The sequence below is a fragment of the Botryobacter ruber genome, from assembly GCF_003347595.2.
GTDB lineage: Bacteria > Bacteroidota > Bacteroidia > Cytophagales > Hymenobacteraceae > Pontibacter > Pontibacter ruber_A.
The window spans coordinates 1-57,671 of record NZ_QCZK02000037.1; the positions used below are offsets into that span (position 1 = coordinate 1).

Here is a 57,671-nt window from a genome sequence, read left to right on the forward strand (position 1 = left end):
ATCGCTTCTTAAAAGTTTGGTCGCTTCTAAGATACGCTACAACTCTACTTTTTAATCAAGCTATATCCCCTTCTTATATCCGTTGCAACAAAGTCACGAATAACTAATAACCAAAAAATCGTAGTTTTGCTTACAGAAGTAAAAAGATAAAGTACCATGGACAGAGCACAACTATTCGAGCAGATACTAAAAAAGAAATCCTATTTATGCGTGGGGCTGGACACAGACCCGCAGAAGCTTCCCGAGCACCTGCTCGACTCGGAAGATCCTGTTTTTGAATTCAACAAACAGATAATTGAGGCCACTTCTGACCTTTGTGTATCATATAAACCAAACATCGCATTTTATGAGGCGCAGGGCCCGCAGGGGTGGGTGAGCCTCGAAAAAACGCTGCAGCACATTCCAGGGGATATTTTTACCATAGCCGATGCCAAACGGGGCGATATTGGCAATACCTCGGAACTGTACGCACGCGCTTTCTTTGAAACGTTGCATTTCGATTCGGTAACAGTGGCTCCGTACATGGGCTCCGATTCGGTTAAGCCATTTCTGACGAAGGAAGGACGATGGGTGATTTTGCTGGCCTTAACCTCCAACGCTGGTAGCCAGGATTTCCAGATGCTGAAAACGGAAGGTGAGGAACCAGCTTACCTGTTTGAGAAAGTGTTAAAAACAAGCGCCACCTGGGCAACTGCCGACCAACTGATGTACGTAGTAGGCGCCACCCGTGCCGATTTCGTAGAGCGCGTACGTGCCATTGTACCGGATCATTTTCTCCTGGTGCCTGGTGTAGGTGCTCAGGGCGGTAGCCTGGAAGAAATTTCGCGATTGGGTATGAACAGGCAGTGCGGTCTGCTGGTAAATTCGTCGCGCGGTATTATCTACGCTTCCTCCGGTAAGGACTTTGCCGAAAAAGCCCGCGAAGCTGCTTTGGAAGTGCAGCAGGAAATGTCGCAGTACCTGGAGCGGTATTTATAAAGTAACAATATGCACTAAAACAGCAAAGCCCGTCCTGACCGGACGGGCTTTGCTGTTTTAGTGGGTAAAAGAATCGACGTTATACTTTCTGCTTCACCAGTTTCTTTTTCTGCTGCGCTTCCTCTTCCCGCTTTAGCAGGCGGGCATCAAACACAAAGGGACCAAAGGGAAGGAGCGAGGCAACTACACCAGCCGCCAGTTTCAGGAAAGACCAGCGGTACAGCAGCGTTGCCTGAAGCAGAGCTGCAATGTACAGCAGGAAAAGCACACCGTGTGCCCAGCCTACATATTTTACAGCTTCAGGCATATCAGCGAGGTATTTCAAAGGCATCGCGATGCCAAACAGTATAAGAGAAGAAATACCTTCCAGTATGCCGATAAAGCGAAGGCGACCGATGACGGTGTTCGAAAAAGTGGTTATCATGACCAAGGGTTAAAAGTGACTTTGTTGCCTAACAACAAAAAATAAAAAACTGTGCCCGAAGTCGCTGCTTTTTTGAAAAACCAAGGCTTCGGAAAATAAAAAAGCAGCTCCTGCTTTATAGCGGGGCTGCTTTTTTATTTCAGGCAGAGCTACAAAAAGCCATTATACCTGCCTGTAAAAAATTATGACTATTTAGACTGTGATTCAGATTCCACTTTACTTCCTGAAGCCATTACTTCGTTCTGGATGCCCATTGACTGCTGGTGAATGGCATCGAAAACAGCTTGTACAAAACCTTCCTGTAAGCCCATTTCATTAGCAGTTTTCAGTCGGTTCTCTACCATTTGGTTCCAACGGCCCGCCTGGAAAATATCTAAACCATTTGCTCTTTTATATTCACCAATTCGCTTGGAAACATCAGAACGCAGGAACAGGATGTTCAGTAATTCAGTGTCAAGCTTATCGATCAGGTTCCGAAGATCCTGCAGCTGCTCGTTGGAGGCCACATGCTCCGAATCAAGATCAAGGGCAGTAAGCATGTTGGCAAGTGCTTCCGGGGTAAGCTGCTGCGAAGCATCGCTCCAGGCTTTATCAGGATTGCAGTGTGTTTCGATCATAAGACCGTCAGCGCCTAAGTGCAGTGCCTGCTGGCTTACAGTTTCCAGCAAATCGCGACGACCGGCAATGTGGCTTGGGTCGCAGAACAACGGAACACCTGGTGCCAGGGCACGAATCTGCTGGATAGTTTCCCATTTCGGGTGGTTACGGTAAGGCTTGTTATTAGGCGTAGAGAATCCTCTGTGAATCAGACCTAAGTCGGTAATGCCAGCCTGGTTGAGACGCTCCAGCGCGCCTAGCCACAGTTGGATATCGGGGTTAACCGGGTTTTTAACCAATACAGGCACATCAACACCTCGCAGAGCATCAGCTACTTCCTGTACCGAGAAAGGGTTTACAGTTGTACGGGCGCCAACCCATAAAATATCAATACCAGCTTTTAACGCTTCTTCCACATGGCTTGCGTTGGCTACCTCCGTGGCAGTAAGCAGACCGGTTTCTTTTTTTACAGTATTCAACCACTCCAGGCCAACCGTGCCGATACCTTCGAACATGCCCGGGCGGGTACGAGGCTTCCAGATACCTGCTCTGAATACCGTTACGCGTGAATCTTTTTGCAGCTCGCGGGCTGTCTGAAGCATTTGTTCTTCGCTTTCCGCACTGCAAGGACCTGCGATAACGGTTGGAAGCGGTCCACCATTCAATAGTTTTGTTTTGGCGGCTAACTTAAGTGTTGAAGTATTGGAGCTCATAATTAACTGTAAATTATATTATGTTGTTTAATTCGTTTAATTGATTCTACTATTTGTTCTGACGGTACACAAAGCGATACCCGTAAATAGCGCTCGCCCTGGCTACCGAAAATCTTGCCTGGCGTTAAAAACACGCCTGCTTCGTAAAGCACCTTGTCCAGGTAAGCTTCCACATCGGCAATGTGATCCGGAACCCGGGCCCAGACAAACATTCCGACAGTATTTGTCTGGTATTTGCACTGCAGCATGTCGAGTAGCTGGTGCACATATTTCTGCCTTTCGGCATAAATAGCATTGCGCTCCTGGTGCCATTCCTCGCTGTTGTGCAGCGCCTCGATAGCGGCATGCTGTACTGCCTGAAACATGCCTGAGTCTATGTTGCTCTTAACCGTAAGGATCGTGTCCAGATAGTCCTTACGGCCCAGGATCATGCCTACGCGCCAGCCCGCCATGTTGTGCGACTTGCTCAGGGAATTTAATTCCAGGCAGCAATCTTTGGCTCCGGGCACGGTAAGCAGGCTTTTAGGCTTGCTCTTAGGTAAAACCAAGCTGTAGGGGTTATCGTTCACTAACAGGAAATTATGTTTGCGCGCCAGGCTTACCAGCTGCTCAAAAACTTCCTGTGTGGCCTGTGCCCCGGTTGGCATGTGGGGGTAATTGATCCACATCAGTTTCACGCCTCCCTGGCTGGCCAGTTCCTCCAGCTGCGCCATATCGGGCAGCCAGCCGTTCTCTTCGCTCAGGTTATAGAAAACCGGTTCGGCACCTGCCATGCGGGCGGTGGTAGCATAAGCCGGATAACCCGGGTTTGGCACCAGCACTTTGTCGGCGGGGTTTAGGAAGGCCATGACAATGTGAAATACCCCTTCTTTAGAACCCATCAGCGGAAGTACCTCTGTTTCAGGATCGAGCGTTACTTCGAATGTGTCGGCATACCAGTCGGCCATGGCTTTGCGCAGCGACGGCAGCGAGCGGTAGGGCTGGTACCCATGTCCGGATGGTTGTGAAGCTGACTTAGTAAGCGCCTCGACAGTTTCCTGTGACGGCGGTAAATCAGGACTGCCTATGCCCAGGTTGATCACCTGTTTGCCCTTTGCATTCAGGGCAGCTACCTCTGCCAGCTTTTTGGCGAAGTAATACTCCTGCACATGGGCCAGACGGTCGGCTTTAGGAATAATCATGTTGACTTATGTTTCAGGCGTGTGATAATACTTTTTCTCCGAATTCCAGGTACTGTGGCATGCCCGCTTTCGAGTATAGCCCCAGCAGCTTCAGGTTATCTACCATAGGCTCCAGCTCTTCGATGGCGTTCAGCAACCTGAAGTAATCATTGCTTTCCAGGTCCAGTGCGATGTTCTGACTCGTATTTCCTGCCGGAGCCGGGATGTACTGGATGAGCGAAACAGTTATTTTAAGGGTATACAGTTTGTGAATAATGGCACCCAGCATCCTGGAAGAATAAGGCAGCTGCAGGATGAGCGTTGCTTTATCGGCGGAGGCATGCAGCATTTTTTGAACATGATCGCGCGACAGTACCAGGAAACGGGTGAAATTATCCTGGCGGTCGGCGATGTTTTCCTGCAGAATTTCCAGCCCATACAGTTCAGCAGCCTGTTTTCCGGCAATGGCTGCTACGCCTTTCAGGTCCTGCTCTTTAATCTCGCGTGCACTTTCGGCGGTGTCTGAACGTTCCTGCTCCTGCATGTACGCGTGGTGCTTCAGGAAATCGCCGCACTGCAGCAAGGCCACCGGGTGCGACAGCACCGTATGAATATCTTTCATCTTCTGGCCAGGCAGCGCCATCAGGTTCTGGTCGATAGGCAGCCACAGTTCGCCCATAATGCTGAAATCGTGCTGCAGTAACAGGGAATAGTTGGTAAGAATACTGCCGGAAAGCGCATTCTCGATGGCCATTACGGCATAGGTTGCTTCGCCATTCTCCAGTGTTTCGAACAACTCCGGAAACGAACTGCACGGTACAGCAGCAACTTTTTGCTGCGCAAAATACACCCGCGAAGCCTTGTCGTGAAAAGAGGCAGCGCCACCCTGAATCGCAATTTTTAATTCCTGAGCCATATTATTAAAAAAGCCCCGCTTTGGGCGGGGCTTCGTTAGTTTTGCTTTATGTTGAACAACGCAATAGCATTACCTGTGGAGCCCCGGACGGGTACCAAAAAAGTAAAAGCTAAAGTAAAAAGCGTTGTGTAAAACCATATCTTTTTTAATTGCGCTGTAATATTACAGAATGTTTTTTAGACTTTCAAATTTATTTTCAATTTTATTTACGATACCACAAAAGGTTGTTACCATCTGTTAGTAAATCCTTAAAAAGGAGCTGGCTATGTATCGAAAATAGCTGCTAAATAGCTATAGTTTTTATAAAATCGGTAAAGCAGGAGCAGAGGCTATGGTGGCAGCTGCAGCAGACTTTCAGGCCGGTTTACCTTAAAATTTACTGCATATCCCGGCTCTGCGCCAGGAGTAGTGGGTATGGTGGCAGGGGCTTATTGTTTTTTTAGAAATTTATCTTCCAAAACCCGACTGCCCCTTCCACCATACCCACAGCTCTCAGGTCATCATCCTAATACCCAACATGACCTCCCCAATAACTGATAGCGAATAACCAATATCTATCTAGGCTCCCATATCGCAGTACAGGTGCGTTTGAGCGTACTGCTTGCGCACTTCCTGGAATACCGTTTTCACAAACTCCTTGTTCATCCCGAAGCTGTTTGCCTGCAGCAGCAGGTTTTCCAGCACCTGATCCCAGGCTTCTTCGGCTTCTGAACTGTTGCCCTGCCGGTTGGTGCCTAACTTTTCGGATAAAGCGGTGCGGCGGGCCAGCAGGTCCATCAGTTCATCGTCCAGGTACTCGATCTCTTTGCGCCACTCTTCCTGCAGCACCACGCTTCTGGCTTCTTCCGGGTCATTACCCTGCATGTTGAGCGCCTGCAGGAGCATGTCGAGTTCCGGGGGCATTAGCTGCTGGTGCGGATCGCTGAGGGCTTTTACCGGGTTGTGGTGGGTTTCCACCATCAAACCATCGTAGCCCAGGTCAATCGCACGCTGGCTAACCGGACGCAGCAGGCTTCGGCGGCCGGCAATGTGGCTGGCGTCGCAGTACACAGGCAGGTCGGGCAGCTGGCTTTTCAGCTCCGCCACATGGTCCCATTTCGGGTGGTTGCGGTAGGGGGCATTGTCGATGGTGGAGAAGCCGCGGTGTATCACGCCCAGGTCAGAGATGCCACTGTTGTTGAAACGCTCCAGCGCGCCTATCCACAGCAGCAGGTCGGGGCTTACCGGGTTTTTTACCAGCACCGGTATATCCACTCCTTTTACAGCATCTGCTATTTCCTGCACCAGGAACGAGTTAACGGTAGTGTGCGCTCCTATCAATAAGATGTCTACTTCGTGTTTCAGGGCTTCGGCAACATGGTCGGCATTGGCAACTTCGCAGGCGGTGCGTAGCCCGGTTTCCTGTTTTACAGTTCGCAGCCATTCCAACCCAACAGTGCCTACGCCCTGAAAGCTACCCGGACGCGTACGGGGTTTCCAGATGCCGGCCCTGAAAATGGAGACACTTTGTAGCTTTTTCAGACCGAGGGCTGTTTGTAACATCTGCTCCTCACTTTCTGCGCTGCATGGACCTGCTATTACCACAGGGGCTGTTGTTTTGGCTAGTTTGTTTGTGCCGGCAGCTAATTTCATGCTAAGTGTTTTCGTGCTCATGGCATTTTGGATATTTAATAAAATTTATAGGCATTTAAAAAAGAAAACCCCGCTTTGGGCGGGGTTCCAGGTTTATCTTTTCATTTATAAATCAATGCAAAGCATAGCCATCACCCCCCGTTACAGGCGCAAATCGATTTCTGGTTAAATGCTTGTTTATTGACTGATAACATAATCTGTTCTTTTGAATGCTTAAAGGTACTGATAAATTTTAATACAAAGCAAGTTGTTGTTGAAAAATTATTTACAATATTATCTTATTGTTAAATAAATTTCAAAGTAACAGTTGTTATTTGTGAAAAATGAAAAAGCCAAAGAGGTTTTCCCGGACCTGAATTTAAGGTAAATCAGGTGGGGGAGGCAGCGCACTTTCTTTTTTCGGAAACAGCAAAGAAGCTACGATGGAAATAGTCAGAATACTGCCTACCACCACCAGCGCAATACGCATGTCCAGGTGATAAATATCGCTCAGCAGCAGCTTGAGACCGATAAATGCCAGGATAACGGACAACCCGTAGTGCAGGTAGTGGAAAAGCTGCATAATACCGGCAAGGGCAAAGTACAGTGCCCGTAGCCCCAGCAGTGCAAACACGTTGGAGGTATAAATAATAAACGGATCTTTGGAGATAGCCAAGATAGCAGGAATGGAGTCTGCTGCAAAAACCACGTCGGTACTTTCCACCATGATCAGCACCAGGAACAGGGGCGTGGCGTAGGTTTTACCATCGATCTTGGTAAAAAACTTTCCTTCCGGGGCCGTTTTGGTAAAACGCAGCTTTTGGCTTATCCACACCAGAAAAGCGTTTTGCTCTGGGTGCAGCTCATTTTCCTCCTTCGTAAACGCCATTTTTACACCCGTATACACCAGGAAAGCGCCCAGGATGTAAATGATGAAATGGAATTTGGCAATCAGCGCCACGCCTACCAGGATAAAGAGGGCCCGCAGCACCAGTGCGCCCAGGATACCCCAGAACAAGATCTTGTGCTGGAACATGAGCGGCACCTTAAAATAATTGAATATCAGGATGAAAACGAAAAGGTTATCGACGCTCAGCGACTTTTCAATCAGGTAGGCGGTCAGGAATTCAAGGGCGGGAGCAGGCCCTTTCCAGTAGTAAATAATGGCATTAAAGCCCAGCGACAGCACTACCCAGAACAAGCTCCAGAGCAGCGCTTCTTTTATTTTTACTTCGTGGGCCTTTTTATGAAAAACGAACAGGTCGAGGCCAAGCAGCAAAAGTACAAAGGCATTAAAAAGTATCCAGAAGACAATGGTATTACCCATAAACTAAAGACTTATTATCTTTATCAGATAAGATTAAATTAGAAGAAAAAGTAAAGTTACCGGATTAGCTGCAGATGTAAAGAAGGCTGAACTAAAAATTCGGGATGTTTATGGTTGAAGAGGCGAACCAAGCACGGGAAGCCTTACTTATTAATAGCGGTCGAAGTGCCGGAAATAGCTGGCAATTTTCATTTTTATCACCCCCAACACTGCTTCCTTAAAAATGCCTTTCGACATTTTAGACTCTCCTTTGGTACGGTCTGTAAAAATAATGGCCACTTCCTGAATTTTAAACCCATACTTAAAAGCCAGGAACTTCATTTCGATCTGGAATGCATACCCAACAAACCTGATCTTGTCCAGTTCAATGGTTTCGAGCACCCGGCGGCGGTAACACTTGAAGCCCGCTGTCGTGTCGGCAATCGGCATGCCGGTGACCATGCGCACATAATAACTGGCAAAGTAAGACATGAGTACGCGGCTCATGGGCCAGTTTACTACATTTACCCCCTGCACATAGCGGCTGCCAATGGCCACATCGTAGCCTTCCTGGGAGCAGGAGTCGTAAAGCCTGACCAGATCTTCCGGGTTGTGAGAGAAGTCGGCATCCATTTCAAAGATATATTCATACCCATTGCGAAGTGCATATTTAAAGCCGTGGATGTAGGCGGTGCCCAGGCCAAGCTTGCCCCGCCGGCTTTCGAGGTGCAGGCGGCCAGGGTACTCGTGCTGCAGTGCACGCACAATATCGGCCGTTCCATCCGGCGATCCATCATCAATAATGAGCAGGTGAAAAGGGTGGCTCAGCGACAGTACCTTTCTTACCATAGCTTCAATATTTTCCCTTTCGTTGTAGGTTGGGATAATCACCAACGAGTTTTCCATGCCCCAAATATACCTAACTTAGGCACTTTGAGCTAAGGGAGCTTTTAAATTTATTTTATTTGCCAGCTCCTTGGCATGCCGGATGCAGTCGGAAACAAGCACGCCGCCCTGCCAGTTGGCCGCAACAAAAATATTGGCTTCTTCAAACATCCGGGCCATTTCGTGGGCATCTTCAATGTACAGGTCATACTGCGGCATAGATTTTTTCCAGTAAGTGACATGCTGGAAAACCGGGGCAGCATTGATGGCATAATTTGTCTGGTTTTCTTCGTGCACCCGCTCCAGCAGTTCTTTTTCAGGCAGGTTTGCGTGTGCTGCATAAGGTGTTCCGCCTACATAAGAAGTCAGGAGAACTTCGTAGGGTTTGCACCTGCCATTAAACAGGGAACTCACCCATACAGCGCCATTGGAGAATGGTGCTTCCGTTTTTGGATGTAGTGCGCCGAAACCATCCAAAGGATGCTCTACATCGTGCCTGTTGTAAATACTGTGTACCACAGCCAGGGGTGGGTAATTTACATTTTGCAGGGCAGCCGATATGCCGGGGAATGTAAAATCCATCAGGTCTGCCGCCTTGTGCGCCGGAAGCGCCAGAACAACGGCATCATATTCTTTATCTTCCATGTCATGTGGAGTGGCAGAGCAAAGAATGTATTTTCCCATGCTGCGGGTTATCACTTCTATTTTACGCTCCGTATGCAGCGAAATCAGCTTATCGGCGATGGCCTGTGGCAGTGTGCTCATGCCTCCTCTGAACGTAAAGGACTTGTTGCCGGAGCCATTCTGGCGCTTTGCCAGGCCCCGCAGCACGGAGCCGTACTTTGATTCGAATGCCTTGAACTCCGGAAGTGCTTTCTCTATCAGCAGGTGGTCCGGGTCGCCGCCCAGCAGATTGGTGATGTAGGGATTAATGATTTTTTCAGTTGCATCGGCGCCGAACCGCCGCTCAAAAAAACGGGTAACGGTTTCGTAGGGGATAAAGGCCGCCGGAACTTTTCTTTCCGCTACAATTCTTCTTTTTGTTGCACCTGATAAGAAGCCATTGCGAAGAAGTGAAAACGGGCAGGAGGGTATCTTTTGATAAGAGCCATCGCACAGCACGTACCGGTTGTTGGTAACGGTTATCGTAGGATGTACTTCTGTTTCAAGCTTTAATTCACTGATCATCTCCTGCAGTTCATCCGTCATTTGCAGTGAATTCGGGCCGCATTCCAGCAGGTAGCCGTTTATGTTTACTGTCCGGATATTGCCGCCTACTTCTGCTGATCCCTCAAACAGATCGTAAGAGATCCCCAGCTTCTGCAGGTAGTATGCTAAAGCCAGTCCCGAAATGCCTCCTCCTATTATCGCTACTCTCATTTTTGTGTTTATAATACAATTATGCCTGTAAGGGTACCTGTTGCATCTTTCCTGGCGATACAACGATGAGCTTCATCTATAGTACGCAAGCTATCCCCCGGAAAATTTAAATATTACATGAAAGTCGAACGAATAAATAGTAATTTTAGCGTCTCAACCATACAAGTCTTATGCATAAACAAAAATGTGTTTTCCTGGACCGCGACGGTGTGCTGAACCGCGAACTTGGTGGCTATGCCTATAAGCTCGAAGAGTTTGAGGTGTTGCCGCGTGTGCCCGAGGCGCTGGCGCTGCTAAAGCAGCACGGTTATTTGCTGATAGTGATCACGAACCAGAGCGGCATCTCGAAAGGCATCTTTACAAAAGAAGATGTGCTGGCCTGCCACCAGAAACTGCAGGATAGCTGCGACTCGCTGATTGACGATATTTATTTTGCGCCCGGGCATCATACCATCTCTGCCTCGCTGTCGCGGAAGCCTGACAGCCTGATGATTGAGCGGGCTATGGCGAAATATCATATTGATAAAAACCAGTCGTGGATGATTGGCGATGTGAAGCGCGATATTGATGCAGGCAAAAAAGCCGGCGTGAGAACGATACTGGTGGGGGAGCACCACCGGGCCGGAACCCACCAGATTCAGGCAAAGGACCTGTGGGAGGCAACGCAGCTGATTCTGAAAGACATAAAAAAACCGGCCTGAGCGCCGGTTTTTTTTATATGATTGAAGCTAAAAGCTGATTCAAAGCTAGCTCTTGATGTCGGCTTCAGCCTCGGCTGAAGGAGCGCTGGAAGCTGTAACAGTTGCCTGTTCAGCTTTCTCATGGGGCTGTACTGAACTATACGCAGGACAATAGGTTTTGCATGATGCGAAGCTGATCACCAGGAAAAACGCCCCAACTTGTAGTAACTTTTTCATCGTAATAAATATTAAAAAATGAGTTCCCAAACATACGGTATTCTCTGCAAAAGAAAAATTAAAACGTTAAAAAGTTATAAAAAGTTATCTCTTTTTTTGTTTTAACTACACCTCGTAACCCAGGATTTTTAACATCGCCTCGCTTGTCTGTTCCGGTGCAAACTGCCACGACTTCAGCTCCCCGTTCTCATCACGGTCAATGATAACGTGTTGGGGAGCAGGTATGAGGCAATGTTTAATACCGCCATATCCGCTCAGCGACTCCTGATAGGCTCCCGTATGGAAAAAGCCGATGTAAAGCGGCTGGTCCTTTGGTATTTTTGGTAAAAACACCTGGAACGAGTGCATTTCAGAATTGTAATAATCCTGACTATCGCAGGTTATCCCGCCTATTTGTATTTTACGATATTCCTGGTCCCAATGATTTACAGAAAGTAGTGGCCAACGCTGGTTTAGTGCCCAGGCATCTGGTAAATTGGTGATGAAGGAACCATCGATCATATACCATAACTCCTTGTCATTCTGTAACTTCTGGTCTAAAATAGAGTAAATGGTGGCCCCGCTTTCGCCTACTGTAAAAATTCCGAATTCTGTAAAAATATTTGGTTCGGGCACGCCTTCTGCTTCACAAATGCGCTTTATGGTGCGCAGAATTTCCTCTATCATGTAGCGGTAGTTGTAATCTGCCTGGATGGAGGTTTTGATCGGGAAGCCGCCGCCAATGTCGATGGTGTCCAGCTCCGGACACACTTTTTTAAGCTCGCAGTATTTATGCACAAAGCGGCTCAGTTCCGACCAGTAATAGGATGTATCTTTTATGCCGGTATTGATGAAGTAGTGCAGCATGCGCAACTCAAACCTCGGATCGTCCTTTATTTTATTTTCGTAGAGCTCGATCACATCGTTGTAGCGGATGCCCAGGCGCGAGGTATAAAATTCAAACTTCGGCTCCTCGTCCGATGCCAGGCGCATGCCTACTTTGCATTTCTCAGTAACATGCTCTTTATAATATTCTATCTCCTCCAGGTTGTCCAGGATGGGCATGCAGTTTACAAACCCTTCGTTTACTAGCTCCGATAGCCAGTGCTTGTAGCGCTCGCGTTTAAAGCCATTGCACACCACATAGGTGTTTTTGGTAATCTTGCCTTTGTTGTAAAGCGCCCGGATAATCTGCATGTCGTACCCGGAGGAAGTTTCGATATGGATGTCGTTTTTCAGGGCCTCTTCCAGTACAAAAGAGAAGTGAGACGACTTCGTGCAGTAACAGTACGTATAAGTACCATTATAATTCAGCTTCTCGATAGACTCGGCAAACAGTTTTTTTGCTTTCTGTATCTGTGAGCTGATTTTGGGTAAATAAGTTAATTTAAGCGGAGTGCCATATTGCCTGATGATTTCCATCAGGGGAATGCCGTTGAAGAGTAGTTCGTTGTTTTCCACTTGAAATTCTTCTGTCGGAAAATCAAACGTCTGGTGGATGAGGTCGGTGTATTTATCCATTTAAGGCCATTATTGTCTTTAGATGATATGCAATATTGACTGTATTTTACAATCTTTGCAATAACTTTGTTCGATAAAAATGAAAAAAGTAAAGCTGATAGAGGTTAGGTCGGAATTAGGTGCCGGTACGAGAGGGGCCGGTATGGGAATTGACGCCTTAAAAGTAGCTTGCCTGGACAAAGGTTCCGATTATTTCAAGCGCTTCAACTCTATCAGTGTGCCCGACCTGAACTACACGCTTTTCGACAAAGATGTGTTCCCGATGGCGCACCACATCGACAGCATTCTGCCGGTGCTAAAAAGTGTGAGCAATGTGGTGGCGCAGACGCTGGAATTTGGTATGTTTCCGCTGGTATTGGCCGGCGACCATTCCAATGCAGCAGGTACCATTGCCGGTATTAAAACAGCTTTCCCGGATAAAACGCTGGGGGTGATCTGGATAGATGCGCATGCCGATATTCACTCGCCTTATACCACGCCTTCCGGCAACGTGCATGGCATGGCCCTGGCCATTGCCCTGAACGAAGACAACCTGGACCGCAAAGTAAATGAACCTGCTCCTGAAACCGTTTTTTTCTGGGAGTCGATGAAGAAGGTGGGGGTGGAAGGGCCGAAACTGGAGCACAGGCACCTGGTATACATTGTCGTGCGCGACACCGAAGAACCGGAGGATTATCTCATCGCCAAATACGGCATCCGGAACTTCAGTTACCAGGAATTTAAGCGCAAGGGCGCCACGCAGGTAGCGCAGGAGGCCCTGGAGCATCTGAAAGATTGCGACCTCGTTTATGTGTCGTTTGACGTAGACAGCATGGATCCGAAGTTTTCCAGGGGAACAGGAACACCGGTAGAGGTGGGGCTGACCGTAGAGGAGGCTAAAGCCTTATGTTACCAGCTGGTGCAGGACCCGCGTGTCTGCTGCTACGAAATGGAAGAAATAAACCCAACCCTGGACACCGAAAATACCATGGCCGAGAACGCCTTCAGCATTCTGGAGGCAACCACACAGGCCATCTTACACAGAGAATCTAATAGTACAGCCAACGACTAAATGCAACTTCAACACACCATCAGCCAGCGCGTGAGCGAGGCTCTGAATGCTTTATTCCAGGTATCTGTTGATGCCGCCCAGGTAAGCCTGCAGCCAACCCGAAAAGAATTTGCAGGCACTTATACGTTTGTTACCTTCCCCTATACCAAAACGGTGGGCAAAGGACCCGAACAGATCGGGCAGGCCTTGGGGGCCTACCTGAAAGAGAACGCGCCGGAAGTAAAGGATTTCAATGTAGTAAAAGGATTTCTGAACCTGGAAATACAGGATGCGGTGTGGCTGCAACTACTGCGCGAGCTGATTCAGAACCCGGATTTTGGTAAAGGCGAGGCAACCGGTCAGAACGTGATGGTGGAGTACTCGTCCCCAAATACGAACAAGCCGCTGCACCTGGGCCACCTGCGCAATAACTTCCTGGGCTATTCCGTGTCCCAAATTCTGAAGGCGAATGGCCATAACGTGCTTAAGGCAAACCTGGTAAACGACCGGGGCATTCATATCTGCAAATCGATGCTGGCTTACCAGCAATTTGGCAACGGCGAAACACCCGAAAGCAGCGGCATCAAAGGCGACCACCTGGTAGGCAAATACTACGTGTTGTTCGATAAGCATTACAAAGAGCAGATTGAAGGATTGGTAGCCGCCGGCATGGACAAAGAGGAAGCCAAAAAGAAAGCACCGCTGATGGTGGAAGCGCAGGCCATGCTGCAGCGCTGGGAGCAGGGCGAGACGGAAACGGTGGCGCTCTGGAAACAGATGAACAGCTGGGTGTACGCCGGCTTCGACCAGACCTACCGCACCATCGGTGTTGACTTTGATAAATATTACTACGAGTCCGAAACCTATACGCTGGGCAAAGAGCGGGTGGAAGAAGGGCTGCATAAAAATGTGTTCTACCGCAAAGACGATGGCTCGGTGTGGGTAGACCTGACCGACGAAGGGCTCGACCAGAAGCTGCTGCTGCGCTCCGACGGCACCTCCGTCTACATCACCCAGGACATGGGAACGGCCGAACTCAAGTACCAGGATTTCCCTTACGACCAGTCGCTGTACGTGGTAGCCGACGAGCAGAACTACCACTTCCAGGTGCTGAAGGCGGTGCTCAAAAAGCTGGGCAAGCCTTACGCCGAAGGTATTTACCACCTCTCGTACGGCATGGTGGACCTGCCATCGGGTAAAATGAAATCCAGGGAAGGAACGGTCGTGGACGCCGACGAGCTGGTAGCCGAAATGGTGGATACGGCCCGTCAGCAGACAGAGGAGTTAGGAAAGATAGAAGGCTTTACGCAGGAAGAAGCGCAGCAGCTTTACCACACCCTGGCCATGGGCGCGCTCAAGTACTTCCTCCTGAAAGTAGATCCGAAAAAGCGTATGCTCTTCAACCCGCAGGAGTCGATCGATTTCCGGGGCAATACCGGTCCGTTTATTCAGTACACCCACGCCCGTATTTCGGCTATTTTGCGTAAGGCAGCAGACATGGGTATCGTGGCAGGTGCAGTATCGTTTAACGACCTTTCGCAGCTGCACGAGGCGGAGCAGGAGGTTGTTACGCAGCTGGTGAACTTCCCGGTGGCGGTAAAAGAAGCAGGCGATAATTATGCTCCTTCCGTGATAGCCAATTATGCGTACGAGCTGGCCAAGGCCTACAATCGGTTCTACCAGGAAATTTCCATCTTCAACGAAACAAACGAGCAGGCCCGCAGCTTCCGGATAGCGCTTTCTGCCATGGTAGCCCGTTTCGTGCGCGAAAGTATGGCGCTGCTGGGAATTGAGGTGCCGGAGCGGATGTAGTTGCGAGTCTTTTGCCTTACTTTGAGGCTAATTTGTTAGGAAAAAATGTCTGCAGCTGCCACCATTGCCTCTGCAGGTGTGTTTTTCTGCATCAGGGTTTACAGAATTTTAGGATTTTCAGGATTTATGTAGCATCACTATAGCGAAGTAACAGCTATATTCTGTTGCCTCAAAAGACCTCGCAGTGTGCCCAGCTCCTGCGAGTGTCTGATAGCAGATAGGCTAATCCTGAAAATCCTAAAATTCTGTAAATCCTGATTCAGATAAAAAAGATCAAGCTGATTCGGATTGCAAATCCGAATCAGCAGTTGAAAACCTGAAGCAGTTTTTTTTGAACAGCAAAGGCAATGGTGGTAGCTGCAGAAGATTTTTTTTATAAAATTACCTTTGAAGCCGGATGTCCCGGGCTTGTTTCGGGAGGGCATAAAACGTAAATTACTATTTATTAGAAGTAAAAAAGAACAAATGATAAGATCAATCTCTCCATTTCTGAAACCAGTGGCACTGCTGGCCGTGTTGTTGAGTACCGCCTGCTCCGAACCGAATAACACAACTAAAAGTACTACAGCTATGGACACCACGGCAACTACCGCGCAAGCCCAGAACCAAAGCGGCTTCTACAGCTTTAAAATGCCCACCCTGGAAGGCAACGAGGTGGATTTCTCGCAGTTCAAAGGCAAAAAGGTGCTGGTCGTAAACACGGCCTCGAAGTGTGGTTACACGCCGCAGTACGCTGACCTGCAGAAGCTGCACGAAACTTACGGGGACCAGGTGGTGATTCTTGGCTTCCCGGCCAACAACTTTGGCGGACAGGAGCCAGGTTCCAGTGAAGAAATAGCGGCGTTCTGCGAGAAAAACTATGGCGTCAAATTCCAGATGTTCGACAAAATTTCTGTGAAAGGCGAAGACCGGCACCCGCTATACGTCTGGCTCGAGGAACACGCCCCCAACCACGAAACCCCTGCCTGGAACTTCAGCAAGTATCTTATTGACGAGAACGGCAACGTGATCGGATTTTATCCCTCGAAGGTAAAGCCGATGGACGAGGTGTTGATAAGTGCGATTACAAAGAAGTAGGGTTAGGTTCTGCTTGATAATATCAACTTCATCCATAGTGCAGACAGAGGCGTATATTTGAAGAGTTATTACTGCTATCTGCTAGTTGGCGGTAAGAATAATTAAAGAAAATGAGAGTAGTACTAAAGGCAAAACATTGGCAGATATTTATATTTCTTATCCTTTTGTCTTTTATAGGTAATATTAGCATTGATGATTCCTCTATATTGGAAACTATATTCGCTATTCCATTCCTAGTAGCAATAGTTAGTTTTCCTATGATTTTAGGAAATGAACTATACGAGTTCGTCCCAGAAAATATCAAACTAAACTACAATCTATTTTTAATTAATGGGGTTATAATATTGATAATTGTTGGTGTTGCCTTAGCTTTTGGAGATGGACAGCATTATGAATTCAACGGTTTTGCAGCGTTACCTATTTATTATGTAATTTTTGCTTACCTAAATGTTCATGCCTTTCCTATGAAAGAACTTAAGTCTATAGAATTAGGAAGGGAAGCAAAGCTAGGAGAGTATGCAGGAGATTTAGTTCTACTGTTAATATGGCCGATTGGGATCTGGTATATACAGCCACGAATCAATAAACTGATTAATGAAAGAGATAAGGTTGTGGAAAATAAAAATTCCAGCCGCCAACACGGCACATGAGCAAAGCTGCGGCTGCGCCTTGCTCACCTCATGTACCATCCCCGTTACTCACAGTTACTATTTTGAACAACACCACCCAAACATCCTCCTCCTCCGAACCAGGCATGGTAAAAGCCTGGATATCTGCCTTCCGGCCGCGTACGCTGCCGCTGGCACTTTCGTGCATTGGTATGGGCGGCTTTATGGCGGCTGCCAATGGCGTTTTTAGCGGCACCATTGTCGCCCTGTGCGTACTCACCACTTTGTTCCTGCAGATACTTTCGAACCTGGCCAACGACTACGGTGATTCCAAACACGGGGCCGACAGCGTGCACCGGGAGGGGCCGATGCGGGCAGTACAGGCAGGGTACATCACGGCTGCGCACATGAAAAAAGGGATGCTGCTGTTCAGCATGCTGTCGCTGTTGTCGGGGGTGCTGTTGCTGTGGGTGGCATTTGGCACCGACGGTATTCTACTTTTCCTGGTGTTTCTGTTCCTGGGGCTGGCGTCCATTTGGGCAGCCATTAACTACACCGCCGGCGACAAACCCTATGGTTACGCCGGCCTGGGCGACCTTTTCGTGTTTATCTTTTTTGGGCTGGTGGGCGTGCTGGGAACCTATTACCTGCAGGCACAGGAGCTAAGCGGGCTGGTGGTGCTGCCTGCCCTTATCTGCGGTTTCTTTTCGACGGCCGTGCTTAATGTTAACAACATCCGCGATATAAATTCCGACAAGCTGGCCGGAAAGCGCTCGCTGCCGGTGCGGCTGGGGCCGAAGCGTGCCCGTGTGTATCATGCGTTTCTGCTGCTGGGAGGCGTTCTGTCGGCTTTCCTGTACGTGCTGCTAACGTTCCAAAGCTGGTGGCAGCTGCTGTTTGTGCTGGCCCTGCCGCTGGTGTACATCAATGGCGTAAATGTGTGGCAACGTAAGACCTCCCAGGAACTGGACCCTTACCTGAAGCAGATGGCGATGACCACGCTGCTGTTCGTACTGCTGTTCGGCCTCGGGCAGGTGCTGTAGCGGCTGTGGTGGCAGGTGCAGTAAATTGTCTGAACCGTTGATGGTAGTGATGAAGGGATGGCTTTGATGTCCGAACCAGAAAGTTTGCTGCTCCAGTCACCACAACCACTGCTCCTCCATTTACATCTTATCAAAAAATCAGCATATAAAAAGCCTCAACCCTTTATTCAAGAGTTGAGGCTTTTTTGGTTTTTATATCGCTAGACCGCTGGCTGATGCACCTCTGCCAGTTCCAGCACTTCGCTGGTGTAAGCTCTGATTTCGGCCACAAGCTTTGGATTGCTGCCAAGCGACTCACCATAGGAAGGAATCATCTGCTTTAACTTAGCCTGCCATTCCGGTGAATTCACCTTATCAGGAAAGCAGCGGTGCAACAGGCTGATCATAATAGAAACGGCTGTAGAAGCGCCTGGCGAGGCACCCAGCAGGGCGGCAATAGAACCGTCGGCGGCACTTACCACTTCTGTTCCAAATTCCAGTACGCCGCCATGTTTCGGATCTTTCTTGATCACCTGCACCCGCTGGCCTGCAACTTCGAGTTCCCAATCCTTGATATTGGCTGTCGGTACAAAATCGCGGAGCGCCAGTAAGCGGTCTTCCGGCGTTTGGCGTACCTGGTTTACGAGGTATTTCGTGAGTGGCATGTTCTTGATGCCGGCCGTGATCATAGGGCGCAGGTTGCTCACTTTTACCGAGAACGGCAGGTCGAACAGCGAACCGTTTTTAAGGAAGCGGGTGGTAAAGCCGGCATAAGGGCCAAAAAGCAGCTCTTTTTTACCGTTGATTACCCGTGTGTCGAGGTGAGGCACCGACATAGGAGGCGAACCTACGGCCGCTTTGCCATACACTTTGGCCTGGTGCTGCGCTATAACTTCCGGGTTCACGCATTTCAGCCATTGCCCGCTTACCGGGAAACCGCCGAATCCTTTTCCTTCCGGAATGCCTGATTTTAGCAGCAGGGGTAGGGAACCGCCTCCGGCGCCAATGAAAACAAATTTAGCACGTACTTTCCGTTTCTCGCCTGTTTCCAGGTCTTTTACTTTTACTTTCCAGTAGCCATCTTCCTCCTGCTTCAGCTTTTTTACCTCATGGTTGAAATGCAGCGATACGCCTTCGAGCGAGCTCAGGTAATGGAACGAGTCGCGTGTCAGGGCGCCAAAGTTTACGTCGGTGCCCATGTCCATGCGGGTTGCGGCTACTTTTTCGGCCTTTTTGCGGCCCTCCATGATCAGCGGCATCCATTCTTTCATCTGTTCCTGGTCTTCGGTATAAACCATTTCATTGAACAGGTGACACTCCTGCAGCGCTTCGTAACGCTTCCGGAGGAACTCTACGTTTTTGTTGCCCCACACAAAGCTCATGTGCGGAATGCTCCTGATAAAATTACCAGGCGACTTAATGAGGTTTTGCTTAACCAGGTACGCCCAGAACTGCCTCGATACTTCAAACGATTCGGCAATGTTAATGGCTTTGGTCGTGTCAATAGTGCCATTAGGTTTTTCAGGGGTGTAATTTAACTCGCAGAAGGCAGAGTGTCCTGTACCGGCATTGTTCCAGGCATCGGAACTTTCGGCAGCAGCAACATTCAGCCGCTCAAATACTTCAATGGTTAAATCGGGTTGTAGTTCCTTCAGCAACACACCGAGTGTGGCACTCATAATTCCGGCTCCTATCAGAATTACATCAGGATCATTGTTTAATATTTTATCGGTTGTAAGCATGACGTTATTTTAGGACTACAAAGATACATTGAAATTTAAAAAATGCCTCTTTTGTAAGGATTAAACCAATGTTTCTTCTATTAATTCTGCCCAAATAATAAAAAACTTATAATCAGGCTCTAATGTTGCCGCTAAGCCGGCAAGGCTGAGCGGCTGGTATTGTAAGCTGCAGCGCTAGCAAAAGGTGCTGCTGTGTACCAGGTTGCCGCCCAGTTCACAAATTATCTCCTTTGCTCGTTCATATCCTTCCAGGCTGATGGGGCGGCAGGCATCTTCTACTACAAAGGTTTTAAAGCCTTCCTTTAGTGCATCTTTGGCGGTAAAGTACACACAGTAATCGCCTGCCAGGCCGGCTACATATACTTCCGAAACCTGTTTGTTGCGCAGGTAATCGGCCAGGGCAGTGGACTTCAGGTAGCCGTTGTCGTAAAAGCCGCTGTAGCTGTCTATTTCCGGGTCCATCCCTTTCCGGAAAATAGCTTCTACCTTGTTCATCTGTAAATCTTCGGAGAAAGCAGCACCTGGCGTTCCCTGCAGGCAGTGGTCGGGCCAGAGCACCTGTTCTAGCCCTTGTAACTGGATAACTTCAAAATTGTTTTTGCCTTCGTGGTTAGAGGCAAAACTTTTATGGTTTTCCGGGTGCCAGTCCTGTGTGGCTACTACCAGGTCGAAATGTTCCTGTATCCTGTTCACGATCGGGATGACCTGGTCGCCTTCCGGTACAGCCAGGGCGCCTCCGGGCAAAAAATCATTCTGAATGTCTATCAGTACTAACGCTTTCATAGTTTCTTTTTCTTACTTCCAGCTGCCGAATTTTCCTTTTCGGTAATCGTCGTAGGCTTCGTGAATTTCCTGTTCGGTGTTCATTACAAAAGGGCCCTGGGCTACAACGGGTTCGCCGATGGGCTTTGCGTGGCCAAACAGCAGGATACTGTCAGCTGCCGCTTCGATGTGTACATCTTCCGCATCGTTGTTAAACTCGACCAGCTGGAACGCTTCGGCCTTTTGCTCATTTACCGTCAACTCTCCCCGGATCACATAAAAAAAGATGTTATGATCGGTTGGCACCTGCAGGTTTAGTTCGGCGTCCGATTTAAACTCGATGGTGCTCAGGTGTACGCCAATCAGCGATTCGAATGCACCTTTTGTGTCACCGATCGTGCCGGATACCAGGTTCACCCGGATGGCGCCATTGTCCAGGTCAACTGTCGGGATATCCTCTTTCTGAAGTCCTTTGTAGAACGGTTCCGTCATTTTCAGGCGGGAGGGCAGGTTGAGCCACAGCTGCAGGATTTCCAGGTCACCGCCTTGCTGTTTAAAGGCATCGGACGAAACTTCGGCATGAATCAGGCCGCGTCCGGCAGTCATCCACTGCACGCCGCCTGCCGTGATAACGCTTTCGTGCCCGCCGGAGTCTTTGTGCATGATGTCGCCTTCCAGTATAAAGGTTACGGTTTCCATGCCCCTGTGCGGGTGCGGCCCGAAAGGGAGCCCGTTGTTTCGGGGGCTGTACTTCTGCGGGCCGTGGTGGTTCAGAAACAGGAACGGGTCTATCTGCTGCAGCGACCTGGACGGCAGCGGCGAGAATGTTTTAAGATCGGCAATAGGAGCATAGGCGGCGGTATGAATTTTTTTGATGCTTCTCATATAAGTTCTTTTTTATGTAAGCGGTTGGAAACTACAAACTACTTATACTCTTTTTGGTGAGTTGGGTGTTGTGTGCGAACAGATAAAATTAGAAATAGGTGGCAAAGCAGGGGTAATCCCGGCAACGGCGCTTAAAAAAAACAAGGACCGCTTGTTGGCGGCCCCTGCTGTTTTGTATATTAGTTCTGATCCTGCGGTGCCTGCTGGCTGCCCTGTGGCTTCGGGCTGCCGGACGCATCACGGTTTCTGTTGCGGTTCCGGTTCTTGTTTCGTTTGCGGCTGGGCTTTTTGCGCTCCTGCTGCCCTTCGGCACGCGGCGCTTTTTCTGCAGGGCGGGCAGGTGCTGCCGCTGCTTTGGTACCTTCCTTGTGGGGATGATCGGTTGAGACGGGTTTGGGGCCTCTGCGCTTGGGGGAGCGGGTGTGGCTGCCTTTTCCGCGGCCTTTATCAAACCTGCGGGTGGGGTCGAAGGCGGGGCCGCTGCCTAAGGTTTCCGGTAAAGGCAGTTTGGGCAGGTCCCGCTCTATCAGGTGCTCTACCTTTTTTACCCGGTACATATCGTTTTCATTTACAAAGGTAATGGCCATGCCGGTAGACGAAGCGCGTGCCGTGCGCCCTACCCGGTGCACATAATCTTCGGCATCCTGTGGCATATCGAAGTTGATCACGTGGCTCAGGCTGTCGATGTCGATGCCCCGCGACAGGATGTCGGTTGCCACCAGGATGCGTACCTGCCGGTTCTTGAACCGTTGCAGCACCTTTTCGCGGTCTGCCTGCTCCAGGTCCGACTGAATGCCTTCGGCCTCGAAACCCATCTTCTGCAGCGAGCGCACAATCTGGTTAACATTCGATTTGCGGGAGGTAAACACGATCATGCTGTGCACCTCCAGGTCGTGGAGCAGGTGCTCCAGCAAGGGCAGTTTCTGGTTGTCGTACGTCAGGTAAAGGCGCTGGTCAATTCCTGCGGCAGGCTTGGATATGGCCAGGTTTATTTCCGACGGCTCTTTCAGGATCTGTTTGGCCAGTTCCCGGATTTTACGCGGCATGGTAGCCGAGAAGAGCAGGGTCTGGCGGTGCTGCGGGAGCTGTCTCACAATTTTCAGGATGTCATCCATAAAACCCATGTCCAGCATCTTGTCGGCCTCGTCGAGTACCAGGTGCAGCAGCTGGTCGAGTTTTACATAGCCCATGGCCATGTGCGCGATCAGGCGGCCGGGAGTGGCAATAATGATATCGGCGCCGCCGGTTAAGGCACGTTTCTGCTGGTCCCAGTCGCCGCCTTTGCTGCCGCCGTAAATGGCAATAGAGCTTACCGGGGCAAAATAACCCAGGCCTTCTACCTGCTCGTCTATCTGCTTGGCCAGCTCGCGGGTGGGCACTAAAATAAGGGTGCTGGTGAAGTTGTAGTTGCCGTGCGAAACACGGTCTATCAGCGGAAGCAGGTAAGCTGCCGTTTTTCCGGTGCCGGTCTGAGCGCAGGCAATCACATCCTGCCTCTCCAGGATAAGGGGAATCGCCTGTTGCTGCACCGGAGTGGGGGTGTTATAGCCCATCGATTCGATGCCGGTAATTACATCGTCGTGGAGGTTGAATGAATGAAAATCCAAAGTGTCAGTATTTTTGATGAGTCAATTAATCGCTTGAGCTGCAGGTTTTTTTACTGAACCCGCAGTTTTATTGTATGTAAATATACAAAAATAAAATACTTCTTCAGCACGAACGCCCAGGAATGTGTTGTTAGGAGTATTTCTTCACCAGTCACCATACCCACGTTTGCCGCGCAACAGGCAGGAGCAAAGGCTCTGGTGGCAGCTGTAGTAACATTTTATATGATAATTTAAATTATTAATTGTAAAAATGTGTCTGTTGCCTCAGCAGGAAGAACTGTTTTTGCCCTGGGGGTGGAGGAAATAAAAAAGAATGATTGTAAGCGTGTTTGTCCTGTTTTACTTAAAGTAATACTTTAAGTGAGGTGTTGTAAATTCCTTATATTTAGGGAGTGGTGAAGATGGTTCAGGGGTGGCTAATGTGGATAACGATGCAAATATAATAAACTTATATATAAGTAGATAGCGCACCTGCAGGAATTTATCAACAACGGTTTCCACTGCAGGATGGTAAAAAGCCAAAATGGATATTTTTAATAATCTTATAATTTGTTGAATTATTTCTGATGAAATATTTTTTTATTTAAATATTGTTGTTAATTTTGCTGTAATAATTTAACAAAAAGTATAAAAATATTATTTTATCTAAAGCTGGGTATGATGTTCTCTGCAAGCGAAACTTATTTGGTAGGCGAGCGTAAAATAAGTCAAAATAGCCACAGCTATGTAAGTAGGAATATTACAAAAGCTTTAACACAACTGAATACCATGAAAAGATTTATTAAAGAATCACCGAATATGAGCTTACTCATTGGGGTGAACATAATCAATGCTATATTCTGGCTTGTTTCGTAAAAACAGGCTTATCTATATTATTTAAAAAGGCGGCCCTGCTGAACAAGCAGGGCCGCCTTTTTTTTGCGGTAACCGGTTTATTTTATATATTTCTGCTTTGACGATTCATGATTATATATAATTTGTAAAATATATTTACACAACTATATTTTATGTCAGGACATAGTAAATGGTCGAAAATTAAGCGGCAAAAAGGAGCAGTAGATGCTAAACGTTCTAAAATGTTTACCAAGCTGATCAAAGAAATAACGGTAGCCGTGAAGGAAGGTGGTTCAGACCCGTCCGGGAATCCGCGTTTGCGGCTGGCGATACAGACAAGCAAGGCGGCCAACATGCCCAAAGACAATATGGAGCGGGCCATTAAAAAAGGCGAAGGAACCGATGGTGGTTACACTGAAGTAAATTACGAGGGTTATGCCACCAACGGTGTGGCGGTGTTTGCAGAAACCATGACCGACAACCTGAACCGGACGCTGCAGAACGTGCGCACCATCTTCAGTAAAAACGGCGGCAGCCTTGGCCCGAAAGGCTCGCTGGATTTTATTTTCGACCGCAAAGGGGTGTTTGTGGTCAGGAAAGGCGAGCAGCAGCCGGATGAGGAAGAGCTGTTGCTGGAACTGATAGATGCCGGTGCTGAGGAGGTGGAGTTTGAAGATGATTACTTTACGGTTTACTGCGCCCTGGAAGACTTTGGTTCGCTGCAAAAGAAGGTGGAAGAGCTGGAACTGGAGGTAGAGAGCGCCGAATTGCAGCGCATTCCAAAAACCACAGTGGAAGTAAACGACCTGGAAGCCCTCCGCAAGATAATGAAACTGATTGATGCCCTGGAAGACGACGATGACGTGCAGCAGGTGTACCATAACCTGGAACTGAATGAGGAGCTGATGGCGGAACTGGAGGCATAGTGGCAGGTGCCAGGCGGTTTTGGCAGGAGGAGCGGGTGTGGTGGCAGGTGCAGCAATGTTTTTAGGAAGGATTCAGGGCGATGCTGCTGCTATTCAGGTGAAGCAGGAGCTACAACGGATAAACTGGCTGCGCCACCTTCGTCTGGGCAACACAACAGGGATGTGCTCCGGAAGTTTAGCCGGGCAGACCGGGAACAGCGGAAGGCAAGTAAACTGAATTACATTTTTGGGAAACATTAATTGCCTGTTTAGCGTCCAAACCTGTAATTTAAGTTCATAAACCACACCTATAGCACCTGAAATATATGGCGAAGGCAGTAATGGAAGAAGACAGATTAAGTGACATTATAAATGGCTTACAGCAAAAGTCAGCAACAAAGCAGATCATCTACCGCAATACCAAAGAAACCTTTGAGCGCATGAAGCAGATTTCGGTGGAAATTGTGGCAGAACTAACCGACAGGATTACGCGGCAGAATGCGGATGTGGTAATTGAATACAGAAATGTAAGCGAACACGAATACCACATCAAGTTTTCCGGGGATCTCCTCATCTTCGTTATGCACTCCAATATTATCACCTTTCCGGATAGCTATGAGATCATGCGGAACAAGTATGTGGAGAAAGACTTCCGTCGCAGGTTCTTCGGGCATATCATGGCGTATAACTTTATGGCCGATACCATCAAATACAACCGCCTCGATGATCCGGGGTACCTGGTGGGGCGGATGCTGGTGAACATAGAAAAGCACTTTTGTATTGAGGGGGTAAAGCAGATGGACCTGTCTTACGACCAGATTGCCAAAAATAAAGTGACCGACCACATTCTGCGCATCATTGTAGAAAGTGCCATTATTGCGGCCATCAACAACGACCTGATGGGGCAGGATGTAAGCGAGATAGAGCGGATTACGCTAAAACAAAAGCTGGATAACGCGCAGCTGACCAAACCCCGCAAAGTTGGCTTTATGATGAACCACGAGCTGACGCATTAAAATACAAAAGCGGCCAAATGCTAAACCTGGCCGCTTTTGCTAATCCACACATTATTTGTTGCTTACGCCTTTGCTCATGACCTAAGCCAATAACAGCAAAGCCGGAAAGCGGCTGGTCTGTCATCTTCTTTTCTAACGGAGTAAAACCGGCGGTATTGTGTAGTGAATTTATTTATTTGAAAACGGAAGCGCTACATCAGTTCAGCCAGCTCCAGCCAGCGGAATTCCTTTTCTTCCAGTTGCTCGTTTATCGTTTCAAGTTCGGTGGCCCAGGACGTGAGTTGGGTGTGGTCGGTGGTGGTGCCGGCTGTCATGGCTTCGGTAAGCTCTGTTTTCCTGGCCTCCAGCTGCTCTATTTCTTTCTCAAGCGTTTCATACTCTTTCTTTTCGTTGTAAGTAGCTTTGCGTTTGCCGGATGGCTGTTCCTGTTTTGGCGCTACAGGGGCAGGGATTGCCGGCTTTTGTTCCGCTGGCTGATTTTCCTGTTCCTTCAGCCACTCGCGGTAATCGGTGTAGTTGCCCGGGAAGTTGCGTATTTTGCCTTTGCCTTCAAATACAAACAAATGATCAACCAGGCGGTCCATAAAGTACCGGTCGTGCGACACCATGAGCAGGCAACCGTTAAAGTTGAGCAGGAAATCTTCCAGGATGTTCAGCGTGATGATGTCCAGGTCGTTGGTAGGTTCGTCCAGGATGAGGAAGTTCGGGTTTTTGATGAGCACGCGCAGCAGCTGTAAGCGGCGTTTCTCGCCACCGCTCAGTTTGCTTACGAAGGTGTACTGCTGGGGCGGCGCAAACTGGAAGTGCTGCAGAAACTGGGCGGCTGTAATTACCTCGCCATTGGCCATTTCCACCACTTCGGCTATTTCCTTTACTATATCGATCACGCGCTGGTCTTCCTTAAACGTCAGCTCGTCCTGGGTGTAGTAGCCAAACACGGTTGTTTGCCCGGCTTCCACGGTGCCGCTGTCCGGGGCCAGTTTGCCCGTGAGCATGTTCAGGAAGGTGGACTTTCCCGCTCCGTTTGGTCCTACAATGCCGATCCGGTCTTTTTTCTTGAACACATAGGAGAAGTTGTCGACAATCTTTTTCTCGCCAAAGGATTTGGAGATATGGTCGACTTCGATAATTTTTCCTCCCTGGCGCGTGGTTTTTACCGACAATTCCAGTGCAGGACCTGCTACTTTTTTAGCTGCTTTTTCTTTCAGTTCCTCAAACGCATCGACCCGGTATTTGGCTTTGGTGCCGCGGGCTTTGGGTTGCCTCCTGATCCAGTCCAGTTCTTTGCGCATCAGGTTGCGGGCTTTCTCTGTTTCGGCGGCTTCCGATTCTTCGCGGGCGGCTTTTTTCTCCACAAAATAGCTGTAGTTGCCTTTGTAGGTGTATAGCTGGCCATTGTCGAGTTCGGCAATTTCGTTGGCTACTTTGTCCAGGAAATAGCGGTCGTGGGTAACCATCAGGAGCGTGGTGTTCTGGGTAGAGAGCAGGTTCTCGAGCCACTCGATCGTGTCCAGGTCCAGGTGGTTGGTAGGTTCGTCCAGTATCAGCAGGTCCGGCTCCTCTATCAGCACCCGGGCCATGGCTACGCGTTTGCGCTGGCCTCCGGAAAGTGTTTTTACCGGCGTGTCGAGGTTGTTGATGCCCAGTTTGGAGAGGATTTGCTTTACTTTCAGTTCAAAATCCCAGGCCTGCAGTTCTTCCATGCGCTCCATGAGCTGCTGCATTCTGGCGGCGCTGGTAGAGGGGTCGGCAAGGGCTGCTTCGTAATCACGGATCAGGTCCAGTACCTCGCTCTGGCCCGAAAAAATATTCTGCTGTACGGTCAGCTCTTCGTCGAACTCCGGGTTCTGCCCCAGGTAGCCGACTGTAATTTCTTTACGCGTGCTCACGCTGCCTTCATCCGGCGGCAGCTTCCCTGCCAGCACATTCAGGAGCGTAGTTTTGCCGGAGCCGTTAACGCCGACCAGCGCCACACGCTGCCCCTGGCTCAGGCCAAAGTTCAGGTTTTTAAAGAGCCAGCGGTCGCCGAAGCTTTTTGCTATATTTTCTGCAGATAGGTAATTCATACTTCAAATTTAGGCAATTCTGCGTTTAGATAGCGCCAAAATAAAACAGGCCGATGCGAAACCGGCCTGTTTTATTTTTTTCAGAGATTCTCTGGCTACAGCAGTTTAATGATGTGACACGATAACGGTGCGGGCAACAAAATCGTGCAGCGTTTGTTTGCGCCTGCTGAAAAAGACGAGGAAAAAGCCCAGCATGAGCGGGAGCAGGGAGATAAACTTGGTGAAGTACCGCAGGTTCGCCTGCAGAAGGTTGATGCGTTTCCCGCGCAGGTCGGTTACTTTCAGGCCCAGGGTGAACTTGCCAATGGTAGCCTGTTTGGGCGAAGCTTCCAGCAGCGTGTAGTACAGCCAGTGGCCTACAGGGAAGTAAACGTTAAAAAACATAGACTTTAACGCCAGCAGCAACGTTTCAGCACGGAAGTTCAGGGTCTGTACATCCGTCTCCCAGTTAGCGTGCAGCTGCGGGTCGTCTGTAGAAAAATTGAAAATAATGGAATACCAGAAAATGAGTAAAATATTATCGATCAGCATCGCAACAAGCCTGCTATTGAAGCTGCCATATAGGGAAGATTTCTTCATAACGAGTGCTGGTGCTGATAGAGCTGTTAACATAAATTTATGGTTTAGGTTAATCATATTTTTTTAGCTTAAACCATGCGTTTTGATTTATGCCATACCTGGTGTTCCTGCTGTTGCCAACAGCTGATTTTTGTGCTGGTGTTGGTAAGAAGCCGCATCCTGAATATCTATATCGTTTGTTGTTAATATATAGATATTTAACCACTTAAGCAACTGGTGGGCAATTATTTGTTTTAATAATATAACTTATGGTGCAGGTAAATAATTCCTGTGTGAAGTATTTTATGTAAAATATGCAATAAATTGGCAAGCAGATGTTTGCTTGATTTTAAGTAACTTCGCCTCCTATGGTACAGGACAAAAGAGAACAGCCTATTGGTATTTTCGACAGCGGCATTGGCGGACTGACGGTGGCGCAGGCCATCACCCATGTGCTGCCGGAAGAACAACTCATTTATTTTGGCGACACAGCCCACCTGCCTTACGGCGACAAATCTACTGCAGCCATTCAGGCCTATGCCGTTAAGATCTGCGATTTGCTCATCAGGCAGCGCTGTAAGCTCATCCTGATTGCCTGTAACTCGGCTTCGGCAGCCGCTTATGAGCTGGTAAAGGAGTATGTGGGCAGCAAAGCGCATGTTCTCAACGTGATAGATCCTGTTATCGCCTATATCGGTGAAACCTATCCTGCCAAAACCATTGGGTTGATTGGCACCAAGCAGACGGTCAATTCCAATGTGTACCGGAAAAAAGTAGACGAACTCGACCGGAACATCAACCTGAAATCGGTAGCGACGCCTTTGCTGGCTGCCATGATCGAGGAAGGCTTTTTTAACGATTCTATTTCGGAGAGTGTGATTGAAGCTTACCTGTCGGACCCGGAGCTGGAGGGGATCGAGGCGCTGATTCTGGGCTGTACGCATTACCCGCTCATCAGAAAGCAGATCGAGAAGTTTTATGCCCGGAAAGTAGACGTGCTCGATGCCAGCCAGATTGTGGCGGCCCATGTAAAGCAAACGCTGGAGAAGCTGCACATGGCATCAGCGCACCTGGTCGGCGACCATAAATTTTATGTTTCGGACTTTACCCGTTCGTTCGAAGAATCGACGCGGATCTTCTTTAAACGGAAAGTGCACCTGGAGCATTACCCGCTGTGGGAGTAGCGGTTCAGATTTATACTGCACCTGCCTCCATCGCCTTTGCCCTTGCTCAAGCAGGAGCAGTGGGTATGGTGGCAGCAGCAGAATACTTTTTTGGAGTGCTTTTACTAATACGGGTTTTTTATTCCGACAAACCTGCCTTCCTTTCCGTAAGAAATAATACCTAACGTACCTGTCACATCAGCTCAACACCACATGAAAAAACGACACCTGACCATCGGCGATTTTAAGCGCAATGCCTTTATAGTAGCAGCGGCTGCCTGTATGGGCCTGACCGGCTGCGGCGACAACCGGAGCAACAACGACTGGAATGCGGGAGAAGAAGAAGTAGCTGTGCCCGATGGCATTGTTACCGAACTGACGGAAGAGGCGCCCGACCAGTGGAAAATTACCGACGAACGCACCACCGCCCCGGGGCAAAGCATGGCTATTTTAAAGTACAACGATGGCCGCATCGATACCCTGCAGGGCCTGGCGCTGGAAAACCGCATGCGTGAAGTGGCCAATAACGAGCAAACTTACCGCCACGGTGGCTTTGGCCTGGGCAGCGTGTTGTGGTGGAGCGGCATGGGTTTTATGGCCGGCCGTATGTCGTCGCCAAATCCCGCATATTATGCAAATCCCAGTGTGATGCAGCGCACTGAGGGCTGGCGACAGAACGTGCAGACCTACCGTCAGCGTGCTACTGCACCCAAATCGGGCAGGACAGGCTTTTTCGGTGGCCGCAGCAGTGGGGCAGGGTCCTAAATTATAAGAAAAACCGTTCTGCACCTGCCTCCACACCCTCAGCTGCTGCTGATTAGCGGAAATTCCATTCTAACAATCAAACTGAAACTGCATGTCTAAAGATAATGCCACCATCCGCCTGACCACCCACTCCGGCGATGTAGAAACTGCCGTGCGCGGCCTGGGCTGGGACTGGTGCGTGGAAGAAGGCTGCACCAACTACGTGCCGGGCGAGGCGGTGGTGCTAGCCGAAGCAGAAGCCGAAGCCTTGCTGGAAGCAGCCACTAACCTGTACGACATGCTGGTGCAGGCCATCCCAGACGAGCTGCCCGATACGTTCCTGAACATACTGGGAATTCCTGAAAACCTCTGGCCGCTGGTGCGGCAGTCGTGGAACGACGACCGCCACTGGCACCTGTACGGCCGCTTCGACCTGGCCCAAACGCCCGAAGGACCGAAGCTGCTGGAGTTTAACGCGGACACCGCCACCTCTATTCCCGAAACAGCCGTGGTGCAGTGGGCCAGCCTGGCAGCAGCAGGAAAGCATAACGCCAACCAGTATTCCGGTTTGTACGAGGCGCTGGTGGAGCAGTTCCGGACCTGGCGCGAACTCAACAACGAGCTGCCTCCCGCTTTGCTGCTCACCTATTTCGGTGCCAGTGCCGAAGACGAAACCAATTGCGCCGTGCTCGCGCAGGCCGCCCGCGAGGCAGGCTTCGATGCGCACCTGTGCCCGGCAGAAGAAATGAGTGTTTCCACAGAGGGCGACGAAAAAGGCGTGTGGGCGCAGCTGGAAGACGGGCAGTGGCAGCAGTTTACGTTCCTGTTCAAGCTCCTGCCCTGGGAGCAGATTGCCTGGGAAGAGCCCGAGCTGCTGCAAAGCCTGACCACCCTTGCCCGCAGCCGCACCTTACTGATTGCCAATCCGGCTTACACGCTGCTCTTCCAAAGCAAAGGCATGCTGGCCTGGCTCTGGAAAGCTTACCCGTACCACCCGCTCCTGCTGGAAGCCGACCTGGAGCCGCTCACCGGCAAGTACATCCGCAAACCCTATTTCGGCCGCGAAGGCCAGAGCCTCGAAATCTCGGACCGTGGCCGCGTAACCCGCACCCAAGGCGAATACGACAACCAGCAGCAGGTATACCAGCGCTGGTGCGACCTGCCCGAAGATAACTCCGGAAACCAATATCAGGCAGGCGTGTTCTGGGCCGGAGAAGGCTGCGCCATCGGCTTCCGCCGCGAAAAAGGCATTATCACCAACCTGTCGCAGTTCGTGCCGCATGTGGTGGAGTAGGGGGATTTTTTAATGTGTTGATTTTTTAATGTGCTGATGTGCTAAGGGGAAATTGTGGGGTGGTTGTAATTCAAAACAGTATTTAATTGCTCCCACAGTAGCCTCACCTTTTTTGTCATCCTGTCAAGGATCTTGTGGGCTAGCTGCAGGAATGTTTGCTAAAAGTAGTGTTACAATGGAAGAAGCTTTTTTTTGCCAAAAGGAGTAAGGCTAATGCATCTGCAAAACTTGTTATTCATGCTCTTGGTCTGATAGCTAATGGATTTATCATGTTATATGTTATAATTCTCGCAATTTAGAAGTCATAACCACTTGCAATTCAATATAAACATATTCAATATTGGGCTTAAGCAAAAGCAACAAAACATACTAATAAACGGTTATATTTATAAAAATAGTCGAACATGCGGACAGTAAGTTTAACGTTACCTGAGAATCTGGATATAAATGAATCAGAGCTGAAAATTCTGTTAGCCGGAGAACTATATGAAAGAGAAAAACTCTCTTTGGGGCAAGCCGCTCATTTAGCTGGACTTTCCAAAAGGGCCTTCATAGAAATAATGGGCATGTACGGATTTTCGCTGTTCAGCAAATCTGAAGAAGATTTATTATCTGACATCACCAATGCCTGAACTGATAATCTGTGATACCAGTTGCTTGATTTTGTTTGACAAAATAAACAGGCTTGAACTGCTTAGAAATTGCTACTCCTGCATCTATGTTACACCAGAAATTGCAGAAGAATTTGGTAAAGCCTTACCCAATTGGATAAAAGTAAAAGAAGCAGGAAATAAAGCCCTTCAACATACACTAGCGCAGATTTTAGACAAAGGAGAATCAAGTGCCATTTCGTTGACTTTTGATTTACCCCACGCTCTGGTAGCACTCGATGACCTAAAAGCAAGAAAGGTTGCCAAGTCGCTAAATCTGAAAATTACCGGCAGCCTCGGGATTTTGGTCAAAGCAAAGGAACAGGGCCATATAGAAAAGCTGTTGCCTCTTCTAAATCAAGTGCAGCAGACTGATTTTAGAATATCAGAAAATATTGTCAGGAAAATTCTGGAGACAGTCGGTGAATAAAGCAGGAGTTAACTAACTGGCCAGCAGTCGGAAGCATACACAGTAGCTCCTGTTTCAAGAGTCTAAGATTAGTCTCTATAGTTCCATCCAAACTTTCCTCTGCAATGAAGGCGACATACCTCATCTCTTTCCTCCTCCTATTCCTCTTCACCAACTGCCAAAATCAACAGCAGGAGGAAAGTCTTGATGCCTTTTTATCCGGCGGCAACTGGGTCGACCTCACTTATCCATTTTCTGAAGAAACGCTTTACTGGCCCAACAATCCGACAGGGTTTAAGCTGGATACGCAAACAGCCGGCACGACACCAGGCGGGTATTTTTACAGCTCCAACGCCTTTTCAGCACCCGAGCACGGCGGTACGCATTTCGATGCGCCTGTGCATTTCGCCGAAGGAAGACAAACAGTTGACCGGGTTCCGTTGCAAAACCTGCTGGGTGCTGCCGTGGTGATAGACGTATCGGAGAAAGCGTTAAAGGATAGCGACTACCTGATCTCAGTGGCCGATATAGAAGCCTGGGAAAAGAAAAACGGAACGCTGCCTGACAGCGCCATAATCCTGTTCCGCACCGGTTATGGGCAGTATTATCCCGATGCAAAAAAATACTTTGGCACCGACCAGAAAGGCACAGAAGCCATTCCGCACTTGCACTTCCCCGGCCTCGATCCTGCTGCTGCCGAATGGCTGGTTACACAACGACGTGTGAAGGCGCTGGGCCTGGATACACCCAGCATTGATTATGGGCAGTCAACAGATTTCAAGGCCCACCGGGTGTTGCTGGAACGGAATATTCCCGTATTCGAAAACGTAGCCAACCTGGACCAACTGCCGGAGAAAGAGATTTACGTTATCGCGTTGCCAATGAAAATCAAAGACGGCAGCGGCGGTCCCCTACGCATTATTGGCTGGGTAAGGTCGCAGGATTGAGTGAAAGCTTTCTGCTGCAGCCGCCATAGCCGCTGCTCCCGTACTTACCTGATTGTGGCGAGTTTTGATGGAAAGATTGTCAAGATGGTGAATTGAAAAGCTTAAGGACAACCAGGAATCCCCTTCCTGCAAATACATCCGCAAATAGTCCTTTAGCTATTCTGTAGTGCCTTATGTGCAAAAAAACGCTACAGTTTCTTAAATATGATCATCTTAATTTTAAGTTTTTTGTAAATTTCGTGATAAATTCGAAAGCGAGTTGTTCTTTGTCTTAAACCGATTAAGTATGAAAAATCTTTACATCTCATTGATGCTTTTGCTGCATGTTTTTCCGCTTACTGGCTATGCGCAGAATAAATTTAAACTAGGCGATGAAGTGGAAGTGTTTACTGCAGGAGATGCTACCCATGGCATTATCGTAGGCGAGTATCAGAATACAGATTATGGCTATGGTACCTACCAGGTGCACCTGAACGGGGAGAAATACTGCAGTAACCACGCCACCGACACCCGTTACAATGCAACGTATGTTAACAAGCGTTTTCAGCCAGATTCGAAAGCCTCGTTTGCAGTTGGCAGTTTAGTAGACGTAAGAAGATATAATGGCAATACGTACACAGGCAAGATAATGGGCAAGGATGGTGAAAAATATGAAGTCCGGTACAAGCGCGATGGCTTTGAAACAAGCGACTGGTTTCATGTTTATAACATCCGAAAAAGTAAAAACGAAGTTGCCGTAGCAGAACCGGCGAAAAAAGCTGTTAAAGATGCAGTTGCTGCGCCCAAACCAGGAAAAACACGTGGAGTTACTGCAAGCACAGCTGCCGGCATAAAAGTAGGCGACCGTGTAATGTATGATGAGCTTGGTTTCTTAACGGGTAAAAATTTCGGAAAAGTTGTTTCGTATGATCCTGAGAAAAGGCAGTACACGGTGCGGGATGAAAAAGATGCTTCCTGGAAATATACTTATCCGTGCTACAACGTTTTGCTGCCAGGCCAAACACCAAATAACAATTTTTTTATAGGAAAATGGGAAGTGCATGTACTAGGAGCAACTTCTACGTTCACGAAAAATGGCGATGTTTACCGCAGGTTCAGCGGAGGAATGAAGTTACCTCCGTTAGAAGTTAAAGCAAATGGCACCTACACCTGGGTAACGCAGGATAACAAGGTGATAAGAGGGAAGTGGATCGCCAGAGATGGAGTGCCCGGCATTGTGTTGCTCAAGGCAGTTGATGGGCTGGATTACACGCTTTATGAAAAGACGGAAGCATTTGCTACCACAGCCGCAACTCGCGATGAAATTGGCATCCATCATGTGCCCAGCAGTACGGGGTATTATCATGCTTACAGAATTGGAGCAAATAAAAGCTGCGTTTTATCAGGAAGGGTTTTTAAGAAATAGGTCCGGTCAGACGGCAGTTTGTACCTGCATTATCTTGCCTAAATAAGGAAGGTAAAGTATTGAATAGCTTATTTTAGAGATCATACCCATCATTTAATCCTACTATCAACGGTCAAAATTAGCACATTAGCGCTTGAATCTCCTATCTTTGCGGCAATAACCAAACGAAACCCTCATGCCATTACTTGCCTTTGTGCTTGCTGTTGGGCTCATGCTGCTGATCGTTATTGTCGTGGTATATGCCGAGCGCAAAGTAGCTGCCTTTATGCAGGACCGGGTGGGGCCAACAGAGGCGGGGCCGCACGGTACGCTGCAGCCCCTGCTCGACGTGCTCAAACTGCTGCAGAAAGAAGACATCATTCCCGCCGCTGCCGATAAAAAACTGTTTGCCATTGCGCCCATCATGATCTTTGCAGCGGTATTTGCCGGTTTTGCCGTCATCCCGCTTGCGCCAACCCTCGTGCCTGCCGGTATCGGCATCGGTGTTTTTTACTTGCTGGCCATTATTTCGCTGGATGTGGTGGGGCTGCTGATGGCGGGGTGGGGCTCGAACAACAAATACGCCATGCTGGGCGCCATGCGTTCGGTGGCGCAGATAGTTTCGTACGAAATACCGGCCGGGCTGGCGATACTGTCGGTCGTGATGATCTGCCAGTCGCTCGATTTCCAGGAGATAAGTTACCAGCAGGGGGTGCTGATCAATTATTTCCCGGGGCTGGAGTACGAACTTAACTGGCTTTTCGGCATCGAAGCGTTGGGCATCAATACTACTTATGTGGGTGGTTTTTTTACCTGGAATATTTTCCGGGCGCCGGTGATGCTGGTGGCCTTTGTAATCTATTTCATCGCCTCGCTGGCCGAATGTAACCGCGCGCCTTTTGATATTCCGGAAGCAGAGTCGGAGCTGGTGGCGGGTTTTCACGTGGAATACTCCGGTTTCCGGTTCGCCACTTTTTTTCTGGCAGAATATGCCATGATGGTGCTGGTGTGCCTGGTAGCGGTAATTTTATTTTTGGGTAGCTGGAACACGCCTTTGCCCAACTTTGGTCCGCTGGCGCTGGCCAACCTGACAACCGGAAACCCGGGTGGTATTACAGGAATATTCTGGGGCGCTTTCTGGCTGATATCCAAAACGCTGGTGCTGCTGTTTTTGCAGCTCTGGGCTCGCTGGACTTACCCGCGCCTGCGCGTGGACCAGCTCATGCACCTCTGCTGGAAAGTCCTGACACCGGCAGCCCTGGCCGTGGTGTTGGTAGCGGGAGTATGGCGGCTGCTGATGGTGTGATTCATAACTGTCATTGTTTTTTAATGTCATCTCGAATAAAATGAGAGATCTGATGTGCCTGATATATCCAGATCTCTCCCTCTGGTCGAGATGACAAAATGGTGTAGAAAAATTGGAAAGAACTGCAATAAAAAGAAATAGCGGATTTGTGGCTGTGGTGAAGTCGCTGGTGAGCGGTGCGCGGCTGACGATGCGCCACTTCCTGAAGGCCGGAAAACGACGTTCCTCCGAATATGTATCGGATGAAAGTTACTTCGATCAGAAAGAGGGAGCGGTGACGCTTTGCTACCCCTACGAAGCGCTGCCGGTGCCGGACAACGGCCGTTATCGCCTGCACAACGAGATCGACGACTGCATTGTCTGTGACCTTTGCGCCAAAATCTGTCCCGTTAACTGCATCACCATCGAATCAGTAAAAGCCACGGAAGAAATCGGTTCGACTTCAGACGGTACCAAAAAGCGCCTGTACGCCCCGGTGTTCGACATCGACATGGCCAAATGCTGCTACTGCGGCCTCTGCACAACCGTCTGCCCCACCGACTGCCTCACCATGACACCGGTCTACGATTTCAGTGAAGTAGATATCAAAAACATGGTCTACCACTTCACCAACCTCACACCGGAACAGGCAGAGGAAAAGAAGCAACTGTTTGAGAAGCAGCAGGAGGAAATGGCTGCTGCCAAAGCAGCGGCTCTGGCGGCGCGGAAGAAGCAGGGGTAAGTGTATGGTTTCTAGTGAAGACGTTCTGAAGTTTGTTGCTAAGTATTCGCCGTACAAAGATGTTAATGAGGATTCAGATATATATGCTGATCTGGATTTAGTAGGGGATGATTTCCATGAGTTTATTGATGCTTATGCCCCAAATTTTAATGTAGATATGTCTGATTACTTGTGGTATTTTCATGGGGATGAGGAAGGGACAAATTTTGGTGCACTATTTTTCAAGCCGCCTTATATGATGGTAAAGCGCATTCCCGTGACGCCAAAACTATTGATGACGTTTGCTAATAATAAAAAGTGGGAGATAGCTTATCCTCCACACGATGTGCCGGAAACAAGACCTGATTTAAAATTTAATAAAGTATTGTCTTTGATAACATTTATTGTGTTCCTGCTCTTATTTATAGTGTTAAAATTTATTAAGTAAGTAAACCAGGAAGTTTTCAATATAAACAGAACTCATGCTTTTCTACATCTTCGCCGCACTGGCGGTACTTTCTGCCGGATACCTGGTACTGACGCGCAACCTGTTGTATGCAGGTTTTTCGCTGTTGGTTACGCTGTTGAGTCTGGCCGGTATTTACGTGCTGCTGTTTGCCGATTTTGTGGCGGTGCTGCAACTGATGGTGTATGTCGGGGGCGTACTGGTGCTGATTCTGTTTGGTATCATGCTCAGCAGCCGTGTGCACGATGATTCAGTGCTTTCCAAAAGCTCGAACAAAATCTGGGGAACGCTGGTGTTTCTCTTCGTCAGTACCGGTTTGTGCTATACCATCCTGAAAACAAATTTCAGTTTGCTGCCCTGGCTGCAGGCGGCGGAGACCGATGTGCTGGGGTACCAGAAAAGCACCGTGCAGAGCATCGGTATTAAGCTGATGACAGATTTTGTGCTTCCTTTTGAAGTTGCTTCTTTGCTGTTGCTGATCGCGCTCATGGGAGCTGCTTACATCGCCACCGAAAACCAGAAAGTATAATGATAGAGCCGATTCCGTTAGAACATATTCTCCTGCTCAGCGCGCTACTCTTCAGCCTGGGCATATTGGCCGTGATCACAAAACGGCATGCGGTGCTGGTACTGATGGGCATTGAACTTATTTTCAACGCCGCCAATCTGAACCTGGTCGCCTTCAGCCGCTATGATCCTGTTTTGCTGCAGGGGCAGCTGTTTTCGCTGTTTGTGATTGTCGTAATAGCGGCCGAATCTGCTGTGGCGCTGGCGATTGTACTGCGGGTGTACCAGTATTTCAAAACAGCCAACCTAAACAAGATTGTAGGGGAAGAATAAAGGTTACTGCTCCTGCCACCACAGCCACTGCTGCTTTCTTTGCCCCATTTGTCATCCTGGAAGGATCTTGTAGGCGAGCAGCTTAAATGCTAGATCAGGTACTAATCCATAAACGCCTTTTATCAATTTAAATAATACGGTTTTCATAGCTTACATTTTAGGTTCTTGCCTACAAGATCCTTCCAGGATGACAAGAAATTAATAATGAAGATAAATATGAATTATTTGCTTCCTCCCTCCAAATCACCAAATCAGGTTTAGATTAATTTAAAGCTATAAAAACTAAACCATTCTCCTTACCTTTGTCGCCTGTTAGGCAAAAGCCTTCACAGAGTTTCCGGACACGTAAAAAAAGTTATACTTGGAGCTTTCCTCGCATTTAGAGCCGCTGGCCGCTACATCCCAGACGAACCTTGCGTTGGTGGTGCTGTTGCTGCCCCTGCTGGCTTTTTTCGGGCTGTTCTTCTTCGGGAAACGCTTGCCCCGCCAGGGCGACTGGCTGGGTATCGGTATCTCGGTACTTTCGTTCCTGCTTTCAGGCTGGCTTTTCGTGCAGACCTGGAACAGCGCCACCTACCATAGCCGCCTTACCTGGTTCAGCCTTCCCGCTGCCAAAGGCACACTCGCCGATTTTACCGCCGGCATCCTGCTCGACAACCTCACGGTACTGATGCTGGTGCTGGTTACCTTTATCTCCACGCTGGTGCAGCTTTTCTCGGTAGGTTACATGCACGACGACAAAGGCTACAGCCGCTACTATGCTTTCCTGGGCTTGTTTACCTTCAGCATGCTGGGCATCGTGCTGGTCGATAACCTGTTGCTGCTCTTTATGTTCTGGGAACTGGTGGGCCTGTCGTCGTACCTGCTCATTGGTTTCTGGTTTGAAAAACCTGCGGCCGTTGCTGCCAACAAAAAAGCTTTCCTGGTAAACAGGGTGGGGGATATCGGGCTGCTGCTCGGGCTCTTCGCCTTCTATACACTTTTCCGCACCTTTGACCTGGAGGCGCTGCGGGCGCTGATCAGCTCCGGTAGCTGGGCACAGGGCGTATTCAATGTACATTATGCACTGCAAGGCAAGCAGTTGCTGTTTCAGATAAGCCCGCTGTTTCTCACACTGGCGGGACTGGGGCTGTTCATGGGCTGCGTGGGAAAATCGGCGCAGTTTCCGTTGCAGGTCTGGTTACCCGATGCCATGCAGGGACCCACGCCGGTGTCGGCGCTCATCCACGCAGCGACTATGGTGGCAGCAGGTGTGTACCTTTTAGCCCGTTGCTATGCCTTTTTTACGCCCGATGCGCTCACGGTTATTGCTGTTGTAGGTGCCATCACCGCCTTACTGGGCGCTATTGCGGCGCTTACACAATACGACGTTAAAGCTGTACTGGCTTTCTCCACCATCTCACAACTCGGTTACATGGTGATGGGCATGGGAACAGGCGCACACGACGCTTCGCTTTTCCACCTCACGACGCACGCGTTCTTCAAAGCAGCACTCTTCTTAAATGCCGGTATCATTATACATGCCATGCACCGGGGGCTACACCACCATCACCTGCACAAAATAGATGCGCAGGACATCCGGAACATGGGAGGCCTGCGGGAGGTGCTGCCGCTAACGTTTTACACTTACCTGATAACTGGTGCCGCGCTCGTCGGTTTGCCGCTTTTTTCAGGTTTCCTTTCCAAAGATGCGATACTAGCGGGTACCTGGGCCTGGGCGCAGACCATGAGCGCCAGGGGCAACAGCCTGGCCTTTGCGGTACCGCTCATAGGCTTTTCGGTGGTGCTGCTGACGGCTTATTACATGGGCCGGCACATGTGGTTCATGTTCTTTGGTAATTTCCGGTTGCCGTTTGATGTGCGGGACCTGCGCTTGTCGGAGCAGAAGGAGGTGGAGTGGATTATGATTATTCCGGTGGTGCTGCTTGCTGTGCTGTCGTTGGGCATTTTCTTTTCGATCAACCCATTCAGTTTTGCCGGTGGCTGGCTGCTGAAAGGCATCAGCATCAATGTGCTGTCCGGCGAAAACAGGCCTTTAGGTGCTGATTTCGTGCGTGCCATAGCCGACCAGGATAAAGTAAATCATACGGCACATATCATGCTTGGTGCCTTGTCGGCGGTGTTGGGTGTGCTTGGCGTTGGCTTTGCCATCAGCAAGTACAGGAAGAAAACAGGCGAGGAATTGTACCAGGACAAGCCGGAAAGCGCCTTCGCAAAGTTCTCCTTCAACCACTTTTACCTCGATCAGCTATACGACAAAGCGCTGGTGCAGCCAACCTTGTTCATCGCACGCAAATTGCACCGCACCGACAGGAAAGGGATTGATTATGTGCTCAACAATGGCAGCATTGCGGTGGTGGTTTTCTCAAAAATCGTGGCCTTTTTCGACAGGTGGGTAGTGGATGGTATGGTGTGGCTGGTGGGAGCGGTGTCGCAGGCTGTTGGCTGGTACGGACGCAGACTGCAAAACGGAAAAGTGCAGTCGTACGTGGCTTACTCGCTTTTCGGATTTATTTTGATGATGCTATACATTGTCCTGTTTTGATTTATAATTTTGCGACTTGTTTAGTTATTAGTTGTTGGTTATTTGTTATTGGGGAGGATATTTTAAGTTTGGGAGTTAGAGAGTTTAGGAGTTAGGAAGTTACGGTTGTGTTTCTGTTAATCCATTAAGCTGCTTCATCCAGGTTCAGACAATTGTGAAATCACAAAAATCATTTCATCCTGATATCAGCAGTCCAGACAAAGCAGCAGAGAATGTGGTGGCTGGTGCAGAAAGAATTGTTTTTCTTCATGCCCTCCCTAATAACCAATAACTAACAACTAATAACCAGAAAGAAACCATACATGGATTTTATACTTAGCAGCCTGATTTTTACGCCTTTGCTGGCGGCGCTGGCCGTGATGCTGGTGCCGGGACGCCTGCAACTGCCGATAAAAGGGATTGCGCTGGCGGGCGCTCTGCTCCAGATGGGGCTTTCGCTGTTGCTGTTCCTGGGCTTTAACGGGAATTCCTTTGCCGACGGTCAACAGGGCTACCAGTTTGTAGAACGGCTCAGTTGGATTAATTTTTCGCTCGGCAGCCTGGGCCGTTTCCAGATCGAATACTTTGTAGGCGTAGACGGCATCAGCGTGAGTATGGTGCTCCTGACGGGCATTGTCGGGGTGATTGGTGTCATCTCCTCCTGGACCATTACGCAAAGCGTAAAAGGTTATTTCCTGCTCTACCTGTTGCTGCTAACCAGCGTGATGGGCTGTTTCCTGGCACTTGACTTCTTCCTGTTCTACCTGTTCTTCGAATTCATGCTCCTGCCCATGTACTTCCTTATTGGCATCTGGGGTGGTCCGAAGCGGGAATATGCGGCTATCAAATTCTTTATTTATACACTGGTCGGCTCGCTGTTTATCCTGATTGCGATGATCGGCCTGTACACTTCTGTTATCGATCCGCAGGCGACTGCCTTGCAACTGGGCCTGCTGGAGAAAGGCATGCAGTTGACGCCGGAGGTGCTGCAACAGGTACAGCAGATGCTGCAGAACAAAACCATTGAGGCAGCAGACATGGTGCGAACCTTCAGTATACCGGCCATGATGGACGGTGCCAACTTTATCCCGGATAGCCTGCTGCACACGCTGTCAGGGTACCAGCTCTGGAACCAGCCGCTGCGGTTTATTTTCTTCCTGCTCTTATTTGCCGGTTTTGCCATTAAAGTGCCCGTGGTGCCGGTGCATACCTGGCTTCCGGATGCGCACGTAGAGGCGCCAACCCCAATTTCAGTGTTACTGGCAGCTATTCTTTTAAAGGTAGGCGGTTACGGACTTATCCGGATTGTGTATCCTGTTTTCCCGGATGCGGCGGCTTATTTCTCTACCCTGGTCGGAGGCTTGGGCGTGCTTTCCATTATCTATGGCGCGCTGTGTGCCCTGGCCATGAACGACCTGAAAAAGCTCATTGCCTATTCGTCTGTTTCGCACATGGGCTTCGTGTTGCTGGGGGTGGCCTCTATGACAACGGAAGGTGTGAACGGCGCTATCTACATGATGTTCAGTCACGGCATTATTTCGGCGATGCTCTTCCTGCTGGTGGGTGTTATTTACGACCGGACGCACAACCGCCTCATTCAGAATTTCAGGGGGTTGGCGAACGAGATGCCGGTGTATACTTCTTTTGTCGTAGTTGCCTTTTTTGCCTCGCTTGGCCTGCCCGGTTTCTCCGGTTTTATTTCGGAGCTGCTTGTGCTGCTGGGCAGCTTCAGCGCCTCGGAAGCAACCGGCTTGCTGCCGCGCTGGATGACGGTGGTGGCGGTGATCGGCTTGTTGCTGGCTGCGGCCTATTACCTGTGGGCGCTGCAGCGCATGTTTTTCGGCAAGTACTGGATTTATACCGATCTGCGCGAAAAAGCATTGGTCAGCGACCTGAATTTAAGAGAATACCTGATGCTGGTGCCCCTGGCGGTACTGGCAGTACTTTTCGGGATTTTCCCGTCCCTGCTGCTGGATAAGATTGGCGTTGCCGTGAGTGGTTTTACGAAACTGGTGCTGGTAAACGGACAGGAGCAGCTGCAGGGTGTTTTATCTTCGATAATTTGATTTCCGTGAACGAACAGGCAGTTAATTTATCTGAAACGATCAAAGCCATCATGGCAGGGGCCGACGCGCTGCTGCCTGAGTTTTTGCTGGTTTTGTTTTTCCTGCTGCTTGTTACCCTCGACCTTTTCCGTTCTGCTACTATAAAAAGCATGCTCCCGTGGCTGGCGCTGACCGGCTTCTTTGCCTCGCTGGTGGTGCAGGTGCTCGAAGGAAGGCTGGGGCAAAGTCCGCAGTTCCTGAACCTGCTGTTTTCGGATGGGCTGGCACAGTATTCCGGAATTTTGTTTAGCCTGGTTGGTATCTGTACGGTGCTGTTGTCGGTGCTGAACAAGCGGCTCGACGAACTGCAGAAGGGTCGTGGCGAATATTACGCTTTCCTGCTCTTACTGGTGCTGGGCCTCAACCTGATGGCCAAATCGGTGAACCTGCTCATGCTGTTCCTGGCCATAGAGCTGGTTTCGATTGCCTCTTATATTCTCACGCTTACTCTTAAAGAAAATAAACGCTCCATTGAAGCAGGTTTAAAATATATCCTGTACGGTTCGCTTTCGGCAGGGGTGATGCTGTATGGCATGTCCTTTTTGTATGGCCTTACCGGCACCCTCAACCACACCAGTGAAGCATTCGGACTGGCCCTGCTCCAGGCAAACCCGCTGATGGTGACGGTGGCAGCCGTGCTGGTGTTTGCCGGATTCCTGTTTAAAATTTCAGCAGCACCCTTTCATTTCTGGGCGCCGGATGTGTACCAGGGGGCGCCGATGCCGGTGGTGGCGCTGTTTTCTACCGGTCCGAAAATGGCTGGTATCCTGGTGATTCTTCGTTTTATTGCTCCTTTCTTTGCAACTGGTCCCGCTTCGGCTTTCCCGGATGTGTGGTTGTTGCTGGGAATTTTGGCCATTGTAACGCTGGTGATCGGTAATTTTACGGCTTTACGGCAGCAGACACCCCGCCGGCTGCTGGCTTATTCTTCTGTTTCGCATGCCGGTTTCCTGCTGGCGGCCCTGCTGGCGGTGGGTACGAACTATACTTCGGGCGTGCTGTTTTACCTCACGGTGCTGCTGTTTATGAATTTCGGCATTTTCCTGGTGCTGCAGCTGGCTGAAGATGAGTTTAAGGTCACAAAGCTCACCGATTTTCATGGCCTGGGGCGTTTCTATCCCTTCCTGGGTACAATGGCGCTTGTGTACCTGCTTTCGCTTACCGGGCTTCCGCCCTTTGCAGGCTTCATGGGTAAACTGTTCATTTTTACCAATTTATGGGAGGCCTATAACCATACAAACGACACGATGCTGTTAGTATTACTGGTTTCTGGAATTTTACTTACCGGCGTAGCGTTATTCTACTATATCAAGATACCGTTTTACCTTTTCTTTAAAGGGAATTATCGAGAAGAAAATTTAGTTATCTCACTATCGAATAAATTGCTGCTTGCATTGTTCGGTTTACCGTTGCTGGTCTTGTTTTTTAAACCCGACCTGCTTACGGAATGGATTGAACGGTTGCTGACATCGACTTTTTAAACTTAGAAATGAGCGATTCTATAAAACACGAGTGCGGTATAGCCTTGGTCAGGCTGCGTAAACCGATTGAATATTATGTAGAGAAGTATGGTACTCCTCTCTATGGAATCAACAAGCTGTACCTGCTCATGCAGAAGCAGCACAACCGCGGACAGGACGGTGCAGGGGTTGCAAGTATAAAAATCAATGCCATCCCTGGTATCGAGTACATCAGCCGCTTCAGGTCGGTAAAGACGCGGGCGATTGACAGCATATTTGGTAAAATAGGCAAAGAATACCGCCACCTGAAGGAAGACCATCCGGATAAAGTGGAGGATACGCAGTGGGTGTGGGAAAATATGCCTTTCCTGGGCGATGTGTACCTGGGCCACCTGCGCTACGGTACCCACGGCATTAACAACGTGGACAATTGCCACCCCATGGTGCGCGAAAATAACTGGCGCAGCAGAAGCCTTGCGGTAGCCGGTAACTTCAACATGACCAACGTGGATGAGCAGTTCCAGAAACTGATTGACCTGGGGCAGCATCCGAAACACAAATCCGATACCATTACGGTACTCGAAAAAATCGGCCACTTCCTGGACGAGGAAAACCAGCGCCAGTTTGACGTTCATAAAGCAGGACACCACACCAACCAGGAAATTACCCAACTCATTGAGCAGAACCTGGACCTGCACCGTGTGCTGCGACGCGCCTGCAAAGATTTTGACGGCGGTTATGCCATGGCCGGCCTTACCGGTTACGGCGCTGCTTTTGTGGTTCGTGACCCGAACGGTATTCGTCCGGCTTATTATTACATGGATGATGAAGTAGTGGTAGTGGCTTCTGAAAAACCTGCCATAAAAACTGCTTTCGATATTGAATACAGCGCCATCCAGGAAATTACTCCGGGCAATGCACTGATTATTAACAAGGCAGGTGATGCAGAGTTGAAAGAGGTGGTACCGCAGCAGGAAAAGACATCCTGCAGCTTTGAGCGTATCTACTTTTCACGTGGCAACGATCCGGAAATCTACAATGAGCGCAAGAACATGGGCAAGCTGCTTTGCCCGCAGATTCTTAAAGCCATCAATTACGATCTGAAAAACACGGTATTCTCTTACATCCCGAACACAGCCGAAACCTCGTGGATCGGCATGATGAAAGGGATTGAATTGTACCTGCGCGGTTATCGCCGCAATGCCATCCTGAACCAGGAACTGTCTGAAGAGCAGCTGGACGAAATCCTGCAGTTTAAGCCGCGCGCCGAGAAACTGGTTATCAAAGACGCCAAACTCCGCACCTTCATCTCCGACGACAACAGCCGCGACGACCTTGTAACGCACGTGTACGATACCACCTACGAGGTAGTGAAAAAAGGCATCGACACGATTGTGGTGCTCGACGACTCGATTGTACGTGGAACTACCCTGGAGAAAAGTATCATCAAGATGCTGGACAAGCTGGAGCCGAAGAAAATCATCATCGTTTCCTGCGCCCCCCAGATCCGCTACCCCGACTGCTATGGTATCGACATGTCCAAAATGAAGGAGTTTGTGGCCTTCCGGGCAGTACTTGGACTGCTACGCGATCATGGCATGGAAACCAAAGTACACGAGGTGTACCAGAAATGTTTAGCGGCTGCCGGAACGCCAGCTTTTATGGAGAAAAACTTTGTGAAAGAGCTATATGATCCGTTCACGCCGGAGCAGGTTTCAGCAAAAGTAGCCGAGATTGTAAAAGCCGTGGATGTGCAAGCTGAAGTGGAGGTAATTTACCAGCGCATCGAGGACCTGCACCTGGCTTGCCCGAATCACAAAGGCGACTGGTACTTTACCGGCGACTATCCAACCCCGGGTGGTACGAAAGTGGTAAACAGGGCCTTTATGAATTATGTAGAAAACAAAGGCGGAAGAGCTTATTAAGTGAAACTGCTTTTCCTGATACTGAAGATAGCCTGCTCCGGATGACGGGGCAGGCTATTTTTTTTACCTGAAATAGTGTTTTCTGGTCTGCAGCTGCTGCCACCACAGCCTCTGCTCCCGAACACAGGTATTTTTCGATAATAAGCAGGTGCAGAGGCAATGGTGGCAGCAGCAGTAAAATAAAATGGAAGTCTGCAGGGACGCTGCAAAGAAGCATTAAAGCTTCCGTTTGTTTTCCTCTCCCTCCAGGATGTCGTTTATGCTTAAGGCAGCGCTAATCAGACCAAGGTGCGTAAAGGCCTGGGGGAAATTGCCCAGGTGGTCGCCTTTCAGTCCCAGCATTTCGGCATACAGGCCCAGGTGGTTGGAATAGCCGAGCATTTTTTCGAAATACAGCCGTGCCTTGTCTATTTGTCCGGCCTTAGCCAGGCATTCCACATACCAGAACGTACACATCGAGAATGTGCCTTCGTTGCCTTTTAGTCCATCAAACTCCTCGTTTACACGGTAGCGGAATACCAGCGCATCAGAAACCAGTTCTTCCTCTATGCGCTTGAGGGTTGAAAGCCACCGCGGGTCTTTGGGGCTGATAAACCGGATCAGCGGCATGAGCAGGGTGGCAGCATCTACGGTGTGGGCGCCCTGGTACTGCACGAAACACTGTAGCTCCTCGTTCCAGAAGTCGTGGTGAATGGAGAAGAATATTTTATCACGCTCCTCCTCCCACCTGGAAGGAAGCGGGAAGGAGTGATGGGTTGCTATTTTCATGGCCCGGTCTATGGCCACCCAGCACATCAACCTGGAATACAGGAAATGCTGTTTGCCCCCACGCACCTCCCATATGCCTTCATCTTCGCGGTGCCAGTTGTCGCATACCCACTCCACCTGCTGCCGCAGGTCGTTCCAGAATTCAAACGAGATCGGTTCGCCGTATTTGTCGTACAGGTAAATAGAGTCGAGGAGTTCCCCGTAAATATCCAGCTGCACCTGGTCGTAGGCGCCGTTGCCGATGCGCACAGGCTTGGATCCTCTGAAGCCTTCCAGGTGATTTAACTGCCTTTCCTCCAGGTCCAGCTGCCCATCCAGGGTGTACATGAGCCGGAGATGACCGGCACTTCCAACATCATCGCATTGCCTGTCTACCCAGTCTACAAAATCCCTGGCTTCTTTTTTATAGCCTAGCCTGAGCAGGGCATAAACTGTAAAGGAGGCATCCCGGATCCAGGTGTAGCGGTAGTCCCAGTTCCGGACGCCCCCAATCTGTTCGGGTAATCCGAAAGTGGGAGCTGCCACAATAGAGCCATATTTATGGGAGGTCATGAGCTTCAGGACCAGGGCTGACCGGTTGATTGTTTCCATCCAGCGGCCTTTGTACGTACACTGCGAAATCCAGTCTTTCCAGAAGTTGATGGTATCGTAAAGGCTCTTGGTAACATATTTTTCCAGAATTGTTACCGGTGGGTTTTCGCAGGTGATATTATAAAGCACAAAGTCTGCTTTATCTCCTGTTTGCAGAACAAACTCAGCATAAGCTTCGTCATTTTTTACCTGCAGGGGCACCGTGCTCATCAACCTGATGCCGATACCATCCGGCCCGGTGCTGTAAAAAATGACCTCATGCTCACTTATCTGTTCTGTTTTGTGAGCAGAGCGTGCATAATCGAAACGGGGACAGCAGCGCATCGTGAATTCAAGATCGCCATGCACACAGGACACTCTCCTGATCAGCTGGTTGCCCTGGTGTACTTCTTCTGCAGGCATAAAGTCCGTGATTTCGCCTATGCCGTCGTCAGAAAGGAACCGGGTCAGCAGCACGTTTGTGTCCGGGAGGTACAGCTGTTTGTTCTTCATGCCATCATAAGTGGGCTGTATAGAAAAGCATCCTCCATTCTCATCATCCAGGATGGCGGCAAAAATGCTGGGAGAGTCAAAATCCGGGAAGCACATAAAGTCGATGGAGCCATTCAGCCCAATCAGGGCCACTGTGTTCAGGTCGCCAATAATTCCATAGTCTTCAATTGGTTGGTATGCCATACTGCTGCTTTAGCTTTTGGAACTGAAAAAACTTCAGGTTGGAAGTTTATGTTACGGTTCCTGCTCTTGTTGGTTCCTTGATACAGCTGCCAGTTCAGAAGGTGGGGAGAATAAAACTCAGGTACAGCAGTGGCTGTGGTGACAGGTGCAGCAGTTTAAAAACCAGCTATCCAGTGTTACTTAAGAAACAGGCGGGCGCTGTTGCCGCCACTTTGCGCTGCCTGCTATTGACCCGCTTTGTAACAGGGGCTAACAGGCTGGTTAATAAGAAAACGTTGGCCAAAGTTATTTAAATATTAATAAAATATTAAAAATAATTATTGTTAAAACATAATTGTATTGTGTGTATGGTTTTTTGATTTTTTTAGGCCACTAAAATCACCCGTTTACAAGCTGAAATAAGTATTTCACGAAGATAATCAGTGAAAGAATCTCCAAAAATTACCTATGTCGTATCACTTTAATAACTTATTATATTAAATATTTTATCTTTCTTTTGATTGCCAGGTATTATGGTATTGTACCCTAGAGCTGTAATTTCTTTAGGTAAGTACCTGTTTTTTAAAAAATTAAAGGTGGTTTTTCTTTTTGGGAAAGAGACTTGTGAAATGCCTGTTTTTAAAATAAAAGCATAAGTAATTCTACTTGCTTCGAAATCTGAGTAACAGATCGCAGAGTGGGGGGATGTTCCTAAACTGGAATAGGATATAAGGTGATTGAACAATACCCGTTGAAAAGTGGGGTGGGCTTGTATTGTCTTTAAATATTGAAAATAACACGATCTGCCGGAGCAGCTCCGGCCCATATTTGAAACGATTAGAAAACCAACTCCTGTAATGTGCTGCCTGTGCCCCAAAAGCAACAACCACATTTTTCTCCTGCCCTGCTTTTCAATTTTTCAACTTTCTCAATCCTAAACATTTTCCTTTTATGAAAACATTTATCAGAAATCTAAACAGAACAAATGATGCACTAACGGTACAGCTGCGGGGGCTGTGGCGTGTCGCTTTGATGATAGTGGCAGGTGTGTTGATGAGTAATATGGCGTTTGCTCAATCTGTATCACCTGGAGTTGCACCAATTGCCCCTCCCCCTGGAGGTTTTGGCATTGATGGAGACTTGAGAGCAAACACACCTACGGCTAACATTGGCGATTGGCTTCCAGGAGCAGTAGGTTCAGGATCTGGGGGCAACGTGTTAGATGCTTCCGGAAACCCTCTGAATAATACTACTACCTATCATAGTATAGATTTATATACTTCAGGTGACGATGTTTTTGCGGGGGGACAAAAGAAAAATGACAACCCAAATACTATGAAATGGATAGAGGGTAATCCGAGTCCAGCAAAAAATGATATAAACAACTTGTTGATGCACTATGCCTCTGATCCAGGTCCGGGTCCAGGTACAGGAGATATCTGGATTGTTTTATCAGGTGACAGAGAAGCAACCAATGGTAACAGCTTTATATCTATAGCACTTCATCAGAAAATGTTAACTCAAAATAATAATGGAACATTTACTAGTGCAGCCTCTGATCTTACCGGGGGACGTACCCCAGGCGACGTTCAAGTCTCAGCAGAATTTACAGGTGGTGGAGGTAGTGCCAACTTGTATCTGGAAGAGTGGAAGCTTGTTGATGGGGTGTATCAGTGGGCTCCAATTGTGTTGCCTCCAGGAGTTAGCATAAATGATTTAGCATTCGGTACCACAAACGCCGTTACATTAACTGGGGTGCCTTATGACGCTTTTGGAGGTTCTTCTTATCAAGCCAACGCTTTGATTGAGGTAGCATTTAATATTTCTGAAATTTACAGAAACACTTCTACACCTTGCGTTGGCTCTATTTCTTCTATGTTTGTAATGACAAAGTCTTCACAGGCTGTGTCGGCTAACCTGACTGATTTTGTTACACCGATTCAAATTAACCTAGATATTAATGTGTCCCTGACCGCTGAAGATCCAACTCCGGTTTGCTCACCAAATACAATTGACCTGGCAGATGCAATTACCAGCGACATATCTGGTGTAAATATTACATACTGGGATGGCGATCCTGATGATGAAAATAGCAATGAGTTAAATAGTTCAGTTGTTAGCGCTAGCGGCACTTATTGGATAAAAGCAGCAAGTGATCAACAGAATGCATGTACGGACAAGGTCTCAGTGGAGGTAACGATAAATTCAAACCCTACTGTAACAGTAAACTCGCCCACTGTGTGTACTAGTAACCTCCCCGCTACAATCACGGCCACTCCTGGCACTGGTGTTGCTAACGACTACGACTACGCCTGGACAATTCCTTCCGGAGCGACCGCTCCAGGGAACGTATCCAGTTTCTCAACCAGTATAGCTGGTACCTACAGTGTTGTAATTACACACAAAACAACTGGCTGTGTTTCTGCGTCTGCCTCCGGCACACTTGCAGTGAATCCCAATCCTGATGCAGATGCTGGTGCTGATCCTGCAGCACAATGCTATATTTCTACAGGTAACACCTTCTCTTTGAATGGCACCGCCAGCAATGGAACAATTTTATGGACGGTTGCACCAAGTGGCAATCCCAATACTTTGGGAGTAAGTTTCAATGATGCAACTCTGGAAGATCCTTCAGTGACCATAACCGGAGGCTCAGGTAGTGTAACATTGCGCATGACCGTAACCAGCAACAGCACCCCATCCTGTGGCAGTGATTTTGACGATGTTACCGTTACAGTGAATGCTGAACCAACACCCCCTGTTGCTTCATATATCCCTCCAGCCTGTGATGAAGCAACGTTTAAGGTTCAAGTAACAAAAAGCAGTACCGATAATGGAGCTACCTATTATATTGTAGATAAAGATGGTGATTTTATCAGTGGAGTGAAGATTCTTGATGAGAACGGAGATTACATTCAAGATGCTGATGTAGATGCAAATAATACTGTTTCGTCTTATAGCCCGCCAAACGGCAATGTAGTCTTTTATTTCAGTAACATTCCGGCTGGTTCCGGCTTTCAGGTAGAAGTTGTTTCTGAAGCCGGTTGTAGCTCTGGTACAACTATCTGTCCGGTTCCAGTTCCAGCTCCGGGTATCTTGAATTCAGAAGCTACAAATACACTGAAAACAGCAGAAACAAAGGAGCTGCTAACTGTCTACCCCGTACCTTTCTCAGACAAGGCAACCATTGAGTTTACCGCTGAAAAAGAAGGCGAGTATGTCATCAACCTGTATGACATGAAGGGTGTGCTGATAAAGCAGCTGAAAGCTGGCTCAGCCAGGGCAGGTGAAGTAACTACAGTGGAAGTGGACGGCAGAACCATGCCTGAAGGTATGTACCTGGCTCGTATGGTGAATGGTAAAGGCGCTAAAACGATCAAGTTGCTGAAGAAGAACTAGAATAGCTGTATAAAAAACAGAAAGCGACTGCTCAGGATCGAGTAGCCGCTTTCTGTTTTTTATGCTAGAATATTACGGGATCAATCCCATTGCTTTAGCCTTTTCCTCAGTACAAAAAAGGTAATTAAATCCATTACTTTTTTCAATAGTATCAACTTTACTGTATCCATGAGTTTCATCAATGTTGAAATACAAATAAGGTTTATCTGCAAAGTAATTTTGTATTTTGGCTGCAACTTCCGAATCAATGATCTCAATCAAGAAAGTAGTACGATAAGAGTGAAGGAGTGGGAGGAAACCTTCCAGTACCTCTGCTTCATGCCGTTCTGCATCAATCTTTATTAAGTCAATATTGTTAAGTTGATGTGCTGCTGCAAACGAGGCCAGTGTAACTGTTTCGATTTCTGTTGGAACAGTGTTGGCTTGGGCGGTGTGATGTCGGAGGGTTAAGGTGGCACTGTACTGGTGTTCGGCAGGAATATCGTAAATAATAGCTTTGCCATTTTTGTTAGAAGCTGCTTTGTCTATGGCTACTATATCAAAATTATTTATTCGAATATTGTGCAGCAGTTTCTGGTATACCCGCTGTATCGGCTCTAAGGCAAAGACTTTGGCAGCTGGATTTACTGTTTTTGCAACAAGTGAATAAATGCCTGTATTGGCTCCGACATCCACAATAACTTGGGCATCACGACAAAACCTCGACCACAGTTTCAGCGACTCTTTTTCCCATCCGCCGTAAAGACCCTTCCAGAAAATCTCATTTTCGATAGGATAGCCATAGTGTTGCAGTTTGAAAGTTTTTGTTGAATCAAATCTTACTTCGAACTCACCGAAGAAATACAGGTGCTGATAAACCCGTAAAGGGGGTGTTCCAAAAGATCTTTTAAGAAGTCGGTATAAAGCTTTTTTGAAGGGAATTAACTTATATGCCTTCTTTAATACAACTTTCAACATGAATGGCAGTTTGAAAATGCGTACAATGATCAAAGATAGGTTAAAGATAAAGTTTATTAAGAAAACAGCTTTGCCATAATTTCTTCCAGATCATCTTTTTCTATAAAAATGAAAAGCGGCTGCTCCCGTTGGAACAGCCGCTTTTCATTTTTATTGTTAATCCTTTTACTACACCGAAAAACTATCGCCGCAACCGCAGGTGCGGGTAGCGTTCGGGTTGTTGAAGTAGAAGCCTTTGCCATTCAGGCCGTCGGAGAAGTCGAGTTCGGTGCCGGCCAGGTATAGGAAGCTTTTCATATCTACCACTACCTTTATGCCTTTGTCTTCAAACTCCTGGTCCATGGGCTTCACCTCGTCGTCGAAATCGAGGTTGTAGGAGAGGCCGGAACAGCCGCCACCTGCTACAGAAGCACGCAGACGATAGGAGTCGTCGAGCTGTGCATCCTGCTTTAGCTTAAGCACCTTTTCTTTTGCTTTATCTGATACTGTTATCATAATCTTACTAGTTTAACTGGCCTGCTGTTGTCATAACATGTAAATAAACACTTGTGTTCCAAGCCTGGCCAACGTAAATACCACTTTAACTTAAACTCAAAAAGCAGACTGTTACCACACGTTAAGTGGTTGCCAATCTGCTTTTGAATCAGTACACTTATAAAAGTGTACTTAATAGTATGCTAGTGATGAGAATTGTTCAGTTCCAGCGCAGGCAACCCGTTCTTTACTCTGTAGTCGTTAATGGCAGACTTTATAGCGTCTTCGGCCAGTACAGAGCAGTGAATTTTAACAGGAGGTAACGCCAGTTCTTCTACAATTTCCATATTGTCGATAGAAAGCGCCTCGTCAACAGTTTTGCCTTTCAGCCATTCTGTAGCGAGTGAAGAAGAGGCAATGGCTGAACCACAACCAAAGGTTTTGAACTTGGCATCGGTAATTACCTGGTTCTCGTCTACCTCAATCTGCAGGCGCATTACGTCGCCGCACTCAGGGGCACCAACCAAACCGGTACCCACGTTTGCTTTTGATTTATCCAGCGTGCCTACGTTACGCGGATTGTTATAATGATCTATTACTTTATCTGAATAAGCCATAGCTTTAATTATTTGAAAGTTTAAAAATATACTGTTAAAGTAAATCAGGAGTCAGCACAAAGCATTCTCCTGCTTTAGCTTGGAATTCTTAGTGCTCCGCCCACTCAATAGAGTTCAGGTCGATGCCCTCTTTAAACATTTCCCACAGAGGCGACATTTCACGCAGTTTCGTTACAGCCTCTTTTACGTGGTTGATGGCAAAGTCAATTTCTTCGTCGGTTGTAAAACGGCTCAGGCCGAAACGCAAGGAAGAGTGCGCTAAGTCATCACTTAAACCCAATGCTTTTAATACGTAAGATGGCTCCAAAGAGGCTGAAGTACAGGCCGATCCGGAAGAAACGGCCAGGTCTTTCACACCCATCATCAGGCCTTCGCCTTCTACATATTTAAAGGAGATGTTGGAAACGTGCGGCAAACGGTGCTCACGCGAACCGTTTACATAAGATTCTTCGAGCGTCAGCAGCTCTTTTTCCAGGCGGTCGCGCATGGCAGAGATACGGGCCGTATCAGCTTCCATTTCCTGTTTTGCCAGTTCGCAGGCTTTGCCTAACCCAACAATGCCGGGTACGTTCAGCGTACCGGAACGCATACCGCGCTCGTGGCCGCCACCGTCCATCTGGGCAGTAACTTTAACACGTGGATTTTTACGACGCACATACAGGGCACCTACGCCTTTCGGTCCGTACATTTTGTGGGCAGAGAAAGCCATCAGGTCGATGCCGTCAGCCTCTACGTCCACCGGAATTTTGCCTACCGCCTGCGTAGCATCGGTAAAGAACAGGATGCCGTTCTTTTTGGCGATTTTAGAGATTTCGCGCACCGGTTGTATCACTCCAACTTCGTTGTTGGCGTACATGATCGCAATCAGGATTGTTTTATCCGTGATGGCTGCTTCCAATTCCTGCAGGTCAATCAGACCTTCGGCGTTTACGGGCAGGTAGGTAACTTTACCGCCCAGCTTTTCGATGTGCTTGCAGGCATCCAGTACCGCTTTGTGCTCGGTGGTAGCCGTGATAATGTGATTACCTTTGGAGGCGTACATTTCAAACACCCCTTTAAGCGCCAGGTTATCGGACTCTGTGGCACCGGAAGTGAAAATAATTTCTTTTGGAGAACAGTTGATAAGCGAGGCAATTTGCTCGCGGGCATAATCAACGGCCTCTTCAGCCTGCCAGCCGAACGCATGGTTACGTGAAGCAGCATTGCCAAACATAGTGGTCATGTAAGGCAACATCGCATCCAGTACACGCGGATCGAGCGGTGTAGTGGCATTGTTGTCTAAGTATATAGGAAGTGTTAGCATAGCACTAAATTGTCAAAAAATGATTCAGGTTTATAACAATCAGTAAAAATTATAAGTTTTACTTTAGGGCAAATTTACGAAAAAAAGCTTAATCAGACTAATTACAAAATAAAATGCGAAACGTAGAGCATATAGGAATCGCGGTTAAGAGTTTCAGCGAGGCCAACCAGGTGTACGAGCGGCTGTTGGGGGTGGTGCCCTATAAAACAGAACCAGTGGCATCGGAGGGGGTGAATACCTCTTTTTTTAAGGTCGGAGGCACCAAAATCGAGTTGCTGGAGGCTACTTCGGAAGACAGCGCCATCGCTAAATTCATTGCCAGAAAAGGCGAAGGACTACACCACGTGGCCTTTGAGGTGGAAGATATTGTAACTGAAATGGCGCGGCTGAAACAGGAGGGCTTTGTGCTGCTGAACGAGCAGCCTAAAAAAGGGGCTGATAACAAACTCGTGTGTTTCGTGCACCCCAAAAGTGCCCACGGGGTCCTGATTGAGCTGACACAGGAAATCAGGAGTTAAGGTGCTGATTTTTTAATGTGCCCATGTGCTGATGGCGGGTGTGGCCGGATAGTTTGTTCTTTTAGTCCTGTCCATCACCTTCAGCGCATAAACCAATGTGCAGGCAAAAGCAGCAGGAATGGTGGCAGGTGCAGTTAACTTTTTTACATGAAATTTATGGAAAATTTACTCAACGAAATAGAGCAGGCGGAAGACGAGCTGCTTTTAGGTAATATAATTCTGTATCCTACCGATACAGTGTGGGGGATAGGCTGCGATGCGGAAAATGCGGAAGCTGTAAAAAAAATTTACCGCATCAAAGAAAGGGAAGAATCGAAATCGATGATTGTGCTGGTGGCGGATGTGGAGATGCTGCGCCATTATGTAGCGGATGTGCCCGCTGACTTTGAGCGGCTGGCGGCACAGCAGCAACGGCCTACAACGTTTGTGTTTTCTGGAGCTAAGAACCTGCCGGAAGAACTGATCGCATCCGACGGTAGCGTTGCCATACGTATTTCGCAGGACGATTTTTGCCACCGACTCATTCTGCAACTCGGTCGCCCGTTGGTGTCTACGTCTGCTAATATCAGCGGAGAACCAGCGCCTGCTGTTTTTTCTGACATTAGTGAGGAAATAAAAAACCGGGTAGATTACATTGTGCGCCTGCGGCAGGACGAAACGACGGCAGCCAGGCCATCCCGTATCATAAAAATTGAGTCGAACGGCGAGCAGCGGGTGCTGCGGGAGTAGTTAGGGCCGGAGGCGTAAGGTCCTTTCGATTTATCTCCTTATTTTTGCGTTTCGGGTAGCACTTCAGCTAGCTGAGGCACTTTTTGTTACATGGATACACTACAACTACCAGCACATCCCATCTTTGAAGTAATTGCCGAAGCAGCGGCTGAACTGAATGTTGATGCCTTTGTGATTGGCGGGTTTGTGCGGGACCTGGTGCTGAAGCGGCCTTCCAAGGACATCGACGTGGTATGTGTGGGTGATGGCATTGCACTGGCAGCTACCGTAGCCCAGAAGCTGCCGCACAAACCAAAGGTGTCGGTTTTCAAACACTTCGGAACAGCAATGCTGCGCTCCGGGGAGTGGGAGGTGGAGTTTGTTGGTGCCCGGAAAGAATCGTACCGCGAGCACTCGCGCAAGCCGGAAGTAGAAACCGGTACCCTGGAAGATGACCTGAAACGCCGTGATTTTACCATCAATGCCTTGGGCATCAGTCTGAACAAGGAAGATTATGGAGCGCTGGTAGACCGCTTTGAGGGGGTGAAGGACATGCAGAAGAAGCTTATCCGGACGCCGCTGGAGCCGAATATCACGTTTTCGGACGATCCGCTGCGCATGATGCGCGCCATCCGCTTTGCCAGTCAGCTGGGCTTCGATATTTCTCCGGAAACCTTTGATGCCATCATTGATAATAAGGATCGCATTAAAATTGTGTCGCAGGAACGGATTACGGATGAGCTGAACAAGATTGTGCTCTCGCCGGTGCCTTCGTATGGCTTTAAGCTGCTGTTCGCGTCGGGTTTGCTCCAGCTCATTTTCCCGAAAATGACGGAGCTGCAGGGCGTGGAAACGATTAAAGGCAACTCGCATAAAGATAACTTCTACCACACGCTCAAGGTGCTGGACAACGTGGCGGAGGTGTCGGATGACCTGTGGCTGCGCTGGGCTGCTATTCTGCACGACATTGCCAAACCCGATACCAAGCGCTACCATCCCAAAGTGGGCTGGACCTTTCATGGGCATGAAGAAAAAGGCGCGCGCATGGTACCCAAACTGTTCAAGGACCTGAAACTGCCGCTCAACGAGCACATGAAATTTGTGCAGAAACTCGTGCGCCTGCACCTGCGCCCGATAGCGTTGGTAAAAGAAACCGTGACCGATTCTGCCATCCGCCGCCTGCTGTTCGAGGCCGGCGACGATATTGACGCGCTCATGAAGCTTTGCCGCGCCGACATCACCTCCAAGAACAACGAAAAAGTTAAGCGCTACCTGCAGAACTTCGACAAGGTGGAGCAACGGCTGGTAGAGGTGGAGGAGAGCGACAAACTACGCAACTTCCAGCCTGTAATTACCGGGGAAATCATCATGGAAACCTTCGGCATAAATCCATCCAAAACCGTAGGCGTGCTGAAGGAAATGCTGACCGAGGCCATCCTGGAAGGAACCGTCCG

General features: G+C 48.7%; 50 protein-coding genes (1 of these 50 running past the window's edge). 29 read left to right on the forward strand and 21 right to left on the reverse strand.

Going from position 1 to position 57,671, the window contains the following annotated elements; translation table 11 throughout:
* The first annotated feature begins 156 nt into the window (after positions 1-156).
* Complete coding sequence (gene pyrF / locus DCW36_RS10750) at positions 157-978, forward strand: orotidine-5'-phosphate decarboxylase (protein WP_114778617.1); 822 nt, start codon at positions 157-159, stop codon at positions 976-978.
* Positions 979-1,057: 79 nt separating this feature from the next.
* Here pyrF and DCW36_RS10755 read toward each other — a convergent pair whose 3' ends face one another.
* The 8 genes from DCW36_RS10755 to hemG all read right to left on the reverse strand — a co-directional run bounded on the left by DCW36_RS10755 (position 1,058) and on the right by hemG (position 9,970).
* Complete coding sequence (locus DCW36_RS10755) at positions 1,058-1,402, reverse strand: DUF3817 domain-containing protein (protein WP_114778618.1); 345 nt, start codon at positions 1,400-1,402, stop codon at positions 1,058-1,060.
* Positions 1,403-1,590: 188 nt separating this feature from the next.
* Positions 1,591-2,712 (reverse strand): chorismate mutase, encoded by a 1,122-nt coding sequence (locus DCW36_RS10760; RefSeq protein WP_114778619.1) that lies wholly within the window; start codon positions 2,710-2,712, stop codon positions 1,591-1,593.
* Between the two features lie 2 nt (positions 2,713-2,714).
* The gene (locus DCW36_RS10765; protein ID WP_114778620.1) at positions 2,715-3,893 is read right to left on the reverse strand and encodes a pyridoxal phosphate-dependent aminotransferase; all 1,179 of its coding nucleotides are present in this window, start codon (positions 3,891-3,893) and stop codon (positions 2,715-2,717) included.
* 13 nt (positions 3,894-3,906) lie between these two features.
* Positions 3,907-4,788: a prephenate dehydratase gene (locus DCW36_RS10770; RefSeq protein WP_114778621.1), complete on the reverse strand. Its 882-nt coding sequence runs from the start codon at positions 4,786-4,788 to the stop codon at positions 3,907-3,909.
* Positions 4,789-5,346: 558 nt separating this feature from the next.
* Positions 5,347-6,420, reverse strand: coding sequence for a bifunctional 3-deoxy-7-phosphoheptulonate synthase/chorismate mutase type II (locus tag DCW36_RS10775; protein ID WP_114778622.1), 1,074 nt, complete (start codon positions 6,418-6,420; stop codon positions 5,347-5,349).
* Between the two features lie 358 nt (positions 6,421-6,778).
* Positions 6,779-7,726, reverse strand: a complete 948-nt coding sequence (locus tag DCW36_RS10780; RefSeq protein WP_114778623.1) for a TerC family protein — start codon at positions 7,724-7,726, stop codon at positions 6,779-6,781.
* A 150-nt stretch (positions 7,727-7,876) separates the two neighbouring features.
* Entirely contained in the window at positions 7,877-8,611 is a 735-nt protein-coding gene (locus DCW36_RS10785) for a polyprenol monophosphomannose synthase (protein ID WP_114778624.1), read from the reverse strand.
* A gap of 18 nt (positions 8,612-8,629) precedes the next feature.
* Complete coding sequence (hemG, locus tag DCW36_RS10790) at positions 8,630-9,970, reverse strand: protoporphyrinogen oxidase (RefSeq protein WP_114778625.1); 1,341 nt, start codon at positions 9,968-9,970, stop codon at positions 8,630-8,632.
* 170 nt (positions 9,971-10,140) lie between these two features.
* Between hemG and DCW36_RS10795 the strand changes: the two genes are divergently transcribed.
* On the forward strand, positions 10,141-10,671 hold the full coding sequence (locus tag DCW36_RS10795) for a D-glycero-alpha-D-manno-heptose-1,7-bisphosphate 7-phosphatase (RefSeq protein WP_114778626.1): 531 nt from the start codon (positions 10,141-10,143) through the stop codon (positions 10,669-10,671).
* Positions 10,672-10,716: 45 nt separating this feature from the next.
* Here the strand turns inward: DCW36_RS10795 and DCW36_RS22580 are convergent, their stop codons facing one another.
* Both DCW36_RS22580 and DCW36_RS10800 read right to left on the reverse strand, forming a co-directional pair.
* Positions 10,717-10,887 carry a hypothetical protein gene (locus tag DCW36_RS22580; protein WP_164891104.1) on the reverse strand — a complete coding sequence of 57 codons (171 nt, stop codon included), beginning with the start codon at positions 10,885-10,887 and terminating at the stop codon, positions 10,717-10,719.
* A 105-nt stretch (positions 10,888-10,992) separates the two neighbouring features.
* Positions 10,993-12,387: a type III PLP-dependent enzyme domain-containing protein gene (locus tag DCW36_RS10800; RefSeq protein WP_114778627.1), complete on the reverse strand. Its 1,395-nt coding sequence runs from the start codon at positions 12,385-12,387 to the stop codon at positions 10,993-10,995.
* Between the two features lie 79 nt (positions 12,388-12,466).
* Between DCW36_RS10800 and DCW36_RS10805 the strand changes: the two genes are divergently transcribed.
* The 5 genes from DCW36_RS10805 to DCW36_RS10825 all read left to right on the forward strand — a co-directional run bounded on the left by DCW36_RS10805 (position 12,467) and on the right by DCW36_RS10825 (position 17,957).
* On the forward strand, positions 12,467-13,438 hold the full coding sequence (locus DCW36_RS10805) for an arginase (RefSeq protein ID WP_114778628.1): 972 nt from the start codon (positions 12,467-12,469) through the stop codon (positions 13,436-13,438).
* Positions 13,439-15,229, forward strand: coding sequence for an arginine--tRNA ligase (argS, locus tag DCW36_RS10810; protein ID WP_114778629.1), 1,791 nt, complete (start codon positions 13,439-13,441; stop codon positions 15,227-15,229).
* A 465-nt stretch (positions 15,230-15,694) separates the two neighbouring features.
* A complete protein-coding gene (locus tag DCW36_RS10815) occupies positions 15,695-16,306 on the forward strand; it encodes a glutathione peroxidase (RefSeq protein ID WP_394344807.1) in 612 nt (203 codons plus the stop codon).
* A gap of 110 nt (positions 16,307-16,416) precedes the next feature.
* Positions 16,417-16,956 carry a hypothetical protein gene (locus tag DCW36_RS10820; protein WP_114778631.1) on the forward strand — a complete coding sequence of 180 codons (540 nt, stop codon included), beginning with the start codon at positions 16,417-16,419 and terminating at the stop codon, positions 16,954-16,956.
* A gap of 104 nt (positions 16,957-17,060) precedes the next feature.
* Complete coding sequence (locus DCW36_RS10825; protein WP_114778632.1) at positions 17,061-17,957, forward strand: 1,4-dihydroxy-2-naphthoate polyprenyltransferase; 897 nt, start codon at positions 17,061-17,063, stop codon at positions 17,955-17,957.
* A 200-nt stretch (positions 17,958-18,157) separates the two neighbouring features.
* Here DCW36_RS10825 and DCW36_RS10830 read toward each other — a convergent pair whose 3' ends face one another.
* From DCW36_RS10830 to DCW36_RS10845, 4 genes are all read right to left on the reverse strand, one after another.
* A complete protein-coding gene (locus tag DCW36_RS10830; RefSeq protein ID WP_114778633.1) occupies positions 18,158-19,678 on the reverse strand; it encodes a malate:quinone oxidoreductase in 1,521 nt (506 codons plus the stop codon).
* A gap of 174 nt (positions 19,679-19,852) precedes the next feature.
* On the reverse strand, positions 19,853-20,461 hold the full coding sequence (gene pncA, locus DCW36_RS10835; protein WP_114778634.1) for a bifunctional nicotinamidase/pyrazinamidase: 609 nt from the start codon (positions 20,459-20,461) through the stop codon (positions 19,853-19,855).
* A 12-nt stretch (positions 20,462-20,473) separates the two neighbouring features.
* Entirely contained in the window at positions 20,474-21,325 is an 852-nt protein-coding gene (locus tag DCW36_RS10840; RefSeq protein ID WP_114778635.1) for a pirin family protein, read from the reverse strand.
* 179 nt (positions 21,326-21,504) lie between these two features.
* Complete coding sequence (locus DCW36_RS10845; protein WP_114778810.1) at positions 21,505-22,878, reverse strand: DEAD/DEAH box helicase; 1,374 nt, start codon at positions 22,876-22,878, stop codon at positions 21,505-21,507.
* Between the two features lie 1,061 nt (positions 22,879-23,939).
* Between DCW36_RS10845 and DCW36_RS10850 the strand changes: the two genes are divergently transcribed.
* On the forward strand, positions 23,940-24,692 hold the full coding sequence (locus tag DCW36_RS10850; RefSeq protein ID WP_114778636.1) for a YebC/PmpR family DNA-binding transcriptional regulator: 753 nt from the start codon (positions 23,940-23,942) through the stop codon (positions 24,690-24,692).
* Between the two features lie 305 nt (positions 24,693-24,997).
* On the forward strand, positions 24,998-25,687 hold the full coding sequence (locus tag DCW36_RS10855; protein ID WP_240676132.1) for a hypothetical protein: 690 nt from the start codon (positions 24,998-25,000) through the stop codon (positions 25,685-25,687).
* 191 nt (positions 25,688-25,878) lie between these two features.
* Here DCW36_RS10855 and DCW36_RS10860 read toward each other — a convergent pair whose 3' ends face one another.
* Entirely contained in the window at positions 25,879-27,753 is a 1,875-nt protein-coding gene (locus DCW36_RS10860) for an ABC-F family ATP-binding cassette domain-containing protein (protein ID WP_114778637.1), read from the reverse strand.
* A 105-nt stretch (positions 27,754-27,858) separates the two neighbouring features.
* Positions 27,859-28,332 (reverse strand): RDD family protein, encoded by a 474-nt coding sequence (locus DCW36_RS10865; RefSeq protein ID WP_240676133.1) that lies wholly within the window; start codon positions 28,330-28,332, stop codon positions 27,859-27,861.
* 347 nt (positions 28,333-28,679) lie between these two features.
* Between DCW36_RS10865 and murI the strand changes: the two genes are divergently transcribed.
* The 16 genes from murI to DCW36_RS10945 all read left to right on the forward strand — a co-directional run bounded on the left by murI (position 28,680) and on the right by DCW36_RS10945 (position 46,228).
* Positions 28,680-29,495, forward strand: coding sequence for a glutamate racemase (gene murI / locus DCW36_RS10870; protein ID WP_114778638.1), 816 nt, complete (start codon positions 28,680-28,682; stop codon positions 29,493-29,495).
* A gap of 192 nt (positions 29,496-29,687) precedes the next feature.
* Positions 29,688-30,239 (forward strand): hypothetical protein, encoded by a 552-nt coding sequence (locus tag DCW36_RS10875; protein ID WP_114778639.1) that lies wholly within the window; start codon positions 29,688-29,690, stop codon positions 30,237-30,239.
* Between the two features lie 91 nt (positions 30,240-30,330).
* Entirely contained in the window at positions 30,331-31,512 is a 1,182-nt protein-coding gene (locus DCW36_RS10880) for a glutathionylspermidine synthase family protein (RefSeq protein WP_114778640.1), read from the forward strand.
* A gap of 404 nt (positions 31,513-31,916) precedes the next feature.
* Positions 31,917-32,144: a UPF0175 family protein gene (locus DCW36_RS10885; protein WP_114778641.1), complete on the forward strand. Its 228-nt coding sequence runs from the start codon at positions 31,917-31,919 to the stop codon at positions 32,142-32,144.
* Entirely contained in the window at positions 32,137-32,592 is a 456-nt protein-coding gene (locus DCW36_RS10890) for a DUF3368 domain-containing protein (RefSeq protein WP_114778642.1), read from the forward strand. Before DCW36_RS10885 ends, DCW36_RS10890 begins: the two co-directional genes overlap by 8 nt.
* A 104-nt stretch (positions 32,593-32,696) precedes the next feature.
* Positions 32,697-33,518, forward strand: coding sequence for a cyclase family protein (locus DCW36_RS10895; RefSeq protein WP_114778643.1), 822 nt, complete (start codon positions 32,697-32,699; stop codon positions 33,516-33,518).
* Between the two features lie 286 nt (positions 33,519-33,804).
* Positions 33,805-34,923 (forward strand): hypothetical protein, encoded by a 1,119-nt coding sequence (locus tag DCW36_RS10900; RefSeq protein WP_114778644.1) that lies wholly within the window; start codon positions 33,805-33,807, stop codon positions 34,921-34,923.
* Between the two features lie 175 nt (positions 34,924-35,098).
* On the forward strand, positions 35,099-36,208 hold the full coding sequence (locus DCW36_RS10905; protein WP_114778645.1) for a complex I subunit 1/NuoH family protein: 1,110 nt from the start codon (positions 35,099-35,101) through the stop codon (positions 36,206-36,208).
* A 112-nt stretch (positions 36,209-36,320) separates the two neighbouring features.
* Positions 36,321-36,929, forward strand: coding sequence for a 4Fe-4S binding protein (locus tag DCW36_RS10910; RefSeq protein WP_205702923.1), 609 nt, complete (start codon positions 36,321-36,323; stop codon positions 36,927-36,929).
* Positions 36,930-36,933: 4 nt separating this feature from the next.
* Positions 36,934-37,356, forward strand: coding sequence for a DUF1493 family protein (locus tag DCW36_RS10915; RefSeq protein WP_114778646.1), 423 nt, complete (start codon positions 36,934-36,936; stop codon positions 37,354-37,356).
* Between the two features lie 34 nt (positions 37,357-37,390).
* Positions 37,391-37,903, forward strand: a complete 513-nt coding sequence (locus DCW36_RS10920) for an NADH-quinone oxidoreductase subunit J family protein (RefSeq protein WP_114778647.1) — start codon at positions 37,391-37,393, stop codon at positions 37,901-37,903.
* On the forward strand, positions 37,903-38,214 hold the full coding sequence (nuoK, locus tag DCW36_RS10925; protein WP_114778648.1) for an NADH-quinone oxidoreductase subunit NuoK: 312 nt from the start codon (positions 37,903-37,905) through the stop codon (positions 38,212-38,214). Before DCW36_RS10920 ends, nuoK begins: the two co-directional genes overlap by 1 nt.
* Positions 38,215-38,575: 361 nt before the next feature.
* Entirely contained in the window at positions 38,576-40,759 is a 2,184-nt protein-coding gene (gene nuoL / locus DCW36_RS10930) for an NADH-quinone oxidoreductase subunit L (protein ID WP_114778649.1), read from the forward strand.
* 302 nt (positions 40,760-41,061) lie between these two features.
* Positions 41,062-42,804, forward strand: a complete 1,743-nt coding sequence (locus DCW36_RS10935; RefSeq protein ID WP_114778650.1) for a complex I subunit 4 family protein — start codon at positions 41,062-41,064, stop codon at positions 42,802-42,804.
* A gap of 5 nt (positions 42,805-42,809) precedes the next feature.
* Positions 42,810-44,324, forward strand: coding sequence for an NADH-quinone oxidoreductase subunit N (locus DCW36_RS10940; RefSeq protein ID WP_114778816.1), 1,515 nt, complete (start codon positions 42,810-42,812; stop codon positions 44,322-44,324).
* Positions 44,325-44,332: 8 nt separating this feature from the next.
* A complete protein-coding gene (locus DCW36_RS10945; protein WP_114778651.1) occupies positions 44,333-46,228 on the forward strand; it encodes an amidophosphoribosyltransferase in 1,896 nt (631 codons plus the stop codon).
* Positions 46,229-46,444: 216 nt separating this feature from the next.
* Here DCW36_RS10945 and DCW36_RS10950 read toward each other — a convergent pair whose 3' ends face one another.
* Positions 46,445-48,262 carry a glycoside hydrolase family 15 protein gene (locus DCW36_RS10950; RefSeq protein WP_114778652.1) on the reverse strand — a complete coding sequence of 606 codons (1,818 nt, stop codon included), beginning with the start codon at positions 48,260-48,262 and terminating at the stop codon, positions 46,445-46,447.
* 930 nt (positions 48,263-49,192) lie between these two features.
* On the opposite strand from DCW36_RS10950, the gene DCW36_RS22850 reads away from it, so the two are divergent.
* Positions 49,193-51,640 (forward strand): T9SS type A sorting domain-containing protein, encoded by a 2,448-nt coding sequence (locus DCW36_RS22850; protein WP_240676134.1) that lies wholly within the window; start codon positions 49,193-49,195, stop codon positions 51,638-51,640.
* Positions 51,641-51,712: 72 nt separating this feature from the next.
* Here DCW36_RS22850 and DCW36_RS10960 read toward each other — a convergent pair whose 3' ends face one another.
* From DCW36_RS10960 to DCW36_RS10975, 4 genes are all read right to left on the reverse strand, one after another.
* Positions 51,713-52,597, reverse strand: a complete 885-nt coding sequence (locus DCW36_RS10960) for an FkbM family methyltransferase (RefSeq protein WP_114778818.1) — start codon at positions 52,595-52,597, stop codon at positions 51,713-51,715.
* 168 nt (positions 52,598-52,765) lie between these two features.
* Positions 52,766-53,092 (reverse strand): HesB/IscA family protein, encoded by a 327-nt coding sequence (locus DCW36_RS10965; RefSeq protein ID WP_114778654.1) that lies wholly within the window; start codon positions 53,090-53,092, stop codon positions 52,766-52,768.
* Between the two features lie 182 nt (positions 53,093-53,274).
* Positions 53,275-53,688: a Fe-S cluster assembly scaffold IscU gene (gene iscU / locus DCW36_RS10970; RefSeq protein ID WP_114778655.1), complete on the reverse strand. Its 414-nt coding sequence runs from the start codon at positions 53,686-53,688 to the stop codon at positions 53,275-53,277.
* Between the two features lie 88 nt (positions 53,689-53,776).
* A complete protein-coding gene (locus DCW36_RS10975) occupies positions 53,777-54,991 on the reverse strand; it encodes an IscS subfamily cysteine desulfurase (RefSeq protein ID WP_114778656.1) in 1,215 nt (404 codons plus the stop codon).
* 113 nt (positions 54,992-55,104) lie between these two features.
* On the opposite strand from DCW36_RS10975, the gene mce reads away from it, so the two are divergent.
* The 3 genes from mce to DCW36_RS10990 form a co-directional block, all read left to right on the forward strand.
* Positions 55,105-55,509: a methylmalonyl-CoA epimerase gene (gene mce / locus DCW36_RS10980; protein WP_114778657.1), complete on the forward strand. Its 405-nt coding sequence runs from the start codon at positions 55,105-55,107 to the stop codon at positions 55,507-55,509.
* A 156-nt stretch (positions 55,510-55,665) separates the two neighbouring features.
* A complete protein-coding gene (locus DCW36_RS10985) occupies positions 55,666-56,238 on the forward strand; it encodes an L-threonylcarbamoyladenylate synthase (RefSeq protein ID WP_114778820.1) in 573 nt (190 codons plus the stop codon).
* A 90-nt stretch (positions 56,239-56,328) separates the two neighbouring features.
* Positions 56,329-57,671: the 5' portion of a CCA tRNA nucleotidyltransferase gene (locus tag DCW36_RS10990; protein ID WP_114778658.1), read on the forward strand. The gene runs 85 nt beyond the window's last position; only the first 1,343 of its 1,428 coding nucleotides appear in the window; it begins with the start codon at positions 56,329-56,331; its stop codon lies off the right edge, out of view.

Bases quoted from the DNA above. Each gene is read 5' to 3' on its own strand.
- DCW36_RS10850 (WP_114778636.1), top strand. From the start codon at position 23,940: ATGTCAGGACATAGTAAATGGTCGAAAATTAAGCGGCAAAAAGGAGCA.
- DCW36_RS10780 (WP_114778623.1), bottom strand. From the start codon at position 7,726: ATGGGTAATACCATTGTCTTCTGGATACTTTTTAATGCCTTTGTACTT.
- DCW36_RS10890 (WP_114778642.1), top strand. From the start codon at position 32,137: ATGCCTGAACTGATAATCTGTGATACCAGTTGCTTGATTTTGTTTGAC.
- DCW36_RS10965 (WP_114778654.1), bottom strand. From the start codon at position 53,092: ATGATAACAGTATCAGATAAAGCAAAAGAAAAGGTGCTTAAGCTAAAG.
- DCW36_RS10815 (WP_394344807.1), top strand. From the start codon at position 15,695: ATGATAAGATCAATCTCTCCATTTCTGAAACCAGTGGCACTGCTGGCC.
- DCW36_RS10900 (WP_114778644.1), top strand. From the start codon at position 33,805: ATGAAAAATCTTTACATCTCATTGATGCTTTTGCTGCATGTTTTTCCG.
- DCW36_RS10960 (WP_114778818.1), bottom strand. From the start codon at position 52,597: ATGTTGAAAGTTGTATTAAAGAAGGCATATAAGTTAATTCCCTTCAAA.
- DCW36_RS10820 (WP_114778631.1), top strand. From the start codon at position 16,417: ATGAGAGTAGTACTAAAGGCAAAACATTGGCAGATATTTATATTTCTT.
- DCW36_RS10985 (WP_114778820.1), top strand. From the start codon at position 55,666: ATGGAAAATTTACTCAACGAAATAGAGCAGGCGGAAGACGAGCTGCTT.
- DCW36_RS10950 (WP_114778652.1), bottom strand. From the start codon at position 48,262: ATGGCATACCAACCAATTGAAGACTATGGAATTATTGGCGACCTGAAC.
- DCW36_RS10875 (WP_114778639.1), top strand. From the start codon at position 29,688: ATGAAAAAACGACACCTGACCATCGGCGATTTTAAGCGCAATGCCTTT.
- DCW36_RS22580 (WP_164891104.1), bottom strand. From the start codon at position 10,887: ATGAAAAAGTTACTACAAGTTGGGGCGTTTTTCCTGGTGATCAGCTTC.
- DCW36_RS10775 (WP_114778622.1), bottom strand. From the start codon at position 6,420: ATGAAATTAGCTGCCGGCACAAACAAACTAGCCAAAACAACAGCCCCT.
- argS (WP_114778629.1), top strand. From the start codon at position 13,439: ATGCAACTTCAACACACCATCAGCCAGCGCGTGAGCGAGGCTCTGAAT.
- iscU (WP_114778655.1), bottom strand. From the start codon at position 53,688: ATGGCTTATTCAGATAAAGTAATAGATCATTATAACAATCCGCGTAAC.
- DCW36_RS10860 (WP_114778637.1), bottom strand. From the start codon at position 27,753: ATGAATTACCTATCTGCAGAAAATATAGCAAAAAGCTTCGGCGACCGC.
- murI (WP_114778638.1), top strand. From the start codon at position 28,680: ATGGTACAGGACAAAAGAGAACAGCCTATTGGTATTTTCGACAGCGGC.
- DCW36_RS10945 (WP_114778651.1), top strand. From the start codon at position 44,333: ATGAGCGATTCTATAAAACACGAGTGCGGTATAGCCTTGGTCAGGCTG.
- pncA (WP_114778634.1), bottom strand. From the start codon at position 20,461: ATGAAAGCGTTAGTACTGATAGACATTCAGAATGATTTTTTGCCCGGA.
- DCW36_RS10855 (WP_240676132.1), top strand. From the start codon at position 24,998: ATGGCGAAGGCAGTAATGGAAGAAGACAGATTAAGTGACATTATAAAT.
- DCW36_RS10845 (WP_114778810.1), bottom strand. From the start codon at position 22,878: ATGGGCTATAACACCCCCACTCCGGTGCAGCAACAGGCGATTCCCCTT.
- DCW36_RS10785 (WP_114778624.1), bottom strand. From the start codon at position 8,611: ATGGAAAACTCGTTGGTGATTATCCCAACCTACAACGAAAGGGAAAAT.
- hemG (WP_114778625.1), bottom strand. From the start codon at position 9,970: ATGAGAGTAGCGATAATAGGAGGAGGCATTTCGGGACTGGCTTTAGCA.
- DCW36_RS10795 (WP_114778626.1), top strand. From the start codon at position 10,141: ATGCATAAACAAAAATGTGTTTTCCTGGACCGCGACGGTGTGCTGAAC.
- DCW36_RS10840 (WP_114778635.1), bottom strand. From the start codon at position 21,325: ATGAGAAGCATCAAAAAAATTCATACCGCCGCCTATGCTCCTATTGCC.
- DCW36_RS10755 (WP_114778618.1), bottom strand. From the start codon at position 1,402: ATGATAACCACTTTTTCGAACACCGTCATCGGTCGCCTTCGCTTTATC.
- pyrF (WP_114778617.1), top strand. From the start codon at position 157: ATGGACAGAGCACAACTATTCGAGCAGATACTAAAAAAGAAATCCTAT.
- DCW36_RS10830 (WP_114778633.1), bottom strand. From the start codon at position 19,678: ATGCTTACAACCGATAAAATATTAAACAATGATCCTGATGTAATTCTG.
- DCW36_RS10935 (WP_114778650.1), top strand. From the start codon at position 41,062: ATGGATTTTATACTTAGCAGCCTGATTTTTACGCCTTTGCTGGCGGCG.
- DCW36_RS10920 (WP_114778647.1), top strand. From the start codon at position 37,391: ATGCTTTTCTACATCTTCGCCGCACTGGCGGTACTTTCTGCCGGATAC.
- DCW36_RS10765 (WP_114778620.1), bottom strand. From the start codon at position 3,893: ATGATTATTCCTAAAGCCGACCGTCTGGCCCATGTGCAGGAGTATTAC.
- DCW36_RS10770 (WP_114778621.1), bottom strand. From the start codon at position 4,788: ATGGCTCAGGAATTAAAAATTGCGATTCAGGGTGGCGCTGCCTCTTTT.
- DCW36_RS10915 (WP_114778646.1), top strand. From the start codon at position 36,934: ATGGTTTCTAGTGAAGACGTTCTGAAGTTTGTTGCTAAGTATTCGCCG.
- DCW36_RS10905 (WP_114778645.1), top strand. From the start codon at position 35,099: ATGCCATTACTTGCCTTTGTGCTTGCTGTTGGGCTCATGCTGCTGATC.
- mce (WP_114778657.1), top strand. From the start codon at position 55,105: ATGCGAAACGTAGAGCATATAGGAATCGCGGTTAAGAGTTTCAGCGAG.
- DCW36_RS10865 (WP_240676133.1), bottom strand. From the start codon at position 28,332: ATGAAGAAATCTTCCCTATATGGCAGCTTCAATAGCAGGCTTGTTGCG.
- DCW36_RS10800 (WP_114778627.1), bottom strand. From the start codon at position 12,387: ATGGATAAATACACCGACCTCATCCACCAGACGTTTGATTTTCCGACA.
- DCW36_RS10895 (WP_114778643.1), top strand. From the start codon at position 32,697: ATGAAGGCGACATACCTCATCTCTTTCCTCCTCCTATTCCTCTTCACC.
- DCW36_RS10975 (WP_114778656.1), bottom strand. From the start codon at position 54,991: ATGCTAACACTTCCTATATACTTAGACAACAATGCCACTACACCGCTC.
- DCW36_RS10880 (WP_114778640.1), top strand. From the start codon at position 30,331: ATGTCTAAAGATAATGCCACCATCCGCCTGACCACCCACTCCGGCGAT.
- DCW36_RS22850 (WP_240676134.1), top strand. From the start codon at position 49,193: ATGAAAACATTTATCAGAAATCTAAACAGAACAAATGATGCACTAACG.
- DCW36_RS10760 (WP_114778619.1), bottom strand. From the start codon at position 2,712: ATGAGCTCCAATACTTCAACACTTAAGTTAGCCGCCAAAACAAAACTA.
- DCW36_RS10885 (WP_114778641.1), top strand. From the start codon at position 31,917: ATGCGGACAGTAAGTTTAACGTTACCTGAGAATCTGGATATAAATGAA.
- DCW36_RS10805 (WP_114778628.1), top strand. From the start codon at position 12,467: ATGAAAAAAGTAAAGCTGATAGAGGTTAGGTCGGAATTAGGTGCCGGT.
- nuoK (WP_114778648.1), top strand. From the start codon at position 37,903: ATGATAGAGCCGATTCCGTTAGAACATATTCTCCTGCTCAGCGCGCTA.
- DCW36_RS10825 (WP_114778632.1), top strand. From the start codon at position 17,061: ATGGTAAAAGCCTGGATATCTGCCTTCCGGCCGCGTACGCTGCCGCTG.